The 54459-nt window shown below is 58.6% G+C and carries 50 protein-coding genes and 1 tRNA gene; 37 read left to right on the top strand and 14 right to left on the bottom strand.

What is annotated here, in order from left to right:
• Positions 1–373, top strand: a 373-nt coding sequence (locus WC392_14170; GenBank protein MFA5243510.1) for a MotA/TolQ/ExbB proton channel family protein, incomplete at its 5' end; no start/stop codon positions are given.
• Between the two features lie 78 nt (positions 374–451).
• On the top strand, positions 452–1237 hold the full coding sequence (motD, locus tag WC392_14165; protein ID MFA5243509.1) for a flagellar motor protein MotD: 786 nt from the start codon (positions 452–454) through the stop codon (positions 1235–1237).
• Positions 1238–1284: 47 nt separating this feature from the next.
• Here the strand turns inward: motD and WC392_14160 are convergent, their stop codons facing one another.
• The 3 genes from WC392_14160 to flgA form a co-directional block, all read right to left on the bottom strand.
• The gene (locus WC392_14160) at positions 1285–1767 is read right to left on the bottom strand and encodes a flagellar protein FlgN (GenBank protein ID MFA5243508.1); all 483 of its coding nucleotides are present in this window, start codon (positions 1765–1767) and stop codon (positions 1285–1287) included.
• 1 nt (position 1768) lies between these two features.
• A complete protein-coding gene (flgM, locus tag WC392_14155) occupies positions 1769–2074 on the bottom strand; it encodes a flagellar biosynthesis anti-sigma factor FlgM (GenBank protein MFA5243507.1) in 306 nt (101 codons plus the stop codon).
• A gap of 140 nt (positions 2075–2214) precedes the next feature.
• The gene (flgA, locus tag WC392_14150) at positions 2215–2907 is read right to left on the bottom strand and encodes a flagellar basal body P-ring formation chaperone FlgA (protein MFA5243506.1); all 693 of its coding nucleotides are present in this window, start codon (positions 2905–2907) and stop codon (positions 2215–2217) included.
• Positions 2908–2976: 69 nt separating this feature from the next.
• Between flgA and WC392_14145 the strand changes: the two genes are divergently transcribed.
• The 12 genes from WC392_14145 to flgL all read left to right on the top strand — a co-directional run bounded on the left by WC392_14145 (position 2977) and on the right by flgL (position 15614).
• Entirely contained in the window at positions 2977–4653 is a 1677-nt protein-coding gene (locus WC392_14145) for a diguanylate cyclase (GenBank protein MFA5243505.1), read from the top strand.
• A 263-nt stretch (positions 4654–4916) separates the two neighbouring features.
• On the top strand, positions 4917–5318 hold the full coding sequence (gene flgB / locus WC392_14140) for a flagellar basal body rod protein FlgB (GenBank protein MFA5243504.1): 402 nt from the start codon (positions 4917–4919) through the stop codon (positions 5316–5318).
• Between the two features lie 2 nt (positions 5319–5320).
• Positions 5321–5731 (top strand): flagellar basal body rod protein FlgC, encoded by a 411-nt coding sequence (flgC, locus tag WC392_14135; GenBank protein ID MFA5243503.1) that lies wholly within the window; start codon positions 5321–5323, stop codon positions 5729–5731.
• A gap of 14 nt (positions 5732–5745) precedes the next feature.
• On the top strand, positions 5746–6399 hold the full coding sequence (locus WC392_14130) for a flagellar hook assembly protein FlgD (GenBank protein MFA5243502.1): 654 nt from the start codon (positions 5746–5748) through the stop codon (positions 6397–6399).
• An 11-nt stretch (positions 6400–6410) separates the two neighbouring features.
• Positions 6411–7733 carry a flagellar hook protein FlgE gene (gene flgE / locus WC392_14125; protein MFA5243501.1) on the top strand — a complete coding sequence of 441 codons (1323 nt, stop codon included), beginning with the start codon at positions 6411–6413 and terminating at the stop codon, positions 7731–7733.
• A gap of 37 nt (positions 7734–7770) precedes the next feature.
• Positions 7771–8514, top strand: a complete 744-nt coding sequence (gene flgF, locus WC392_14120; protein ID MFA5243500.1) for a flagellar basal-body rod protein FlgF — start codon at positions 7771–7773, stop codon at positions 8512–8514.
• A 13-nt stretch (positions 8515–8527) separates the two neighbouring features.
• A complete protein-coding gene (flgG, locus tag WC392_14115) occupies positions 8528–9310 on the top strand; it encodes a flagellar basal-body rod protein FlgG (protein ID MFA5243499.1) in 783 nt (260 codons plus the stop codon).
• Positions 9311–9324: 14 nt separating this feature from the next.
• Positions 9325–9993: a flagellar basal body L-ring protein FlgH gene (locus WC392_14110; protein ID MFA5243498.1), complete on the top strand. Its 669-nt coding sequence runs from the start codon at positions 9325–9327 to the stop codon at positions 9991–9993.
• Positions 9994–10035: 42 nt separating this feature from the next.
• The gene (locus tag WC392_14105; protein ID MFA5243497.1) at positions 10036–11133 is read left to right on the top strand and encodes a flagellar basal body P-ring protein FlgI; all 1098 of its coding nucleotides are present in this window, start codon (positions 10036–10038) and stop codon (positions 11131–11133) included.
• 230 nt (positions 11134–11363) lie between these two features.
• Entirely contained in the window at positions 11364–12326 is a 963-nt protein-coding gene (flgJ, locus tag WC392_14100; protein MFA5243496.1) for a flagellar assembly peptidoglycan hydrolase FlgJ, read from the top strand.
• A gap of 43 nt (positions 12327–12369) precedes the next feature.
• Positions 12370–14316 carry a flagellar hook-associated protein FlgK gene (flgK, locus tag WC392_14095; protein ID MFA5243495.1) on the top strand — a complete coding sequence of 649 codons (1947 nt, stop codon included), beginning with the start codon at positions 12370–12372 and terminating at the stop codon, positions 14314–14316.
• Positions 14317–14327: 11 nt separating this feature from the next.
• Positions 14328–15614 (top strand): flagellar hook-associated protein FlgL, encoded by a 1287-nt coding sequence (gene flgL / locus WC392_14090; GenBank protein MFA5243494.1) that lies wholly within the window; start codon positions 14328–14330, stop codon positions 15612–15614.
• A 46-nt stretch (positions 15615–15660) separates the two neighbouring features.
• Here the strand turns inward: flgL and fabI are convergent, their stop codons facing one another.
• On the bottom strand, positions 15661–16452 hold the full coding sequence (gene fabI, locus WC392_14085; GenBank protein MFA5243493.1) for an enoyl-ACP reductase FabI: 792 nt from the start codon (positions 16450–16452) through the stop codon (positions 15661–15663).
• Positions 16453–16560: 108 nt separating this feature from the next.
• On the opposite strand from fabI, the gene WC392_14080 reads away from it, so the two are divergent.
• From WC392_14080 to WC392_14065, 4 genes are all read left to right on the top strand, one after another.
• Positions 16561–18351 (top strand): extracellular solute-binding protein, encoded by a 1791-nt coding sequence (locus tag WC392_14080; GenBank protein MFA5243492.1) that lies wholly within the window; start codon positions 16561–16563, stop codon positions 18349–18351.
• Positions 18351–19403: a microcin C ABC transporter permease YejB gene (gene yejB / locus WC392_14075; GenBank protein MFA5243491.1), complete on the top strand. Its 1053-nt coding sequence runs from the start codon at positions 18351–18353 to the stop codon at positions 19401–19403. Before WC392_14080 ends, yejB begins: the two co-directional genes overlap by 1 nt.
• Positions 19404–19569: 166 nt before the next feature.
• Positions 19570–20592: an ABC transporter permease gene (locus WC392_14070; protein ID MFA5243490.1), complete on the top strand. Its 1023-nt coding sequence runs from the start codon at positions 19570–19572 to the stop codon at positions 20590–20592.
• Positions 20593–20679: 87 nt separating this feature from the next.
• Entirely contained in the window at positions 20680–22380 is a 1701-nt protein-coding gene (locus tag WC392_14065; GenBank protein ID MFA5243489.1) for an ABC transporter ATP-binding protein, read from the top strand.
• Positions 22381–22399: 19 nt separating this feature from the next.
• Here the strand turns inward: WC392_14065 and WC392_14060 are convergent, their stop codons facing one another.
• The 3 genes from WC392_14060 to gloB all read right to left on the bottom strand — a co-directional run bounded on the left by WC392_14060 (position 22400) and on the right by gloB (position 24938).
• Complete coding sequence (locus WC392_14060; protein MFA5243488.1) at positions 22400–22489, bottom strand: hypothetical protein; 90 nt, start codon at positions 22487–22489, stop codon at positions 22400–22402.
• Positions 22486–24093 (bottom strand): transglycosylase SLT domain-containing protein, encoded by a 1608-nt coding sequence (locus WC392_14055; protein ID MFA5243487.1) that lies wholly within the window; start codon positions 24091–24093, stop codon positions 22486–22488. The genes WC392_14060 and WC392_14055 overlap by 4 nt, the downstream gene beginning before the upstream one ends.
• Before the next feature lie 77 nt (positions 24094–24170).
• A complete protein-coding gene (gloB, locus tag WC392_14050) occupies positions 24171–24938 on the bottom strand; it encodes a hydroxyacylglutathione hydrolase (protein ID MFA5243486.1) in 768 nt (255 codons plus the stop codon).
• 28 nt (positions 24939–24966) lie between these two features.
• On the opposite strand from gloB, the gene WC392_14045 reads away from it, so the two are divergent.
• From WC392_14045 to WC392_14015, 7 genes are all read left to right on the top strand, one after another.
• A complete protein-coding gene (locus WC392_14045; GenBank protein ID MFA5243485.1) occupies positions 24967–25695 on the top strand; it encodes a methyltransferase domain-containing protein in 729 nt (242 codons plus the stop codon).
• Positions 25696–26214: a ribonuclease HI gene (rnhA, locus tag WC392_14040; protein ID MFA5243484.1), complete on the top strand. Its 519-nt coding sequence runs from the start codon at positions 25696–25698 to the stop codon at positions 26212–26214.
• Between the two features lie 267 nt (positions 26215–26481).
• Positions 26482–27186, top strand: coding sequence for a DNA polymerase III subunit epsilon (dnaQ, locus tag WC392_14035; GenBank protein MFA5243483.1), 705 nt, complete (start codon positions 26482–26484; stop codon positions 27184–27186).
• The gene (locus tag WC392_14030; GenBank protein ID MFA5243482.1) at positions 27179–28123 is read left to right on the top strand and encodes an ABC transporter substrate binding protein; all 945 of its coding nucleotides are present in this window, start codon (positions 27179–27181) and stop codon (positions 28121–28123) included. Before dnaQ ends, WC392_14030 begins: the two co-directional genes overlap by 8 nt.
• A complete protein-coding gene (locus WC392_14025; GenBank protein MFA5243481.1) occupies positions 28120–30237 on the top strand; it encodes an EAL domain-containing protein in 2118 nt (705 codons plus the stop codon). Before WC392_14030 ends, WC392_14025 begins: the two co-directional genes overlap by 4 nt.
• 287 nt (positions 30238–30524) lie before the next feature.
• Positions 30525–30830: a c-type cytochrome gene (locus WC392_14020; GenBank protein MFA5243480.1), complete on the top strand. Its 306-nt coding sequence runs from the start codon at positions 30525–30527 to the stop codon at positions 30828–30830.
• A gap of 144 nt (positions 30831–30974) precedes the next feature.
• On the top strand, positions 30975–32198 hold the full coding sequence (locus WC392_14015; GenBank protein ID MFA5243479.1) for an FAD-dependent oxidoreductase: 1224 nt from the start codon (positions 30975–30977) through the stop codon (positions 32196–32198).
• Between the two features lie 19 nt (positions 32199–32217).
• Here the strand turns inward: WC392_14015 and feoB are convergent, their stop codons facing one another.
• Complete coding sequence (gene feoB / locus WC392_14010) at positions 32218–34005, bottom strand: ferrous iron transport protein B (protein MFA5243478.1); 1788 nt, start codon at positions 34003–34005, stop codon at positions 32218–32220.
• The gene (locus WC392_14005) at positions 34002–34250 is read right to left on the bottom strand and encodes a FeoA family protein (GenBank protein ID MFA5243477.1); all 249 of its coding nucleotides are present in this window, start codon (positions 34248–34250) and stop codon (positions 34002–34004) included. Before WC392_14005 ends, feoB begins: the two co-directional genes overlap by 4 nt.
• Before the next feature lie 311 nt (positions 34251–34561).
• On the opposite strand from WC392_14005, the gene WC392_14000 reads away from it, so the two are divergent.
• Entirely contained in the window at positions 34562–34723 is a 162-nt protein-coding gene (locus tag WC392_14000) for a DUF2281 domain-containing protein (protein MFA5243476.1), read from the top strand.
• A gap of 112 nt (positions 34724–34835) precedes the next feature.
• Here the strand turns inward: WC392_14000 and WC392_13995 are convergent.
• From WC392_13995 to WC392_13985, 3 genes are all read right to left on the bottom strand, one after another.
• A tRNA-Arg gene (locus WC392_13995) sits at positions 34836–34911 on the bottom strand.
• A 71-nt stretch (positions 34912–34982) separates the two neighbouring features.
• Positions 34983–37706, bottom strand: coding sequence for an EAL domain-containing protein (locus WC392_13990; GenBank protein ID MFA5243475.1), 2724 nt, complete (start codon positions 37704–37706; stop codon positions 34983–34985).
• An 8-nt stretch (positions 37707–37714) separates the two neighbouring features.
• Positions 37715–38743: an ABC transporter substrate-binding protein gene (locus tag WC392_13985; protein ID MFA5243474.1), complete on the bottom strand. Its 1029-nt coding sequence runs from the start codon at positions 38741–38743 to the stop codon at positions 37715–37717.
• Between the two features lie 115 nt (positions 38744–38858).
• Between WC392_13985 and WC392_13980 the strand changes: the two genes are divergently transcribed.
• From WC392_13980 to alaS, 9 genes are all read left to right on the top strand, one after another.
• On the top strand, positions 38859–39254 hold the full coding sequence (locus tag WC392_13980) for a TraR/DksA family transcriptional regulator (protein ID MFA5243473.1): 396 nt from the start codon (positions 38859–38861) through the stop codon (positions 39252–39254).
• A 3-nt stretch (positions 39255–39257) separates the two neighbouring features.
• Complete coding sequence (locus WC392_13975; GenBank protein MFA5243472.1) at positions 39258–41168, top strand: ATP-binding cassette domain-containing protein; 1911 nt, start codon at positions 39258–39260, stop codon at positions 41166–41168.
• 237 nt (positions 41169–41405) lie between these two features.
• Positions 41406–42431 carry a thiamine-phosphate kinase gene (gene thiL, locus WC392_13970; GenBank protein MFA5243471.1) on the top strand — a complete coding sequence of 342 codons (1026 nt, stop codon included), beginning with the start codon at positions 41406–41408 and terminating at the stop codon, positions 42429–42431.
• On the top strand, positions 42412–42906 hold the full coding sequence (locus tag WC392_13965) for a phosphatidylglycerophosphatase A (GenBank protein MFA5243470.1): 495 nt from the start codon (positions 42412–42414) through the stop codon (positions 42904–42906). Before thiL ends, WC392_13965 begins: the two co-directional genes overlap by 20 nt.
• On the top strand, positions 42899–43387 hold the full coding sequence (locus WC392_13960) for a nicotinamide-nucleotide amidohydrolase family protein (protein MFA5243469.1): 489 nt from the start codon (positions 42899–42901) through the stop codon (positions 43385–43387). The genes WC392_13965 and WC392_13960 overlap by 8 nt, the downstream gene beginning before the upstream one ends.
• Positions 43388–43420: 33 nt before the next feature.
• Positions 43421–44452, top strand: a complete 1032-nt coding sequence (gene recA / locus WC392_13955; GenBank protein MFA5243468.1) for a recombinase RecA — start codon at positions 43421–43423, stop codon at positions 44450–44452.
• Complete coding sequence (recX, locus tag WC392_13950) at positions 44449–44919, top strand: recombination regulator RecX (GenBank protein MFA5243467.1); 471 nt, start codon at positions 44449–44451, stop codon at positions 44917–44919. Before recA ends, recX begins: the two co-directional genes overlap by 4 nt.
• Entirely contained in the window at positions 44919–45266 is a 348-nt protein-coding gene (locus WC392_13945) for a hypothetical protein (protein ID MFA5243466.1), read from the top strand. The genes recX and WC392_13945 overlap by 1 nt, the downstream gene beginning before the upstream one ends.
• A gap of 179 nt (positions 45267–45445) precedes the next feature.
• Entirely contained in the window at positions 45446–48067 is a 2622-nt protein-coding gene (gene alaS / locus WC392_13940; GenBank protein ID MFA5243465.1) for an alanine--tRNA ligase, read from the top strand.
• A 99-nt stretch (positions 48068–48166) separates the two neighbouring features.
• Here the strand turns inward: alaS and WC392_13935 are convergent, their stop codons facing one another.
• Both WC392_13935 and WC392_13930 read right to left on the bottom strand, forming a co-directional pair.
• Positions 48167–49435: a mechanosensitive ion channel domain-containing protein gene (locus WC392_13935; protein ID MFA5243464.1), complete on the bottom strand. Its 1269-nt coding sequence runs from the start codon at positions 49433–49435 to the stop codon at positions 48167–48169.
• Positions 49435–50013, bottom strand: coding sequence for a phospholipase D family protein (locus WC392_13930; protein MFA5243463.1), 579 nt, complete (start codon positions 50011–50013; stop codon positions 49435–49437). The genes WC392_13935 and WC392_13930 overlap by 1 nt, the downstream gene beginning before the upstream one ends.
• Positions 50014–50101: 88 nt before the next feature.
• Here WC392_13930 and lon point away from each other — a divergent pair, with 88 nt between their 5' ends.
• Together lon and WC392_13920 are read left to right on the top strand one after the other, a co-directional pair.
• Positions 50102–52492, top strand: coding sequence for an endopeptidase La (gene lon, locus WC392_13925; GenBank protein MFA5243462.1), 2391 nt, complete (start codon positions 50102–50104; stop codon positions 52490–52492).
• A gap of 36 nt (positions 52493–52528) precedes the next feature.
• Entirely contained in the window at positions 52529–54253 is a 1725-nt protein-coding gene (locus WC392_13920) for a PAS domain S-box protein (GenBank protein ID MFA5243461.1), read from the top strand.
• Positions 54254–54459: the final 206 nt, after the last annotated feature.

Here is a 54459-nt window from a genome sequence, read left to right as displayed (position 1 = left end):
AAATCCGCGAAGCCCTGGAGGTGGAATCAATACCTATGAGGAACACCAGCGCCAGGCCGCGAAGGTATGGGAATCGGCTGGTGGTTACGCGCCCACTATCGGTATTCTGGGCGCGGTGATGGGGCTGATTCACGTGATGGAGAACCTGTCCGACCCCTCCAAGCTGGGCGGAGGGATCGCCGTGGCATTCGTTGCCACCATCTATGGCGTGGGCTCGGCCAACCTGTTGTTTTTACCCATCGCCAACAAGCTGAAGGCCCTGATCGCGCATCAGGTAACGATGCGGGAAATGCTGATCGAGGGCCTGGGTTCGATTGCCAACGGCGAGAACCCGCGCATTATCGAGACCAAGCTTCAGGGATATATTTTGTAGCGGTCAGCAGTCAGCCGTTAGCAGTCAGCTGATGGCTGATGGCTGATGGCTGAAAGCTGATGGCTGAAAGCTGATGACATGGCCAGAAAAAAGAAACCGGAAGAGCACGAAAATCATGAGCGCTGGCTGGTTTCCTACGCCGACTTCATTACCTTGCTGTTTGCCTTTTTTGTCGTGATGTATGCTATTTCCTCTCTCAATGAGGGCAAATATCGTGTCCTCAGCGATTCACTTGTCGATGCTTTCAAGCGCGCACCTACCAGCCAGGATGAAATACGCTTGAAGACGGAATCTCCCGCGCTGTCTCCGGCTGGAAAGCCCAACGTGATTACTCAGAAAATTCCGCAGAGAAGCGATCCGCTTCAGGAAGCCAAGCTAAAGCAGCAGGAACAAAAGATGAAGGGGATCGCCAGCGATATTCTCAAGGTGATGGCGCCGCTGGTGCAGGAAGGCCATGTGCGCGTTACCCAGAGCATTCTCGGCATCTCGGTTGAAATCAATGCCAGCGTGCTTTTTTCGCCTGGGCAGGCATTGCTGCAAAAACCATCCATACAGGTATTGAGTGCGGTGGCGCAGGTGGTGGCCATGGTGCCTAATGCGGTACAGATCGAAGGGCATACGGATAACATTCCCATTTCCACGCCGGGCTATCCTTCCAACTGGGAGCTTTCGACTGCTCGTGCCAGCAGCGTGGTGCGGCTGTTTATCGAGAATGGCGTGGATCCGGCGCGCCTGAGAGCCATTGGTTTCGCTGATCAGCGGCCGGTCGATCCCAATGACACGAATGAAGGCAGGGCGCGTAACCGGCGCGTGACCGTCATGATAGAACCGGACGTTAAAGTGCAGACAACGGTGTTGCAGTAAGGTGTGGTTTTGCGGATTTCAGCCATCAGCTTTCAGCTGACTGCTCCTCAGGCTTTATCGAATCGCCGTCCGCTTGTGGCAGCGCTGATCTGGCCGTCCGGGCCATACAGGCTGGCCGCCGGATTGGCAGCGCTGTGGAGCGCGGAAAGCGCTTGCTGGTTGTGGCGCAGGCGCGTGTCGATGAGGATGCCGTTGCTGCTGTTGAGCTGATCAACTTCCCGGGCCAAATCAAGCAGTTTGCCCCACCGTTCGCGTGTTGAAGCTTGAGCCTTGATGGCGTCAAGATAAGCAGTGATGCCGGAGGCGTTGTTTGTGCCACCGGCTGTGGTTATGAGACCGTGACGCTGGGCACCGAGTCCGGCCAGCTTTTCAATTAATTCGGATTTTTGGCTCGCAAGCCGCAGGAGCTGGTCAGTGTCGCCTTTGATGAGCGCGCCCTGTTCCTGTAGCAGTAATTGATGAAATTCCTGAAAGCCGTCAAGCTCTGCCTTGATCAGTACGGCAAAAGCAGTGTCTGATTTATGGTCCAAATCAGGCCCTGGGGTCCGTCAGCAGTTCTTTGACCGAATTCAGCAGACCGTCAGCAATCTTTTCCGGGTTGATTTTGAAGCGTCCCTCGGAAATCGCCTGTTTGATGGCCTCCACTTTGGCAGTGTCCATCGGCTGGCTTTCGCCGCTCCCGCCCAGGGCCTGGAGCTGGCTGGAAGAGGTCAGCTTGACCTCGGTGGCGCTACCGGCTGTTGCGCTTTCCGGAGTGGTTGCTGGTTTGTCACGCACGACCTTGTGCTCGCCACTCGGGGTGGCAACGGTCTTGCTGGTTGAACTGTCTATTTTCACGATATTTCCTTTGCGCTAATCCTGATTGTTCAGGGCAATCTTGTTATATGTCATAGCGGCATCCTTGAACTAAACTTTAGCTGCAGCCGGGGAAATTTCTGCGCGCCAGTATAGCAAAGACGCATGGCTCTGAAATACATTCAGAACGGGACTTCCACGATGCCGCCTTCGCGCGCTGTACCCTTGATGATCTGCCCCGATCCACTGCGTACCGAAACGATTTGACCCGCCGTGGCGTTGGTCAGGGCCTTGCCTTCGGCGTTGACCTGGAAGCCCTGGCCCCTGGCAAGAATTTTAACACTTTGCCCTTGCAGAATAACGTAGGCAGCCCGCAACATGTCCAGGCGCAACGGATAGCCGGCTGCCACGCCGATGGTGGTGGTTTTTCCCAGCGCCTGTCTGGGGTCGGTAATGACGCCTGAGGCAAACTGGGTGATGTCTTCATTCTTCAGCAGAATGTCAGCTTCCGTGACCGTCTGGCCGGGTCCGAGAGGACGGGCGGCGAATACGACTTCACTGGTGATGCTGACGGTGACTGGGATGTAAACGGTCCAGGGCGAGGGAGCGTTGCAGCGGGCGCCGATGTTGCTGTTACCCCACAAGCGGGTTCCGGTGGGGATGAAGAAATCGATGGCCTGGCAGCTGGAAAGGCGCAGGCGAGGATCAAGCGGTATGGCCGTGACGGACACGGTTCCTGGTTGTGCGGCACTTTGCTGGCGGGCAAACTGGATGGCGCCATTCCTGACGGTATCGAGTTCCTGCCACTGTGTGCCGGCGAGCGCTGGAAATGGCAGAAGCAGAAACAGAAAAAATAGTTGGAAGCGCGTCGGCATGCCTTGATTGTATCTGAAAAAGTGCGGGTGCTATACTTCCCGCGAATACCCCTACGGTCCAAACTGAACATGCCTGCCTTTACTAATCCTACCGATATCGCCCGCGAAACCCTCAAAACTTTGGCGGCACGGCGGATTGCTCCGAACCCGGAAAATTACCAGACTATTTATGATGAAATCGCCGGCATCCAGACGCCGGCACGCCAGGTCAAAGGCGATCAGGCCCTGCCTTCGAAATCCGGAAGCGGGAGCGAGGCCAATTGGGCCGAACTGATTCGCGAGTTGATCCGTCAATGGGATCTCAAGCAGAGCGGGGTGACCGCGTCGCGCAAAAAGGAGGGTCTGGGGCGAGTATTGAGCAATTTTGCCAAAGAGCCTGCGGTGCTGTTCACGAAATTGCAGGCGCTGGTTGGTTCATGGGGGGAAAAACCCGCCACTCAGCCGGGCGTGCAGGTGGAAGGGCTCGAGCCTGACGAGGGCGCGCAGGGCGGTCCGGCCGCCGTAATGCCGGAGCCGGTGGCCCGGGTGGAAATTTCGCTGGCTGATGTTCCGGAAGCATTGCGGGAAATGCTGGCTCAAACGATTCAGACCGGTGTGGCGCCGCGCCTGTCCCATTTTCCTGATTTGCGTGATGAGGCTATCCTGCTTGCCCAGCAGACGCGCGCCGCGCGCGACGCCCTGGCGATTCAGGGGGTGGCGAAAAAACTCAAGCAGTTCTGGATCAAGCTGGAATTGCGCAACGATTCCGATGCGCAGGTGCTGGATGGCCTGGTGCGGTTGTTAAGGTTGCTGGTCGATAATATCAGCGAGCTGCTGCTGGATGATAAATGGCTGACTGGCCAGATTGCCGTCGTTCAGGACATCATTTCCCAGCCTCTGGACAGCCGCGTGCTGTATGACGCCGAGCGCAGTTTCAAGGAAGTGATTTTCAAGCAGGGCAATCTGAAACATAGCCTGATGGAGGCCAGGGCCACCATCAAGAACATGATGTCGACATTCATCGACCGCATGTCCGAAATGTCGGCCAGTACCGGCGAGTACCACAGCAAGATCGAAACATATGCCGCGGCGATCAGCAAGACCGAGGATATCAACCAGCTTAACCAGATCCTGGGCGATCTGATGAAAGACACCCGCGGGATGCAGCTTGACATGATTCGCTCTCGCGACGAACTGGCTCAGGCGCACAAGGAGGTCAAGGAGGCCGAGGAAAAAATCCGCCAGCTCGAAACGGAGCTGGATCAGGTCAGCGAACTGGTGCATGAGGATCACCTCACGGGCACGCTCAACCGGCGCGGCATGGCGGATGCTTTCGCACGCGAGATCTCGCGTGCCGATCGACTGAAGGCGCAGATGTGCGTTTCGCTGCTCGACATCGACCACTTCAAACGCCTGAATGATACCTACGGGCATGATGCCGGAGATGAAGCCCTGGTGCATCTGGTGCAGGTGACCAGGGAAGCGCTGCGGCCAACGGATGTCATCGCCCGTTTTGGCGGTGAGGAGTTCGTGATCATTCTGCCGGATACCGGCATGGATGAGGCGGTCAAGGTCATGACCCGGGTGCAGCGCCATCTCACCAAGAATTTCTTCATGCATGACAACCAGCGTCTGCTCATCACCTTTAGTGCCGGGGTGGCGCTGAGAGGCGAGGGCGAGGGCGCCGAAGCCATGATCTCCCGCGCCGACAAGGCGCTTTATCAGGCCAAGGAAGCGGGACGCAACCGGGTGATCCCGGCGGCCTGAATTGCCGTGGCGGCAATTTTTGCCGCCTTCAAACCCCTCCCGGCCTCCCCTTGGCAAGTCAATGTAGGGTGGGTTAGGCACGGAGTTTGTGCCGTAACCCGCCAAATGTGCCGCCAGGCACCCATTGAAAAATGGTTTGTGTCGCTATGCAACGCCTGGCGGGTTACGCGATAAGACCGCTAACCCGCCCTACAATACCAATCACCTCACTGGCACGATCCGTGCTTCATTGACGCCATCATCAAGTTTTAAGGTTGGCGGCCATGATCGGCAGGATAGACGACGAAATTGGATTCATGAGCAAGGCGCTCAATCTGCATGCCCACCGGCAGCAGTTGCTGGCCGGCAACATCGCCAATGCCGATACGCCCGGATACAAGGCGGTGGACATCGATTTTTCCCGGACACTGAAATCGGCCATCGGATCCAGCCAGCCTGTGAGCATGAATACGACAGCGCCCGGCCATCTGCAACCCAAGGGCGGCAACCCGCTTGGCGCGCAAACCCTTTATCGCCAGTCAGCCCAGCCCAGCATCGACGGCAATACCGTGGATATGGACGTGGAGCGCACCCAGTTCATCGATAACGCCATCCGCTACCAGTTTGCGCTGGATCGCGTCAGCAGCAAATTCAAGACCGTCGAACTTGCCTTGCGAGGTCAATAAACATGTCCCTGTTCAATCTGTTCGATATTTCCGGCTCCGCCATGACGGCGCAGTCGCAGCGCCTCAACGTGGTGGCCAGCAACCTCGCCAATGCCGACAGCGCCACCAGTTCAACCGGGCAGCCCTACCGCGCCAGGCAGGTGGTATTCAGCGCCACCCCGCTGGGCGGCAACAACGGTGCTGCCGCAGGCGTGCGCGTGGCCAGGGTAATTGATGATCCGGCACCGATGAAGCTGATGTACGACCCCAAGAACCCGCTCGCCGATGCCAAGGGCTATGTCACCATGCCTAACGTCAACGCGGTGGAGGAAATGGTAAACATGATTTCAGCCTCACGTTCATACCAGAGCAATGCGGACGTGATGAACACAGCAAAAACGCTATTGCAGAAAACCCTGCAACTAGGCCAATAAGGAGATCGGAAATCATGACTACGGTAAATGAAGTATCGGCTTTGACCACGACCACGGCCACCACCAAAACGGCCGCACAGGAGTCGGAAGACCGTTTCCTCAAGCTGCTGGTGACGCAGATGCAAAATCAGGATCCCCTGAACCCGATGGACAACGCCGAGATTACCTCGCAGATGGCGCAGCTTTCCACGGTGACCGAACTGGGCAAGCTCAATGATGCTGCAAGCGCCATGACGGCTTCTATCCTGGCCGGGCAGTCATTTCAGGCGGCAAGTCTGGTCGGTCATGGTGTCATGGTCCCGGGCGACAAGATGCAGCTTTCCGGTGGCGTGGCCTACGGTGGCGTGGATTTGCCCCAGGCGGTAGACAAGTTGACGGTCAATATCAAGGACGCTTCCGGCGCGGTAATCCATACCGCTGATCTGGGCGCCCAGAGCGCGGCGGGCAGCGTCACGTTCCAGTGGGACGGTTCGACCGATAGCGGCGCCGCAGCGCCGGACGGCGCATACACCTTTGAAGTGCTTGCCGAGCAAGGCGGTAAAGCGGTTGCTGCCACTGCGCTGGCGGTGGGGCAGGTTTCCAGCGTATCCCTGGGGGTGCAGGGCGCGACGCTGAATGTAATCGGGCTGGGCCCGGTTGCCATGTCTGAAGTCAAAGAAATTCTGTAAGGAGAAATATCATGGGTTTTCAAACCGGATTGAGCGGCCTAAACGCATCCTCCAAGAACCTGGATGTGATCGGCAATAACGTGGCCAACTCGAGCACAGTGGGTTTCAAGACTTCGCAAGCCCAGTTCGCGGACGTTTTTGCGGCTTCACTGGCAGGCGCGGGCGCGAGCCAGGTGGGCATCGGCACCAAAGTGGCAACGGTGGCGCAACAGTTCACCCAGGGCAACATCAGCGTCAGCAACAATACCCTGGACGTGGCGATCAACGGCCGCGGGTTTTTCGTCCTGAGCAATAATGGCACCGCCACCTATACCCGCAATGGCCAGTTCCAGCTCGACAAGGATGGCTATATCGTGACCAGCGGCGGGCTGAATGTGACCGGTTTCCAGGCTGTTGGAGGAGTCGTGACCGGAGCGCTGGGGGATTTGCAGTTGAATACTTCGGACATCAACCCGCAGGCAACGACGCTCGCCTCACCTGTGGTGAATCTGGATTCTCGCATGACCCCGCCGACGACCCCGCTGACTCCTTTCCCCGCCACGCTTACAGCAGTAGTGCCTGCTACCGTACCTCCAACGTATGTGCAGCCCACCACTGACATGTACAACTCTTCAACTTCCACCACCATTTACGACAGCCTGGGCAACCCGCATGTGGCGACCTTGTTTTTCACTAAAACTCCTGATACCCCTGCCGTAGTTGGTCCCCCCGCCGTACCTGCTGTGCCTGGCCCCTGGGATGTTCATGGTGTTATCGATGGCGGCTCTTATAATGGCGGCGCAGTACTGACATTCGACCAACTGGTGTTCAGTACGGATGGCCTGTTGACCTCACCCATAGGTCCAGGCACGGCTCAGACCATAGGCTGGACAGCGGCAAGCGTAGACCCGACGCAAACCCTTAATTTGGATTTCACTGGCACAACCCAGTTCGGCAGCCCCTTCGGCGTCAATGCGCTGACCCAGGACGGCTATGCCTCCGGGCGCCTGGCAGGCTTCAATATCGGGAATGACGGCACGGTTCTTGGCCGTTACACCAATGGCCAGGTCAATACCCTGGGCCAGATCGCGCTGGCGAACTTCGCCAACCCGCAGGGCCTGCAACCGCTGGGAGATAACCAGTGGACGGAAAGTCCCGCCTCCGGACAGGCGCTGATCGGCGCGCCCGGCACTTCCAGCCTCGGGGTGCTGCAATCCGGCGCGGTGGAGGAATCCAACGTCGACCTGACGGCCGAGCTGGTCAACATGATCGTGGCGCAGCGTGCCTACCAGGCCAACGCCCAGACCATCAAGACCCAGGATGCCGTGCTGCAGACCCTGGTGAATCTGAGGTAAGGCGTGAGGCGTGAGGGGTGAGGGGTGAGGGGAAAAAATGGATAGGTTGATCTACATCGCCATGACTGGCGCCAAGCATGCGCTGTGGCAGCAGGCTTCCACGGCGCACAATCTGGCCAATGTCACGACCACCGGCTATCGCGCCGAAAGCAATGCTTTTCGCGCTTTGCCGGTTTACGGCGAAGGCGCCAGGACGCGGGCCTTCGTGGTTGATTCGACCACCGGGTCGGACTTCAGCCCGGGGGTCATCCAGAATACCGGCCGTGAGCTCGATGTGGCAGTGCAGGGCAAGGGCTGGATTGCGGTGCAGGCGCCTGACGGTAGCGAGGCCTACACCCGCAACGGCAGTTTTCAGATCAGCCCGAACGGTGTGCTGCAAACCCGCAATGGCTTGAACGTGACGGGTGATGGCGGCCCGATCGCCATTCCTCCCGACAATGATATTACCGTGGCCAATGACGGCACGGTTTCTGCCATTCCGACCGGTCAGACGCTGACCTCCGTGACCGCGCTGGGGCGCATCAAGATGGTCAACCCGCCCGAGGCGGACCTGGTGAAGGGGCAGGATGGCCTGTTCCGGCTCAAGAGCGGACAAGCTGCGCCGGCCGATGTGAATGTCGTGCTGGCGTCGAATTCGCTCGAAAGCAGCAATGTCAACATGGTGGAATCGCTGGTGAACATGATCACCCATTCACGCAATTTCGAATTGCAGACCAAGCTGTTGCAGAAAGCCGAGAGCAATGAAGCCAAGGCCAGCCAACTTTTGAATTTGAATGGTTAATGAGGGTTAGAACATGATTCGCTCACTGTGGATTGCCAAAACGGGCCTTGATGCCCAACAGATGCAGATGGACGTGGTGTCGAACAATCTGGCCAATGTCAGCACCAATGGTTTCAAGCGCAGCCGTGCGGTATTCGAGGATTTGCTTTACCAGACCCTGCGCCAGCCGGGCGCGCAGTCGTCACAGCAAACACAGGTGCCTTCTGGCTTGCAAATCGGTACCGGCGTACGGCCGGTTGCCACCGAGCGCATTCATATGCAGGGCAATTTGCAGAAAACCGAAAATCCACTTGATATCGCAATAAACGGCAAGGGTTTTTTCCAGATTCTGATGCCGGATGGCAGCACTGCCTATTCGCGTGACGGCGCTTTTCAGGTCGACAGCCAGGGGCAGGTCGTGACTGCCAGTGGTTATCCGGTGCAACCGGCGCTGACTATTCCCGCCGATGCCCTGAGCGTGACTATCGGTCGCGACGGTACAGTGTCCGTTCTGCAGGCGGGCAGTGCTGCGCCGACTCAGGTGGGCAGCCTGCAACTGGCCGGTTTTATCAACCCGGCCGGTCTGCAAAGCGAGGGCGAAAATCTTTACAAGGAAACCGCGGCTTCCGGCTCGCCCGCTGCGAATACGCCCGGAACCAATGGACTCGGGGTTCTGAACCAGGCTTATCTGGAGACTTCCAATGTCAACGTGGTGGAGGAAATGGTGAACATGATCCAGACGCAGCGCGCCTATGAAATCAACTCAAAGGCGATTACGGTTTCCGACCAGATGCTGCAGCGCCTGACGCAGATCTGACAAGGAGTTTGATCATGCTTGACGGCTTGAAAAGTATCGTACTGGTTGCGGCCTTGCTGGCAGGTTGCACTACCATGCCGCCGGTTGCCATACATCAGCCGATGACGGCGCGCCCGGCCCCGGCCGCGGAAGCGCCGGGCGGCAACGGATCGATCTATCAGGCGGGCTACACCAACCGTTCCCTGTTCGAGGATAGGCGTGCGCGTAACGTGGGCGATACCCTGATCATCACCATCAACGAGAAAATGTCCGCCAGCAAAAAGTCCAGCTCTTCGGCCGATCGTAATGGAAGCAGCAGCATGGCTGTGCCATTGCTGGGTGGATTGGCTGTGCCAAGCATTCTGGCTTCCCCGATTTCCGGCAGTTCGGACAGCACCTTTGAAGGCAAGGGTGACAGCAGCGCCAACAACGCATTTACCGGCACCATCGCGGTGACCGTGATTGAAGTGATGCCAAACGGCAACCTGCTGGTGAGCGGGGAGAAGCAGATGAACATCAACCAGGGTGGCGAATTCGTCCGCTTCTCCGGGGTGGTTAATCCGATGAATGTCAGCGCCGCCAACAGCGTGTCCTCGACCCAGGTGGCGGATGCGCGCATGGAGTACAAGGGCACCGGATACATCGATGAAGCACAGACCATGGGCTGGCTGGCACGCTTCTTTCTGTCGGTATTGCCATTCTAGAAGATCGGTGAGGGGTGAGGGGTGAGGGGTGAGGAGAAAAACATGAAACACTTTATCGGGGCACTGGCTGGTGTTTGTTTAATGCTTGCTGGGGCTGCTCACGCGGAACGTATCAAGGATATGGCCTCGGTGCAGGGGGTGCGCACCAACCAGCTGGCAGGCTACGGGCTGGTGGTGGGGCTGGATGGTAGCGGCGACCAGACCACGCAGACGCCTTTTACGGTGCAGAGCATCATCAATATGCTGGGGCAGATGGGCGTTAACCTGCCGCCGTCCAGCCTGCAACTGAAAAACGTTGCTGCGGTGATGGTGACGGCCAGTCTGCCTGCCTTTGCCCGGCCCGGCCAGAATATCGACGTGACCGTGTCCTCCCTGGGTAACGCGAAAAGCCTGCGCGGCGGCACGCTGATCATGACGCCGTTGAAAGGAGCGGATGGGCAGGTCTATGCGATTTCTCAGGGCAACGTGCTGGTGGGTGGCGTTGGCGCTTCCGCTGGCGGCAGCAGCGCTCAGGTCAATCATTTGGCGGTCGGTCGTGTTCCGGCTGGCGCTACCGTCGAACGGGCAGTGAATACGCAGTTGGGGCAGGGCGACTATATCAACCTGGAATTGAACACGGGCGATTTCACCACCGCCAACCGGGTAGTTCAAGCCATCAACAGCCGCTTCGGCGCGGGCACGGCAAGTGCCAGCGAGGCGCGGCAGATCCGGGTGGTAGCCCCGCGTGACAACAATCAGCGCGTGGCCTTTTTGTCTCAGGTGGAAAATCTGCCAGTCATGGCCGGCAATGGTGCTGCCAGGGTCATCGTTAATGCGCGCACCGGTTCAGTGGTAATGAATCAGAGTGTGGAAGTTGATAATTGTGCGGTTGCCCACGGCAATCTGGCGGTCACGATCAGTAGCGACACGCAGGTGAGCCAGCCCAATCCCCTGTCACAAGGCGAAACGGTGGTAACGCAAAATGCGCAGATCGATATCAAGGCGCAAAAAGGCGAACTGGTGTCCTTGCCGGTCAGCCCATCACTGAGCGAAGTGGTGAAGGCGCTGAATGCGGTCGGCGCTTCCCCGCAGGACCTGCTGGCCATCCTGCAGGCCATGAAGGCGGCAGGCGCGTTGCGAGCTGAATTGGAAGTTATTTAACCTGAAAACCTCAGTTAACCACGGAGTTCACGGAGAACACGGAGTAAAAACACTTCGACAAACTCGGTGCATCGCAATCGATTGCATATGTTGGGCATTCACCCGTTGGGTGAGGATACAAAAGACCGCAAATGGCTTTCCTCTGTGTTCTCCGTGAACTCCGTGGTTATCGAACTAAGGTTTTCAGGTATAACGCTCCGCGTGGCATGAAAGCTGCTTTGTAGACGCTCATGCTCTCCTCTGCCACCGACATTTCCTCCCGCCTGGCACTCGATGCTCAAAGTGTCGGCCAACTGCGGCTACAGGTGAGAACCGACCCTGTCGCGGGTGCACGTGCTGCGGCGCAGCAGTTCGAAGCGCTGTTCATGAATATGATGCTGAAGAGCATGCGTGAGGCGATTCCCGAAGAAGGTTTGTTTGATAATTCCAATACCCAGCTCTACACCAGCATGCTGGATTCCCAGCTGGCACAGAGCCTGAGCAAGGGCAAGGGTATTGGCCTGGCGGATATGCTGGTGCGCCAGATGCAAATGCAGGGCGTGATACCCAAAGACACCCAGGCAGGCGCCAGCAATGTGGCAAGCGGCAAAATAGAGCGGCAGCTATTGCCGGTTGCGGCGGCAAAACCGGATCGGATGAGCATCTTCCCGCTGGAGCAGGCTTTGTCCGGGCTTGGGGTTCCGCCGGATCTTTTGCCGGAAGCCAGCAGCAAGGCGGGCTTTTCCAGCCCCGCCGGTTTTGTTGATGCGCTCTGGCCGGATGCCGCCGATGCAGCCCAGACCCTGGGTGTCCCGGTGCATTTTCTGTTAGGGCAGGCGGCATTGGAGAGCGGTTGGGGCAAACGGGAAATTCGTGATGCCGAGGGCAACAACAGTCATAACCTGTTCGGCATCAAGGCTGGCAAGGGGTGGAGCGGGGCAGTGGCGGAAGCGCAGACAACCGAATACGTCAACGGCGTGGCGCAGAAGAAAACGGAGCTGTTCCGTGCTTACGATTCCTACACCGAGGCCTTCAAGGATTATGCCGGACTGCTCAAAAGCAGCCCGCGCTATGCGTCTCTGTTCAACCAGACGCTCGATGCATCAGGGTTTGCGCGCGGCCTTCAGCGGGCAGGGTATGCCACCGACCCCCTGTACGCTGACAAGCTGATGCGCGTGATCAATAGCAGCACCCTGCGCCAGGCGCTGGCATAAAGTTTCTTGATTTTGTGCCGATAAGAAATCAGAGGACATCAAAATGAGCGACGGAATTTTCGGCATCAGCATCACGGGCCTGCGGGCAGCGCAGATAGGCTTGTCCACGACCGGCCATAACATCACCAATGCCAGTACACCAGGCTACAACCGCCAGCAGATTGTGCAGAGCACCAGCACGCCGCTTTATACCGGTGCCGGCTTTCTTGGGCAGGGCACCAGTGTCGATACGGTCAAGCGTGTCTACAGCCAGTTTCTGGATAATCAGGTCCAGTCGGCGCAAGCCAAGAGCAGTTATCTTGAGACCTATTCCGCGCAGATCAGCCAGATCGACAACATGCTGGCCGACCCCAGCGCGGGATTGTCACCGGCGTTGCAGGATTTTTTCGCGGGGGTGCACGATGTCGCCGCCAACCCCGCATCCGTGCCATCGCGGCAAAGCATGCTCAGCTCCTCGGAGGCGCTGGTGTCGCGTTTTCAGTCGCTGGATGGGCGGCTTCAGGAGATGCGCGATGGCGTGAATTCCCAGATCACTTCCAGCGTAGGCTTGATCAATTCCTACGCTCAGCAGATTGCCACCCTCAATCACCAGGTTGTGCTCGCCGAAGCCGGCGGAAACGGGCAGCCCCCTAACGATATCCTGGACCAGCGCGACCTGCTTGTCGCCGAGCTGAACAAGGAGATCAATGTCAGCGTGGTGAAGCAGGATGACGGCAGCTACAACATCTTCATGGGCAAGGGGCAGGCGCTGGTGGTAGGGCAGCAGGCCCTGACCCTGAGCGCAAAACCCATGCCCGATAATCCGGAAAACATGGGCGTGGCCTATGTGGGCTATGGCGGGTCAGCCCAGATGTTATCTCCTGACAGCCTGGATGGCGGGAGTCTGGGTGGTCTGCTGGCTTTCCGTAGTGAAACACTGGACAAGGCACAGAATGAACTGGGGCGAGTGGCGATTGGCCTGGCACAAACCTTCAACGACCAGCATCGGCTGGGGCAGGATCTGAATGGAGCACTAGGTGGAGATTTTTTCAACGTACCTGCACCCAAGGTGGTTGCGAATACGCTGAATGCCTCTGCATCCGGCGTGCCTGCCGTGACGCTGAGCGATGTCAGCAGCGTGACGAGCAGCGATTACACCCTGGCCCGCTCGGCTACTGGATTCACGCTGACGCGCCTGTCGGACAATACCGCGCTTTTTACCAATGCCGCCTTGCCGCAAACGGTGGATGGGCTGACCATTGCCGCACCCGCTGCATTCTCGACGGGTGATAACTGGCTGATCCAGCCAACCCGGGATGGTGCCAAGGACATCAGCGTGGCGATCAAGGACACGGCAAAAATTGCTGCCGCCGCTCCGATCAGCACAGCAGCGACATACGCCAATACCGGTTCGGGGACGATCAGTGCGGGTAGCGTAAATCCACCCCCGCCTACCAATGCCAATCTGCAGGATAACGTGGCGATTGCGTTCATCGACGCAACACACTTCAGCGTGACTGATGTCACGACCTCGACCGTGCTTGCCGCGAGCGTGGTTTATGACCCCATCGCTGGCGCCAGCGTTTCCTACAATGGCTGGACGGTGGACTTGAACGGCGCCCCGGCAGCCGGTGATTCGTTTACCGTCGGCCCCAACACCAACGGCGTTTCCGATAACCGCAACGCATTGCTGCTGGCCGGTTTGCAGACAACAAATACTCTGGGAAAAGACGCGAGTGTCGTGGGAAGTCTGCCAAATACGACTTATCAGAGCGCGTACAGCCAGATCGTCAGTTCGGTGGGAGTGAAGTCACGCGACATCAATGTCACCGCGCAAGCCCAGGCCAGCCTGGTCACGCAAACCCAGCAGGCGCAGCAGAGCATGTCCGGCGTCAACCTGGACGAGGAGGCGGCCAATCTGATGCGCTACCAGCAGGCCTACGAGGCCTCCGCCAAGTTGATGCAGATTGCATCCACCCTGTTCGATACCCTGCTCACTCTGGGCAAATAAGGAGTTTCGCCATGCGTATCAGCACCAGCATGATGTATGACCTGGGGGTCGGCAGCATCCAGCAGCAGTCCGCGGCACTGACCAAGACCTCGCAGCAGGTTGCCACCGGACGCCGCATTCTCACGCCCGCGGACGATCCCGTGGCGGCGGCCAGGGTGCTGGAAGTGTCCCAGTCGAAGGCGCTCAACACCCAGTATGACGTGAATACGGACTCGGTGACCAGCGCCCTGGCAATGGAGGAATCGGCGCTGGTGAGCGTCGGCAACCTGATTCAGGACGTGAGGACGATTGCCGTCAATGCCGGCAATCCCACCCTGGATAACAGCAATCTGGCCAGCCTGGCGGCTGATTTGCGGGGGCGTTATCAGGAATTGCTGGGTATCGCCAACAGCACGGATGGCAATGGCCAATACATGTTTTCAGGATATAAGGGCTCGACGCCCCCATTTTCAGAAACTGTGCCCGGAAGCGTGGTATATAACGGCGATCAGGGGCAGCGTCTGATGCAGATCAGTCCGTCGCGACAGATTGCAGTGAGCGATGCCGGTTCCGATGTTTTCATGCAGATCAAGAACGGTAATGGCTCTTTCGTGACCGCGGCCAGCACGACGAACACAGGAACCGGGCTGGTTAGCCCTGGGACGGTACTGGACCCGGCCAAGTGGAATGCGGCGGCCAATAACAAGGACTTTACAATCAAGTTTGCAGTCAGTGCGGCAATCCCGCCCGTAACAACTTATGACATTATTGACAACGTTTCGGGTACTTCCCTATTGACCGGCGCAGCGCCTGCGGCGGCACCCTATCCGCGGACTTATACCGATGGTAGTGCCATCAGTCTGAAGAGCCAGGGGGCCGAACCCCCATTCGATTACGGTGCAGAACTCGATATTAAGGGATCTCCGGCCAACGGTGATGCGTTCACCGTCAAGGCCAGCACCAACGAGAGTATTTTCACCACGCTGGACAATCTGATTGCCGCGCTGGAAACGGCGAATGTGCCGGGCAACCGGACGGCCCTGACGAATAACCTGAATACCGCGCTGTCCAACTTCGACAACGGACTGGACCAGGTGCTGACGGTGCGCGCATCAGTCGGTGCGCGCATGAAGGAAAACGATTCGGTAAAAAGCACAGGCCAGGACGTTGCTCTGCAATACGACCAGACTCTGTCCTCCCTGCAGGATCTCGACTACGCCAAGGCTCTCAGCGACCTGGAACAGCAGACAGTTATCCTGGAAGCCGCGCAGAAGTCATTCATAAAAACTCAGGGACTGTCGCTGTTCAATTATATTTAGCTATCAGCTATCAGCTATCAGCGGATAATTTTGCTGACCGCTGAACTTACACCTCGTCGGCGTTCCCCAGCGCGGTGATGTTGAAGCCGCCATCCACATAAGTGATTTCGCCGGTCATGCCACTGGCGAGGTCGCTGCACATGAATGCCGCCACATTACCCACTTCCTCGATGGTGACGTTGCGCCGCAGGGGCGAGTGTTTTTCGTTGTAGCTCAGGAGCTTGCCGAAGTCTGAAATGCCGCTTGCAGCCAGGGTCTTGATCGGGCCAGCGGAGATGGCGTTGACGCGAATGCCCTTGGGGCCGAGGCTGGTGCACATGTAGCGCACGTTGGCTTCGAGGCTGGCCTTGGCCAGGCCCATCACGTTGTAGTGCGGCACATAGCGCTCGGCACCCAGGTAGGAGAGAGTGAGCAGGGCGGCGTTGCGGCCTTCCATCATCGGCAAACCCGCCTTGGCCAGGGCGACGAAGCTGTAGGAGCTGATGTCGTGGGCGATCTGGAAGTATTCGCGTGTCACTGCATCCACGTAATCGCCAGCCAGCGCCTGTTTCGGCACGAAGGCGATGGAATGAACGATGCCGTCGAGGCCGTCCCAGTGCTTGCCCAACTCGGTGAACAGGCTGGTGATTTCTTCATCGCTCGCAACGTCACAAGGCAATACGATTTCGCCACCAAATTCCCGGGCCAGATCCGTTACGCGGTCCTTGATCTTGTCGTTCTGGTAGGTGAAAGCCAGTTCCGCGCCTTCGCGGTGCATTGCTTTGGCGATGCCGTAAGAGATGGAACGGTTGCTGATCAGGCCGGTAATCAGTATTTTTTTGTTGCTCAGAAATCCCATGCTTGATTCCTCAGGTGATTTTTTCGAATGGCGTGGATTATAACCCAATTTGAATCAGGGTGATGTGGCTTGGCTGGTTTGCTGGCTTTAGGCTACACTGCATTGGCAATGAAATTATTGATGCTCAATCTGTTTGCTTCCTTTCTGTTCTTGACCTCTTCCTGGAGCGTTACGGCAGCGCCATCGCTTGCTTTGGGTTATGAACCCAAATATGCGCCGGATTTCAAGCATTTCGACTATGCCAATCCGGATGCGCCGAAACACGGCAAGCTGGTGCTTTCCGTTATGGGCAATTTTGAAAGCCTGAATCCATTTCTGCTCAAGGGAATCCCTGCCGCCGGGGTAAGCGATCTTGTTTTCGAGACCCTGATGGAACAGTCGCTGGACGAGCCTTTCAGCCAGTATGGCCTGCTGGCGCAGGATATCGAGCTGGCAGGCGACCGGCTGGCTGTCACCTACCGCCTCAACCCCAGGGCTCATTTTTCTGACGGCTCGCCAGTGCTGGCCGAGGATGTGAAATTTTCCTTCGATACCCTGAAGAGCCAGCTTGCCCACCCCCAGTACCGTTTTTATTGGGCGGACGTCAAGCGGGCAGTGGTGGTGGATGCGCGCACGGTGCGCTTCGAGTTTGCTCGCGTCAATCCTGAACTGCATTTGCTGACCGGCCAGATGCCCATCTTTTCCCGTAAATGGGGCGGCGGCAAGCCATTTGACAAGGTGGTCACGGATACCCCGCTGGGCAGTGGACCCTATCAGGTGGAAGAGGTCTTGCTCGGCAAAAAAATCACTTTCAGGCGCAATCCCGGCTACTGGGCCCGGGACCTCAATTCCCGTCGCGGCATGTTTAATTACGAGAAGGTGAACTTCCTTTACTACAAGGACGAGACGGTGCAACTTGAGGCCTTCAAGGCCGGAGAATTCGATTTTGTCGCGGTGTTCAATTCCAAGCAGTGGGCGCGCGATTACCGTGGGCCGAAATTCAACCGGGGCCTGATCAAGAAGACGGAACTGGCGCACAGCAACAACGCCGGCATGCAGGGCTTCATATTCAATATCCGGCGCCCTATGTTCAAGGACCGGCGGGTGCGCAAGGCCATTTCGCTGGCGATGGATTTCGAATGGTCCAACCGGAATCTTTTCTTTAACCAGTACCAACGCTGTGACAGCTACTTCAGCAACAGCGAGCTGGCATCCTCCGGCATTCCCCAGGGCGACGAACTGAAGCTGCTGGAACCCTTCCGCGCCCAATTGCCCCCCGAGGTTTTTACCCGCGCCTGGCTGCCGCCTTCCACCCGGCCGCCCGGTTCACTGCGCGCCAACCTGCGCCAGGCAAAGGCCTTGCTCGCCGAAGCCGGCTGGACCTACCGCAATGGCGCGTTGCGCAACGCCCAGGGTCAGCCTTTCGAATTCGAGCTGCTGCTGGCGCAGAAAGGTTTCGAACGCATTTCCGGCCCTTTCGAGCGCAACCTGTCCAAGCTCGGCATCTCGATCAAGTATCGCACCGTGGACGTGGCTCTGTGGCAGCGTCGCGCCGACACGTTCGACTTTGACATGATCGTGCATGTCTTCGGCCAATCACAGTCTCCCGGTAATGAGCAGATGCACATGTGGCATTCCAGCGCGGCGGACAAGGAAGGTTCGAACAACATGATCGGCATCAAGGATGCGGTGGTCGATGCGCTGGTGGAAAAGATCGTCTACGCGCCCGACCGCAAGGCACTGGTCACGGCGACCCGCGCCCTGGACCGGGTATTGCTCAACAGCGAATACCTGGTGCCCAACTGGTTTGTCCCCACCCACCGCATCGCCTACTGGGACAAATTCGGTTTCCCGGCGAAGTTGCCGCTGTATTATTCGGCTACCGAGTGGATGCTGCGCTTTAGCTGGAGCCGCCAATAATGTGGGCTTACGTCCTCAAACGCCTGCTGTTGATGATCCCCACCCTGTTCGGAGTGATGCTGATCACTTTCGTGGTGACCCAGTTCGTGCCCGGTGGACCGGTGGAGCAGCTGATCCACCAGATGAAGGGGCAGGGCGCGGGCGGTGAGGCGAGCGGAGGGGTGAAAACGCTGTATCGCGGCGATCGCGGGCTGGACAAGGAGCGCATCGAGGATCTCAAGAAGCTGTACGGCTTTGACAAGCCGGCGCATGTGCGCTTTTTCGAAATGATGAAGAACTACGCGACCTTCGACCTGGGCCAGAGTTATTTCCACCATAAATCGGTGATGCAGCTGGTGGTCTCCAAGCTGCCGGTTTCCATCAGCCTGGGGGTGTGGACCTTTTTCATTGTCTATCTCACCTGCATCCCCCTGGGAGTGGCCAAAGCGGTGCGCGACGGTTCCGCTTTCGACGTGATCACCAGCACCGTGATCCTGGTGGGCTATGCCATTCCCGGCTTCGTGCTGGGCATCCTGCTGCTGGTGCTGTTCGGCGGCGGCAGCTTCTGGGATGTGTTCCCGCTGCGCGGGCTGGTTTCGGATAACTGGGCTGCGCTGCCCTGGCACGCCCAAATCACCGACTACCTGTGGCACATGGTGCTGCCGATCACGGCGTCGGTGGTGGGCAGCTTCGCGGTGATGACCATGCTGACCAAGAATTCCTTCATCGAGGAAATTCGCAAGCAGTACGTGCTCACAGCGCGGGCCAAGGGACTCTCCGAAAATACCGTGCTCTACAAGCACGTCTTCCGCAATGCCGTGATCCCCCTGGTGACCGGATTCCCGGCGGCATTTATCGGCGCCTTTTTTACCGGCAGCCTGCTGATCGAGACCATCTTCTCGCTCGACGGGCTGGGCCTCCTGTCTTATGAATCGGTGCTGAAGCGCGATTATCCGGTAGTGCTCGGCACCCTGTATCTCTATACCCTGCTGGGCCTGGTCGCCAAGCTGCTGTCTGACCTGAGCTATGTGCTGATCGACCCGCGCATCCAGTTCGAGAGCGTGGACCGATGAACCTGGAAACCTCTTTTAACCACGGAGGGCACGGAGAACGCGGAGAAAGGCTGTTTGCAGTCTTTTATGGCCTCACCCAACGGGTGAATGCCAAACGCCATGCAATCTGTTGTTTTTACTCCGTGTTCTTCGTGCCCTCCGTGGTTATCGAACTCGGGTTTTTAAGATGAAAGCTATTTCTCCGGCAGGGCGCGCCTGGCTGCGCTTCAAATCCAACCGCAGGGGCTATGTCAGTCTGTGGGTTTTTTTGATTCTGTTTGCCCTGAGTCTGTGCGCCGAGATGATCTCCAACGACAAGCCGCTGCTGGTGGCCTATCAGGGCGAGTATTACTTCCCGATCGTGAAGAACTATCCGGAAACGGTGTTCGGCGGGGATTTCGCCAGCGAGACCGACTACAACGACCCTTTTATCGTGGAACGCATTACTTCACAGGGAAACTGGGCCTGGTTCCCCTTGAACCGCTACAGCTTCAACAGCATCAACTACTTTGCCGAACTGCCCAATCCCGCGCCGCCATCGCAACACAACCTGGTCGGCACCGACGACCGCGGGCGCGATGTCCTGGCGCGGCTGATCTATGGCTTCCGCATTTCGGTGCTGTTTGCCATGGCGCTGACCCTGGTTGGCACGCTGGTGGGGATTCTTGCCGGTGCCCTGCAGGGCTACCTGGGCGGGCGCTTCGACCTGGTCTTCCAGCGTTTCATGGAAGTATGGGGCTCCATGCCGGAGCTGTACCTGCTGATCATTTTTTCAGCGATTTTCCAGCCCAGCATTACCCTGCTGCTGATTTTGCTCTCCCTGTTCGGCTGGATGGGGCTTGCGGATTACGTGCGTGCCGAATTTCTGCGCGGGCGCAACATGGATTATGTGAAAGCAGCGCGCGCCCTGGGCGTGTCCAACCGCGCCATCATACTGCGCCATCTGGTGCCCAACAGCATGACGCCGGTCATCACCTTTTTGCCGTTCCGTATTTCCGGCGCCATCCTGGCGCTTACCAGCCTGGATTTTCTTGGCCTTGGCGTGCCGCCCTCCACGCCCAGCCTGGGCGAACTGCTGGCTCAGGGCAAGGACAACATTGAAGCGTGGTGGCTATCCCTGACCACCTTCGCTGTACTGGTCGGAACGCTGATGCTGCTGATTTTTATCGGCGAGGCATTGCGTGAGGCGATGGATACCAGGAGGGGGTGAGGGGTGAGGAGTGAGGGGTGAGGAGTGAGGGGTGAGGAGTGAGGGGTGAGGAGTGAGGAGTGAGGGGTGAGGAGTGAGGAGTGAGGAGTGAGGAGTGAGGGCGTGGAAATGGAAAGCGGTCAGGCTGGGCGGAGCGGGGAGGAGTGCGTAGTGGACACCCCTCACCCCTCACCCCTCACGCCTCACGCCCCACTGCTTGCCATCGATTGCCTGTCAGTATCCTTCGGTCGCCCCGGCCAATACGCCGATGCGGTGCGGGAGGCGAGCTTCGACATCCACGCCGGAGAAAAACTGGCGCTGGTCGGCGAGTCGGGCTCCGGCAAGTCGGTGACTGCGCTTTCCATCCTGCAACTGCATGATCCGCGCCAGGCGCACTATCCGGGCGGTTCGATCCGTTTTCAGGGGCGCGAGTTGATGGGGCGGGCCGAGGCAGAACTGAGAAATATCCGTGGTCGCGATATCGCGATGATTTTCCAGGAACCGATGACTTCCCTCAACCCGCTTTATTCCATCGGCGAGCAGCTGATGGAGCCCCTGCTGGCGCATGAAAACATGAGCAAGCCGGCGGCCAGGAAGCGCATGATCGAACTGCTTGCCCGGACCGGCATCCCCGAACCGGAAAAGCGCTTCGATGACTACCCGCACATGCTTTCCGGCGGCCAGCGCCAGCGCGCCATGATCGCTATGGCGCTGGCTTGCAGCCCAAAACTGCTGATTGCCGACGAGCCCACCACCGCGCTGGACGTGACGATCCAGGCGCAGATACTGGAACTGCTGGAGGATTTGCAGAAAGAATTTTCCATGGCGGTGCTGCTGATTACGCATGACCTGAACCTGGTGCGGCGCTTTGCCGACCGTATCTGTGTGATGCAGCAGGGGCAGATTGTCGAGCAGGCACCCGTGGCGGACCTGTTTTCCGCGCCGCAGCATCCTTACACCCGTCATTTGCTGCAAAGCCAGCCACAGCGCCTGGTGAGCGACGAAGAAGTCCAGGCTCTGGAAGCCAGGCCGGCCTTGCTGGAAGCGAACGGCGTCAATTGCGTGTTTTCATCCAGGACGGGGTTTTTCCGGCGCACGGTTAGATCGGTACGTGCGGTGGATGATGCGGGCTTGTCCCTGCGCAGCGGCGAGACGCTGGGTATCGTGGGCGAGTCGGGGTCGGGTAAGAGCACCCTTGGCATGTGCCTGCTGCGGCTCCAGGATTGCTCCGGGAATATCAGTTTTGACGGGGCGGATATTGCCATCCTCAATCAGCGCCAGCTACGCCCTTTGCGGCGTAATTTCCAGGTTGTATTCCAGGACCCCTACTCCTCGCTATCGCCACGCCTGACGGTGGAACAGATCGTGGGCGAGGGCCTGGGTATCCACTTCCCCCAGCTCGACAGGCGGCAGCGCCGCGAGCGCATCCTGGCGATCATGGACGAGGTGGGGCTGGAGGAATCCATGCTGTGGCGCTACCCCCATGAGTTTTCCGGCGGGCAGCGCCAGCGCATCGCGATTGCGCGCGTGGCTGTGCTGGAACCCAAGCTGATCCTGCTGGACGAGCCTACCAGCGCGCTCGATGTGTCAGTGCAGAAACAGGTGCTGGATTTGCTGCGTGGCTTGCAGCAGCGGCATGGCATGAGTTATCTGTTCATTACCCACGACTTGCGCGTGATTCGCGCCATGGCGCATCGCATGATCGTGATGCAGTCAGGGAAAGTGGTGGAGGCGGGTGAAACAGAGGCGTTGTTCGAGGCGCCTCAGCAGGAATATACCCGCACTTTGCTGCGGGCTTCGCTGATCTGATTGGCTGTCGTGGATCTGATCAGCTTTCGCGCTCGTAAACCCTCAGGATGTTGCCCGGCTGCAGGCTGTTGCTGGCCGGTATCTTGTTCCAGCGTTGCAGATCGTTCACCGCGACATCGAAGCGCCGCGCAATGCTGAATACGGTATCGCCACGCTTGACGACATAGCGCGTGTGATTGCCTTTCGCAGCGGAATTTTTTGCCACCTTGAGTGCTTTGGCCGCTTCGGGTTTGTTCCTGGCGAGCTGGGTTTTTCCGTCTTCTGCTTGCTGTTGGCCAGCACGGTCAGCTTCTGTCCTCTGGCAATACTGCTGGATTTGAGGCGGTTCTGCGTTTTGAGCTGGGCGACCGTCATGCCATAACGTTTTGCAATACTGAGTACGGTGTCGCCCTTGGCCACGGTGTGAGTCAATTTGCCCGTTTCAGCCAGCGTTTCATGCGCCGCTTCGGGTTCCGGGATGTGGGCCAGCAGTGTCGTCGTTTTGCCCGGTTTGGCCACGGGTATCAGCAGGGTCTGCGTAACTGACTGCTTTTTGCGGCCTTTAATGGCATTGATTTCATTCAGGCGGGCCAGTGAAATACCGAAACGCTTGGCAATTGCGGCCAACTTTTCCCCTCGCCCGGGGGTATAGGTCTGCCAGGAGGACAGTGGCCGTTCGTAGTTTTCCAGGTTGAGCGAGAAGTTGTTGACCTTGTCCACCGGCAGCAGCAGGGTAGGCTTGCCTATGCCGGCAACCAGGGGTTTGTTGTATGCCGGGTTGAGGGCAACAAATTCGTCCAGCGGAACTTCCGCAAGGCGTGCTGCCACGGCGACATCCATGTGCTGCTTGAGTTTTACCGAGGCGAAGTAGGGGCTGTTGGGAATGCTGTTGAGCGTCAGGCCATAGGCGGCCGGATTCATGATGATATTCTTGACCGCGATCAGTTTGGGTACGTAATTTCGCGTTTCCGGCGGCATGCGCAGGCTGAGATAGCCGGTTGGCTCGCCGTTGGCCTGATTTTTGGCAATGGCGCGGCCCACCGATCCTTCGCCCCAGTTGTAGGCGGCCAGCGCCAGTTCCCAGCTGCCAAACATGTTGTACAGCTTCTGCAAGTAGTCGAGCGCGGCATCTGTGGCAGCAAGGATGTCGCGGCGGCCATCGTAGAGCAGGTTCTGATCGAGGCCGAAGTGCTTGCCGGTGGAAGGGATGAACTGCCAGATGCCGGAGGCGTGGCTGGTGGAGTAGGCCTTGGGGTTGTAGGCGCTTTCGATGATGGGCAGCAGTGCGATTTCGGTCGGCATGCCGCGTTTCTCGATTTCTTCCACGATATGGAACAGATAGCGCTGGCTGCGCTCCACCGTGCGCTGCACATAATCCGGCCGGTTGGCATACCAGGCCTCGTGTTCCTGGACCAGCGGGCTGCCTAGTTCGGCCAGCTGAAAGCCGGAACGGATGCGTTCCCACAAGTCCTTGGGGTCGTTCTTTAGTGATTCGAGCTGTAGCGGCAGGATGTCGGAGCTGATTTTTTCCGACGGGCGCAGACTCAGTTGTCCCTCACCGGGTTCAAGGCTGGCGGAATCCTGCTCGCCAGGCTTGCCTGGTTCGTTCGCCTCGCTCTGCGTGAAGGTGAAGCCGCTCGTGAACGCTGCGTAACTATCCTCGGCGACAGCCACGCTTGACTGACTGGCGCTGGTGATCAGGCAAAGAAGGAAGAGGACTGACCGTGCTCGCATGCGTTCGGGCTTTTTTGGAGAGGTAAAAACCCTTCGATGGTAATGAGTTTTGAGTGCTCAGGTCAAGAAGAAATGCCTCAATCGAGCTTGTCTTTCCACTGCCGGATGGCTGCAAATATGTGGGCCGGACTGTTCAGCGGGTGGCCGGCGAATTGGCTCGCCGCTGCAATGAGATGCGGGTCGCCCCAGCGCAGGAAGGGGTTGGTGCTCTTTTCCAGGGCGATGGTCGAGGGCAGGGTGGGCAATCCTTGCGCACGAGTTTGCCGCTCCCGTATTTCCCTCTCTTGCAGCGCAACATTTCCGGGGTCTGCGATTCTGGCAAAGCGGATATTGTCGAGAGTGTATTCGTGAGCGCAGAAAACTTTTGTTTCATCGGGCAGTGCGGCAAATTTTGCCAGAGATGACTGCATCTGTTCCGGCGTGCCTTCAAACAGCCGTCCGCAGCCGCAGGCAAACAGTGCATCGCCACAAAACAGGGAATTTATCCCATAATAGGCGACGTGGCCCAGGGTGTGGCCGGGCACGTCAATGACGTGAAACGTGGCGCCCAGTCCAGGAAGCGTGAGGGTGTCGTTTTCGGCCACGGTTTGCGTGGTGGCGGTTATTTTTTCCCGGCGCGGGCCATACACCGGGCAGTCGAAATGCTGCCCCAGTTCCCTGGCTCCGCCACAATGGTCGCCATGATGGTGGGTAATGAGAATGGCAGTCAGTTTGAGGCCGTGCTGACGTAAATACGCCATGACGGGACCGGCATCGCCTGGATCCACCACGGCGGCATAAGCCTGATCACGGATCAGCCAGATGTAGTTGTCTTCAAATGCGGGGATGGGAATAATTTCAATCATGTTTTTATCTTTGGCCGGAGCCGCCTGAATGTCAAGTGCAGGTGAAAAGGCGTGGCTTGAAACGCCGCTCGGCCAGTATTTGCTGCGGCGTGAGCAGGCTTACTACGATCAGGTGGCGGCCAATATTTTTGGCTTCAATGCCCTTCAGCTGGGGCTGCTGGATCATGACCTGCTGCGTACCAGCCGGATTCCGGCTCGCCTGAGAGGCGGCAAGGAGGGGGAGGTGGCGTTGCGGATGGAGCCGGAATTCTTCCCTGTTGCCAGTCAGTCGATTGATTTGCTGTTGTTGCCCCATTTGCTTGAGTTCAGCAACCATCCGCACCAGATTCTGCGTGAAGCCGAACGCGTGCTGATGCCGGAGGGAAACCTGATCATCAGTGGCTTCAACCCTTTCAGCCTGTGGGGTTTATGGCGGATGCTGCCCAATAACAGGCAGAATTATCCCTGGTGTGGACGTTTTATCAGCCTGTCGCGCCTCAAGGACTGGCTGGCATTGCTGGGATTCGAAGTGGTGGGTGGACGCATGTGCTGTTACGAGCCGCCATTTCAGCAAGAGCACTTGCTTGGCAAGTTTCACTTCATGGAAAATGCGGGGGATCGCTGGTGGGCACTCGCTGGCGGTGTTTATTTTATTCAGGCGAAAAAGAAAGTGCAGGGCATGCGCCTGATCATGCCGGGCTGGAATGAGTCTCTGGCCACGCGCAAGGGGCTGGCGCCCGCAGCCCAAAAATCGTTCAGCCAGCAAGAGGTTTTATAAATGATCAAAAGAAGCAGCACCCGGGATCAGGAGCAAATTGATTTTTCGCAACAGAATCAGGGATTGTCTGATGACGCCAGCATCGTGGACGTCTATACTGACGGCGCGTGCAAGGGAAACCCGGGGCGCGGCGGATGGGGTGCCTTGTTGCGCTTCCGCGGCCAGGAGCGGGAACTGTTTGGCGGAGAGCAACACACCACCAACAACCGGATGGAATTGATGGCGGTGATCAAGGCGCTGGAGGCTTTGAGCCGCCCCTGCCGGGCGCGCGTGCATACCGATTCGCAATACGTCCAGAAGGGCATCAGCGAATGGATCCACAACTGGAAGCGGCGTGGCTGGCGGACAGCCGACAACAAACCGGTCAAGAATGTGGATTTGTGGCAGGAGCTGGACCAACTGGCCGCGCAGCATCAACTGGAATGGTTTTGGGTGAAGGGCCATGCGGGCCATGACGAGAATGAGCGCGCTGATCAATTGGCCAATCGAGGTGTCGAAGCCATTGCCGAGGCCCGTTGAGCGACAGGGTTTGCTGGCCGGGCAGAATGATTGTCCGCCCATGAAGCCTGAAATATTGTGTGGTTTGAACCCGGATTATCCGTTAGAGATTTGACATGCAAGGAAATCAACAGTTTGTAGGTCGGGCTTCAGCCCGAGATTTCGGGCTGCACCCGCAAGGAGTGTCCCCGCCGCGAGCGGCAGCAAAGCTGCTCGCACTGGCGAGAAAGCCCGACCTGAAATTTAATGGATTATTTGGTTTGAAATGAAATATGGAGCGTTCAAAGTTTGCGCCAGATTATTCTAGATACTGAGACTACCGGGCTGGAAACCAGCCAGGGGCATCGCATTATCGAAATCGCAGCGGTTGAGATGGTGAACCGCCAGCTGACCAGCAATCATTTTCACCAGTATCTCAATCCCGGGAGGGAAATCGATCCTGGTGCGCAGCAGGTGCATGGCATCAGCCTGGAATTTCTGCAGGACAAACCGTTGTTCCGCGATATCGTCAAGGATTTCCTGAATTACGTGGATGGGGGCGAGCTGGTTATTCACAACGCCCCGTTCGACGTCGGCTTTCTCAATTACGAACTCGGTTTGCTCGGGATGGAGCCGATCCAGCATTACTGCCCGGTCATTACCGATACCCTGAAAATGGCGAAACAGCTGCGTCCGGGGCAGAAAAACAACCTTGATGCCCTGTGCCGCAATTATCAGATCGATAATTCCAGGCGTACTTTGCACGGCGCCCTGGTGGACACCGAACTGCTGGCGGAAGTGTATCTCGCCATGACGCGTGGCCAGGAGAGCCTGATGATCGAGACGGCGCCGGTGCGGGCAAAAAATGTTGGCCGGGGACAGCATGAGCGCACGAGGCTGCGCGTCCTGCCGGCAGGTGAGGATGAATTGGCGGCTCATGCCGCTTACCTTGAGGATCTGGACAAGTCGAGCCGCGGTGTGTGTGTATGGAAAATGGCGATGCAGCGTGACTAAGCTGCATTTCCCCTCCCTGCTTGCTCGCATCATCATGTTTCTTGGCATGGCCTGGGCGGGCGCTCTCTGTGCCGCGCCGGCAAATATTGCCATTGTATTGAGCGACGAATCTGCGCCTTATCAGGATACCGCCAGCAGTTTGCGCGCGACATTGAAGCAGGGCGGCACAAAAGCGGTAGTCAATGTTTATTCGCGGCCCGAGGAAAAGATCGATTTTCTCAGGGAAAGTCCGGACCTGATCGTCGCCGTTGGCGTTAGAGCGGCACAGGAACTGGCACTTCAGAATTTGCCAACCCCTGTTCTGGCGGTGCTGATTCCGCGCCAGGCCTTTGATAAAATTGCCCGGCAACGCGAGCACAGATTTTTTTCTGCGGTATTTCTTGATCAGCCGCTGGCGCGCCAGATGGAATTAATCCGTCTGGCAATGCCGGATCGCGGACGTGTTGGCGTGGTACTCGGCCCCGATTCCGTGGGGTCGCTGAAATCATTGCAGGCCGCAGCCAGCGAAACCAGGCTGGGCCTGGCTGTGGAGAAAATCAGCGCCGCCGAGGAGTTGCTGCCGGCTCTGCAACGGGTGCTGGCCGAGAGTGATGTTCTGCTGGCTGTGCCTGATCCGCTGGTGTTCAACAAGGGCACGGTGCAAAGCCTGTTGTTGACCACCTACCGCTACCAGGATCCAGTCATCGGTTTTTCGCATGCCTATGTCAAAGCCGGGGCGCTCGCTTCTGTCCACACCACGCCCGAGCAGGCCGGACGGCAAGCCGGGGATATTGTTTTGCGCGTGCTGGCAAGCTTGCCAGCATGGCTGCCTCCTCCCGAATATCCCAAATACTTCTCTGTCAGCGTCAATTACCAGGTGGCGCGTTCCCTGGGCCTGAGTATCGGTGATGAAATATCCCTGTTCCAGAAATTGAAGCGAGCTTCAGAATCGCAATGAAAGACTGGGGCATAAAAAAAAGGGTGCTTTTTCTGGCATTGATGCCGGCAGCGGGCATTGCCTTTCTGTTGGCGGTGTATTTCATCGCTTCCGGTATTCGCAGCCTGGAGCAGTCCTTGCACGAGCGCGGGCTGGCCATTGCACGCCAACTGGCTCCGGCAAGTGAGTTCGGGGTGTTTTCCGGCAACCGGGAAATCCTGCAGAGCCTGGCTGACTCCGCCATGCAGGAGGTGGATGTCACCGCCGTCACCATCACCGATATGGATGGAGCCATTCTGGCCACCCGCGGCAAATCCGAGGGGCCGCCAATATTGAGCGATCACCGCGCGGGCTTCTACATTGCGGTGGCCGAGCAGGGGGCCGTGCTGAGTTTCAGTGCCCCGGTGTTTCAAAGCCAGACCGAGGTGGATGATTTTGCACCTGGCGGCGCGCGTCCGGGCGCTTCTCCCAAGGGGAAAATATTGGGCCGGGTGAACCTGGAGCTATCTCGTGCCAGCACTCAGGGTCACAAGCAATTACTGATTTTGAATGGCCTGCTTATTTCCCTTCTGGGTTTGCTGTCGAGCGCGCTGCTGGCGGTGCGCATGAGCCGGGATGTGACTGAGCCGGTGAAGCGCCTGGCAGAGGCGGTTGACCAGCTTGGCCGGGGGCATCTTGAGGTGCGTGTCAGCGAGAATTCGGGGGGAGAGCTGCGTACCCTCGAATGTGGCGTGAATTCCATGGCGGTGGCGCTGCAGATGGCCCAGGACCGGATGCAGGAGCGCATTGACGAAGCCACCGAGCGGCTGTCCTATCAGGCTTCTCACGATGCGCTGACCGGCTTGGTCAACCGGCGCGAATTCGAGCGCCGGCTGGAGAGGGCGCTTGCGATTGCGCGTGAAAGTGGGCGGATGTATGCGCTTTGCTACCTGGATCTCGATCAGTTCAAGATCGTCAACGATACCTGTGGCCATGTGGCAGGTGACGAGCTGTTGCGGCAGTTGACCCTGCTGTTGCAGAGCAAGGTGCGCGATACCGATACCCTGGCACGGCTGGGCGGTGACGAATTCGGGGTGCTGCTGGATAACTGTCCACCGCAACAGGCCGAATTTGTTGCCGATCTGTTGCGGCAGACAGTCAAGGATTTCCATTTTGTGTGGAAGGAACAGTCCTTTGCTATCGGGGTCAGTATTGGCCTGGTGACCATCAATCAGGATACGGGGTCACTCGATGTCGTACTCAGTTGTGCCGATGCCGCGTGCTACGCCGCCAAGGACAAGGGGCGCAACCGCGTTCATCTGTATCGGGAGGAGGACGGCGATCTGGTTCAGCGTCAGGGAGAAATGAACTGGGTGGCGCGCATTACTCATGCTATCGAGGAAAACCGTTTCCGGCTTTATTACCAGACCATCATGCCGCTTCAGGAGCCGGATCATGAGGGCAAGCATTTTGAAATTCTGCTGCGCCTGATCGACGATGATGGCCAGATTGTTCCCCCCATGGCATTTATTCCGGCAGCCGAGCGCTATAACCTCATGCCTTCGATCGATCGCTGGGTCGTGAGTTCGGCATTCGGCTTGTACTGGAAAGTTTTCCCCGAATGCATTAAATCCGAGGAAAAAAAGTGCCACACGTTCACTGTAAACCTGTCCGGGCCTTCGCTGTGCGATGAGCATTTCCTCGAATTCATCAAGCGCCAGTTTGCGCTGTACAAGGTGCCATACAAACACGTCTGTTTCGAAATTACCGAGACTGCGGCCATCACCAACCTGACCAAGGCTACGGATTTCATCAGCGAACTGCGCTCTCACGGGTGCCGCTTCTCGCTGGATGATTTTGGCAGCGGCCTGTCATCCTTTACTTATCTCAAGAACATGCAGGTGGATTACCTGAAAATCGACGGTTCCTTTGTACGTGATATGGTGGATGACGCCATAGATGAGGCGATGGTGTCTTCCATCAACCAGGTCGGGCATGTAATAGGCCTGAAGACCATCGCGGAATTCGTCGAAAATGACGCGGTTCTGGAAAAACTGCGTGAAATGGGCGTGGATTTTGCGCAAGGTTATGGAATCGAACACCCCAAGCCGCTGGAAGATCTGATTGCCTTGCAGAGTAAATCTTCTGCCCTGTAACGTACGCTGATACGCCGGATATTTCCCCCTCGTAGCCGGGCAGGTTTTTCTCGGCAATTCGTTTATTCCGGGCACCTCTGTCGCGCGTAAACGCTGACAACAGGCTCGTTCCGCTGGTTTCCCGGTAATGGCTTCAAGCCTGCGCGCATTTCAGACCTTGTCACGCGCCTCTACACCCCGCCTGATTTATTACTGTCTTTCCTGTGTTCATGTGCGGTCCATGCCCACTTATTCATGGTGAAAAAAAAGCGCATGTTGATGCTCCCCTTGTGGAAAAGGAGTTCGTCATGCATTGCCTTGTCCGTACAGCATTTCCCCTGGCGCTTCTAGCCCTGTCCCAGGTGGTAGCGGCTGAAACCGTGGTGCCGGGCAGACTGCTTGCTTCCAATTGCTTCCAGTGCCACGGCACCGATGGCCGGCCGGTTGCGGGCCTGGCAAGCCTTGCAGGAGAGTCGGCCTCGAGCATGTATTACAAAATGCTCGAACTGCGCCAGAAAACGAAAGAAGACAGCATCATGAATTCCCATGTCAGAGGCTATACCGATCAGCAATTGTGGGAGCTTTCGGTCTATTTTTCACAATTGCCACACTGATAATTTCAGTTTCCTGCCAGGAGAAAATAAATGATAAAACGTAGGCAGTTCATTGGGTTGCTTGGTGGTTCGGCACTCGGATTGTTATCTGGGCGAGCCTTTTCTGAGGATGAAGACGTCTTAAGCCGTCATATCGCAGCGAGCGTGCCCGGGCCAACCGGTGCATCCGGCAGGGTGGTGGTGGTCGGTGGCGGCATGGCCGGCGCCACCGTGGCGAAATTCCTGCGCCTGTGGGGCGGAAGCCAGGTTCAGGTGACGCTGGTGGAGCAGAATCCGGATTACCCATCCAGCATCCTGAGCAATCTGGTGCTTAACGGTTCCACCACGATGGACCGGATTACCTTCAAATATGACACGCTAAAAAATGTGTATGGCATCAATGTTGTGCAAGGTACGGTCAGTGGGGGTGATATCGATAAAGCGCAAAAAAGGATCAGGGCCGGGAATGCCTGGTATCCGTATGACCGGCTGGTGCTTGCACCCGGGATTGAATTTGATTACAGCGGCTTGCCCGGCCTGGAGGGGCTTTCATACAGCCAGCTGCCACTTCACGCATGGATTGGGGGGGCGCAGACGACGGCGCTGCGCAATCAGATTGCCAACATGCCATCCAGCGGTACCGTTGTCATTACCATCCCCCCCGCGCCGTATCGTTGCCCACCGGGGCCGTACGAACGTGCCTGCGTCATCGCCGATTATCTGAAAAAGAAGAAGCGCGGGGCACGAGTGATCGTGCTGGACGCCAATCCTGACATTGTGGCGGAAAGACACGGCTTCTCGACTGCATTTGCGGGAATATATGGCGGAATCATCGAGTATTACCCGGGTGCCGTGATTACCGGCATCGATGTTGCAACCCGAACCCTGCAGACCAATGTCGGCACCATTCGTGCCAGTGTTCTGAATGTCATTCCACCCCAGACTGCCGCCAAAGTCGTCATGGATGCGGGTCTGGTTCCCTTTGGCAGTGTTCGGGCAAGCGTGAATGTTCTCAGTTATGAGTCCACCATTGCGCCAGCCATCCACGTGATCGGCGATTCCGCGGCAGCGTCCCCCCAGCCCATGGCCGGGCATCTCGCCAACGCGCAGGGCAAGGTCTGCGCCGATGCCATCGTGCGCATTCTGAGCGGGCGCGCGGTAGATCCATCGCCAGTGACCAATTCTGCCTGTTTCTCGCCAATAACGGCAAAGACGGCATCCTGGTTAAGCGTGGTCTATGCTTATAAGCCCCCTCTTCCGGGCAGCACGGGTTTCGGCAGAATGGAGGCCGTCCCTGCTTCTTTCGCCGAAGCAAGGGAGGCATCGAGTGAGCATTACGAGAAAATGTTCAAATGGTTCGGCAATCTGATGTCGGACACCTTTGCCTGATTTTTCCAAAGATGCCGGGTCAGTAACCCAAGGCCCGTGCACCTTGATAAAAGGCAAAGCTCAAAACCCAGGCCAGAGCCAGTGGCCAGGCCAGCGCCAGCGCAGTGTAGGGATAGCTTCCGGACTCGTTTTTAAGCGTGGCCAGGGTGGAAAGGCAGGGGGTGTAAATCAGGGTGAAAAGCATGAAGCTATAAGCCTGCACCCAGTCCAGCTGCTGCGCCATGGTGCTCATCAGCGCCGTGCCTTCGAGGCCGTAGATGACCGCCAGCGAGCCGATCACGATTTCCTTGGCGACGAAGCCGAAAATCAGCGCGATGGCCAGTTGCTGGTTGATGCCGAGCGGGTCGAGGATGGGCGAAAGCCAGCCGCCGATCATGCCGGCCCAGGTGTCGCTGCCTGCCGGGGTGGCATGGAGCGGGAAATGGGTGAGAAGCCATACCAGCACCACGCCGGCAATGATGAATTTACTGGCGCGGTTGAGGAAGTGGCGGACTTCGTGCCAGCCGCGCAACACAATCTGGCGCCAGGTGGGGAGACGGTAGGGAGGCAGTTCGAGAATGAAAGGCTCGCTGTTGCTGTAGTGTTTCTTGAACAGCAGAGCGGTCAGGAGGGCGGCGGCAAAGCTGAACAGGTAGAGGCTGAATAGCACCAGAGCGGCATGCCTGGGGGCAAACAGCGCGGCGGTGATGAAGACAAATACCTGCAACCGGGCGGAACAAAGCGAAAAGGGGATCACCAGCATGCTCAGCAGGCGCAGGCTGCGCGAGCGCATCACGCGGGTGCCCATCAGCGCGGGTACGTTGCAGCCAAAGCCCATCAGCATCATGACGAAACTGCGTCCGTCCAGCCCCATCTTGGCCATCAGCGCATCCATCAGGAACGCGGCGCGCGACAGATAGCCGCTGTCTTCCACCAGCGCCATGAAGAGGAAGAAAAGCACGATGATGGGCACAAAGGCAGCCACCGTGCCGACACCGTTGTAGATGCCGTCCAGCAGCAGGCCCTGCACCGGCGCGGGCAGGTTGAGCAGCAGATGTTCCAGGATCTCGCCGCGGAACAGCCCCAGTGCCCATGCGACGCCGTCCTGTAGCGGTTTGCCGAGAAGGAAAATAGCCTGGAACAGAACGTACATGACACCGAAAAACAACGGCAATCCCAGCCATGGATGCAGCAGCAGGGAATCCAGCCGGGTGGTCAGGTTGTCCGTCATTTGGGTTGGCACCTGCACTGCGTGCCGGAGCACGCTTTCCATCTTGGCTTCAATCTGGTTTTCGAGTTTAAGTTTGTCGCGAATTTCCTGGGTATTGGCAGGCTGGCTTGACTGGATCGCGCTGGAGATGGCCTGATAGGCATGATCGTAGCCGCTGCCATACTTGGCGGATAGCAGCACAACCGGCATGGCCAGCGCCTGGGCCATTTTTTCGACATCGACGGTGACGCCGAATTTTTTGGCTTCGTCGGACATGTTGAGCAGCAGCATGGCTGGCAGTCCGAGCTGCTTGAGCTGCAAGGCCAGGCTTAACTGGCGCTCGATCTGGGTGGTGTTGAGGATGATCAGCACCAGGTCCACCGGGTTGTTTTCCAGGAAATGCCGCACCACCAGTTCGTCATCCGAAAAGCCATGGATATCGTACACGCCAGGCAAATCGATGATTTCCACCATGGCGCCGCCGAGCAACACTTTTGCGCTCATCAGCTCCACGGTGATGCCGGGCCAGTTACCCACCCGTGCCGATGCGCCGGTCAGGCGGTTAAAGAAGGTGGATTTGCCGGTATTCGGCATCCCCAGCAGGGCAACGCGCTTCATTGCTGGATACGGGTGGCTGGCGTGACGTCGATGCATTGAGCATCGATGCGCCGCAACATGATGTCGGTGGTACCGATTCTGACGTGCAGGGGGCCGGCAAATTTCGCCCGCCGTACCAATTCGATGTTTTTGCCGATACGGAAGCCCATTGCGGCGAGGCGGTGATAGAGTGCTTCGTCGGTGTGCAATGCAGCAATCACGGCGATTTCGCCAGGCTTGAGAGTGGAAAGGCTGACCGTGGTCATTTGTGATCGGGCTATGTAAATAGGAATTGTTCTTGATTGTGCCATAAGCAGCCCATTTTGCATAGCCTATAAACCTTGAGAATGCGCCCTTTACGTGAGCACTGAAGAACTGGAGTGTCACGGCCATCTATGCGCGCCTTGGCCTCAACCCGGCGTGGCAGCCGGTCAACACTGCATGATGGCGGCGGCAGAGCTGAGGCACCGCAGAAGTGCTGCCGATCAAGCAGACGGGGTATAAATGTGGCTTGCCGGGCTATAATTTGGCGGCGGATGTGGTTAAACACAGGAAAACCATGTGAAGGAACATGGCCATGAACTCGATGGAAAAAATTGTCGAGGAAGTACAATCGCTGCCTGAAACTGATGCGCGCGAGGTGCTGGATTTTATTGGCTATCTCAAGTACCGGCGTGTTCAAGCCGCCGAGTCGGGCGCCGAAATCGAAGATAGGCGAGAGGGCGCTGCGAGGGATTGATCAGTACGCGGGGGCCAAAAACTTGTGACGAAACTTGTGACAGTACCCCACGTAGTTACGGCCTTCACAGGGTGGTTGTGACGGGTTAGGTTGGTGGTTACTACCGTGAAGATGGCGCCCCGAAGACGAATCGAACGTCCGACCTACCCCTTAGGAGGGGGTTGCTCTATCCACTGAGCTACCGGGGCGAAGCGGCGATTTTACGCTAAAACCAGCGGCTTGGAAAAGCCGGTTTTTTGGGCGCCCTTTGCTTCGAGGCTCAGGCTGTGGTGCTGTCGAGCGGGGCGTCCTGATGCATCTGTTCTTTCAGCCAGTGCTCGAGATCCCCGGCGGGCATGGGTTCGGCGAAATGGTAACCCTGCAGGCTGTCCACACCCAATTCTCGCAACTTGCTGGCTGCTTCCGCGGTTTCCACTCCTTCTGCCACGGTTTTCAGGTCAAGGGCACGCGCCAGGTTGATGATGGCTTGGGTCATGGACAGGCCGCTGGCTTCATGCAGGCGCCGTACAAATGAAATGTCGATCTTGAGTTCATCCACATGCATTTCATGTAGATGTGAAAGGGATGAATAGCCGGTGCCGAAGTCGTCAATGGCGATGCAGAAGCCATACTGTTTCAGTTCCTGAAGGCGATCGGCGGCATGTTCCACATCCAGCAGCGCAAGGCTCTCGGTGATTTCGAGGATGATATTTTGCGGTGCAATCTGGTGTTTGGCGGCCTCTTCCCGCAGGTGTTCCGTGAAGTGCGGGGTAAACAACTGGCGTTTGGAGACGTTGATGGCGAGGGTCAGGGCCAACCCGGCTTCCTGCCAGCGCCTGGCGGCTGCGAGGCTGGCGAGCAGGATCTGGTGCCCGAGTTCGTGAATCAGTCCGAGATCTTCCGCCATCGGGATGAAGGTTTCGGGGGAAATCCAGCCCTGCTCCTGGTCGTGCCAGCGCGCCAGCACTTCGACGCCGGTGCAGCGTCCGTTGCTCGCCGAGAAGATGGGCTGGAACCAGGCCTGTATCTGGTTGGAATTGACGGCGCTGGCGAGACGGTTCTGGATGTAGAGTTCTTGCTTGTCGATGCCCTTGATGGTCATGTCGCGGAAGAAACATGCCTGATTGCGCCCCTGCGCCTTGGCAAAAAACATGGCACGGTCAGCATGGGAGAACAGGGTTTCCGTATCTTCTCCATCATCCGGATACATGGCGATGCCCATGCTGAAAGTCACGGCCAGTTCGGTGTCGTCTATCTGCAAGGGTGTTTGCACCTCCTTGCTTACTTTCATGGCGACTTCACGAATATCTTGCTCCATGTCCATGTCGGGCAGCAGCAGCACGAATTCATCGCCGCCCCAGCGTGCTACGGTATCGCCTTCCCGCAGCTGTCGCTTCAGACGCTCGGCAAAGGCCAGCAGAAGCTTGTCGCCGGATTTGTGGCCGAGAGTGTCGTTGACATTTTTGAAGTGGTCCAGATCGATGAAACAGATGCCGACTTTATGTTGCAAGCGCGAAGCCTGACGTAGCGAAACCTTGATGCGATCTTCCAGCAGCACCCGGTTGGGCAAGCCGGTGAGGGCGTCGTGCAGGGCCATGTGGGTAATTTGTTTCTCGTTCAGATAAGTTTGCGTAATGTCACGCAATACACCGCGCACGCCTGCCACATTTCCGGATTCGTTACGGCGACAGACGAAGCGGCATTCCACCCATGGTTCGTGGGGCGAGTTCTCCAGATTGAGGCGCAAGCGCAGGACGACATGATTCTTCTTGCCGCTGGTTAATGCCTGGCATTGTGCTTGCAGTGTTTCGCGGTCCTCGCTGTGAATGAAATCGTAGATGCGTGCGCCGACAGGTTCGTTGCAATGGGATAGCTTGTTCCAGCCGGGGCTGGCGCGCACGATGGTTCCGTCGCAGTCTATTTCCAGAACGGCTTCCTCCAGCATGGACAAGGTTTCCAGATAGGCTTTCTGCTCAAGATTGCGGCTTTCAATCTCGTGCATGAGCTTTTCCATGGCTTCAGCCAGATCGGAGATCTCGTCCGGTTGTCCGCCTGCTGCCCGCAGCTGTTCACTGGCCCGGGACGCGATGCCGAGCTGGGTGTAATCCCTGGTGGCCGTTTCAAGATTCTCCACGCGCCTGATAGTGTGCGTCAGCCAGCGTCCGAGGCCGAGCCAGATCAGGAGTGTGATGATCGATACGGCGGCAAGCGGGCGCAGCAGAAACTCTCTTAGTGGATAGAGGGTGTGAAATTCATGTTGAATGATAAGCATCGGCCGAGTGCCACTGCCGGGCCAGAGTTGTTCGGTCTGGATCAGCAGCTCTCCGGCAGGGGTGCGTGCTTCCTTCATTCCGGGGCGTGTCAGATCGTGGGTGGCGCTATTGGAGGTGGCCAGGATCCGGTCATGGAAAAAAAGATGCAGAAAGGTTTCCGGGGCGGCAATTTCTCTCAGTGAAGCATTGTTCACGGTCTTCAGTAGCAGCAAAGTGCCATGTTCACCAGAGCCAAGCCAGATGGGGATGCGATAGATCCGGTACAGTTCGCGGGCTTCCTCGGAATAGTGCCAGGAGGAAGCGAGCAGGGCAGCGTTGATTTTTATCTTGTGCGCTTCGGGGCCGTAGCGGTACAGGATACGGTTCTCACCGCGCAAAATCAGAAGATTGGAGAAGTGGGTAAATTCGGATTGGGCATTGAGAAACGCGTTAAATTTAAGCCAGCGTACCTCATCCCCTTCCTCCAGAATGCGGGAAAACTCAATGCGCGTTTTTATTTGCTCCGCATCGGCCTGCCAGCGCTCTTCTACCCGGGGCAGCTCTTTTTCATAGAGTTGCTGGATAGTGGCGCGCTTCTGCGTGTCTTCGCGCTCGCTTTGGGTTCGATGGCTGATGGTGGCAACCAGGGTGATGGCGCTCACAACGAACAGGCCAACCAGCAGCAGGCGCGCCAGTGCCTGCCAACGCAGGGTCCCGCGACCGCACAGCAGGCTGGAAATGCGCTTCGACATTAGCTGGGCTATGGTTTGACTCCCGCGAACTGGCTATCTATCAGCGTGTTGAGGTTGAAGTTTTCATCGGCAAGAATGCCCGCGGACCTCATGAACTGTGCCGTGGCCTCGACCTGTTGGCGCGAGAAACGGGCATTGCTGGCGTACATGCCTGGGTGGCGGGTCAGAACATCGATTAGTTCGAGTTTCTCGTCCTTATCCTGAATATCCAGGCGGTTGATAATGTTTACCGCACCAGCTCTGGCCATCCATTCCAGGGATCGATTCAGCATCCGCACCATGACTTCGGCGCGTTGTCTGTCCTGTGCCAGATTTTTTGCGGTAGTGGTGAGTGTGGCGCGCAAATGCCCCGCGCCAGTCAGTTTGGCCATTACCATGGGGTCGCTACAGTCACTGAGCAAAAAACCGGCATTTTTTCGTACCAGGCCGCTCATGAAAGGTTCTTCGCAGAATACGGCATCAACAGCCCTGCTGCCGAGCGCGCCAAGTTGCCCCTCCCAGTTCTGTGCCGTGGGTACCCAGCGCACCTCGCCGGGCTTGATGCCGTTGGCGGTCAGGAATACTTCCATTACTTGCTGCTGATAGGTTTTGCTGGTGGCTGTGCCGACAGAAACGCCGATCGAGCGGCCCTTGAGGTCAGCGATGCTTTTGATCTGCTTGCGTAATTCGTTTCTCACAACGATGCCGTAAGGTGGCACCTGACCACTCAAGGGAGCCAGAGCCAGGGGTTTTTTCCCCTTGACGTAAAAGGGATGCAACACCGTAAATCCCTGGGCGGAGAACTGGGCGTTGCCGGCCAGCATGTCCTCCAGAGCGCGCACGCCACTGGGAAAATAACGGATGACCAGTTGCGCTTTCTCGCTACGGTCAATGCCCAGAATGGGTATCAGCTCGATGGGGAGAAAGGGCAGTGAACGGGGTCCGGGCAGATTGATGCGTATCAGTGTTCGTGCGTCAGCGGCTCTGGCGCTGTCGCAGAGCACCGCAAGCGGCAGGGTGGATAGCATTTTCAGGACGTTTCTGCGCGGCAGATTCATGGCTTCTCTTTTGTGCAGGCAGCCTGTGGCGGAATGAATAGCTGCGGCTATGTTAAACTCCAAGCTATCAGAATGACAATAGACTTAAAGCGTATCGGGGTTTAAAGGAAAGATCATGGCACTATCTGCAGCGCAGCAAAAACAGCTCGAATTGGCGCTGAAAACACGCTATCAGCAATTGATCAATGAAGTGCGTCAGGAACTCGGGCAGGACGGCGAGCAGCATTTTGCCGATTTTGCCGAGGCGGGGGGCTCTGACCAGGGCGATGAGTCGGTCGCCGATGCGCTGGCGGATATTGCCGCGGCACGGGTGGATCGCCAGGTCAATGAAATGCGCGAGATCGAGGCGGCGAAAAAGCGCATGAAGCAGGGCGAGTATGGTGTTTGTGGAGATTGCGGCGAGGATATCCGCTTCGAGCGCCTGCTGGCTTACCCTGCGGCTTTGCGTTGTGTCAATTGCCAGCAGCAGCATGAAAAAACGCATGCCAGCCAAAATACGCCGTCGATGTAATTTATGCCATTAATTCAACTCGATAAAATTTCTCTCGCCTTCGGCCATGTGCCACTGCTCGACCATGCCGACCTGGTGCTGGAACCGGGCGAGCGGGTCGGCCTGATCGGGCGCAACGGCACCGGCAAATCCAGCCTGCTCAAGATCATCGCCGGGACCGCACACCCTGACGACGGCCGGGTGTGGCGTGCGCCAGGGATGAAGCTGGCTTACGTCCCGCAGGAGCCCGAGCTTGATCCCGGGCATACGGTATTCGAAGCCGTGGCGGAGGGGCTGGGCGCGGCACACCAGTTTTTGCTCGACTACCACGAGGTCACCCATGCCATGGGCGACCCGGATGCTGACATGGACGCTCTGCTGGCGCGCATGCACGATTTGCAGGTAGAGCTCGAAGCGCACGATGGCTGGAACATGAAGGCGCGGGTGGAAGCCACCATGAGCCGTCTTTCCTTGCCGGAAGATGTCAAGATCAGCGCCCTGTCCGGTGGCCAGAAAAAGCGCGTGGCACTGGCGCAGGCACTGGTGATGGCGCCCGACATGCTGTTGCTGGACGAGCCCACCAATCACCTGGACCTTGCCGCGATCGAATGGCTGGAAGGTTTGCTCAACGAATTTGCCGGTAGCGTGCTTTTGATTACCCACGACCGGCGCTTCCTCGATAACGTGGCGACGCGTATTGTCGAACTGGATCGCGGCTTGCTGGCGGGCTTCGACGGCAATTTTTCCGCCTATCAGATCAAGAAGCAGGAATTGCTCGAAATCGAGGCGGTGCATAACGAAAAATTCGACAAGGTGCTGGCCCAGGAAGAAGTCTGGATTCGCAAGGGCATCCAGGCGCGCCGCACCCGCAACGAAGGCCGTGTGCTCAGGCTGGAAGCCTTGCGCCGCGAGCGGGCCGCGCGCCGCGAACGCAGCGGCACGGTCAACCTCAATGTCGACCAGGGCGAGCGTTCGGGCAAGCTGGTGGCGGAGCTGGAAAATGTCAGCAAGGCCTACGGCGATAAAATCATCATCCGGGATTTCTCCGGACGCGTGATGCGCGGCGACAAGATCGGCCTGGTGGGGCCCAATGGCGCCGGCAAGAGCACCCTGCTCAAGCTGATCCTGGGCGAGTTGCAGCCCGACAGCGGCACGGTCAAGCTGGGAACCAAGATGGCCGTGGCCTATTTCGACCAGTTCCGTGCCCAGCTCGACGAGGAAGCCACGCTGATCGATACCATCAGCAAGGGCAGCGACTTCATCGAGATTGGCGGCGAGCGCAAACACGTCATCAGCTACCTGGAAGACTTCCTGTTTGCGCCTCAGCGCGCGCGTTCCCCGGTGAAATCCCTGTCCGGCGGCGAGCGCAACCGGCTCCTGCTGGCGCGCCTGTTCACCCGCCCGGCCAACGTGCTGGTGCTGGACGAGCCAACCAACGATCTCGACATCGAAACCCTGGAACTGCTCGAATCCCTGCTGCAGGAATACACGGGCACGGTACTGCTGGTTTCCCATGACCGGACTTTCCTCGACAACGTGGTGACCCAGGTCATCGCCTTCGAGGGCGATGGCAAGCTGCAGGAATACGCTGGCGGCTACGACGACTACGTGCGGACGAAAAAGATGCGCGATGCCGAGGCGCAGAAAAGGCCGGACGTGCCGCAAAAAACCGCTGTCAAACCAGCCAAACCTGCCGTGCGGGTAAAACTGAACTTCAACGAAAGCCGCGAACTGGAAGCCCTGCCGGGCAGGATCGAAGCGCTGGAACAGGAGCAGGCAGAGATCGGCGCCAGGCTGGCCGACGGCGAAATCTATCGCCGCGACCCGGCCGGAGCCAAGCGCTTGCAGGAGCGGGTAAGCGAGATCGAGGAAGAAATGCTGGTCGTGCTGGCACGCTGGGAAGAGCTGGAAGCGAAACAGAAGGGGGCGGAGTAGGCCATTTTTCCAGAATGCTTTTTTGTATCAGACATCAAACCCACTCCAACTCCCCCTTGTCAGGGGGAGAGCCAGTACGTCCGTTCCCTGAAGCGGGGTAAGCAGGCAATCCGCGCTGCGGATGCTCGCACAAGGGGCGGATGGGAGGGGTTGTTGTGGAAATCCAGTGACATGCCATTGGATGTTGCAACCATAAATCCATTTGAATAATGGGATAGGGAAAAACTCTCTACCGTCATGCCCTCCGAATTCGACCTGATCCGCCAGTATTTCACCCGCCCGACCCCCAGCGCGATATTGGGTGTCGGGGACGATGCCGCCCTGCTACAGGTTTCGGCGGGCATGGAACTGGCCGTGTCGGTGGACATGCTGGTGGAGGGGCGGCATTTCTCGCCGCAGGACGGCCCCGGCACGGTGGGGCACAAATCGCTGGCGGTGAATTTGTCCGACATGGCAGCCATGGGCGCAACACCGCGCTGGGCGACGCTGGCCCTTGCCCTGCCGGCAGCCGACGAGAAATGGCTGCGCGGCTTTGCCGGGGGATTTTTCGGCCTGGCGAGCAAGTTTGGTGTCGAGCTGGTCGGCGGCGACACCACGCGCGGGCCGCTCAATATTTGCATCCAGATCATGGGCGAAGTGCCGGCCGGGCAGGCCTTGCGCCGCGACGGCGCCAAAATCGGAGATGAAATCTGGGTCAGCGGCACGCTGGGGACGGCCGCGCTGGCGCTGGCCTATCGTCAGGGCCGGGTGGAACTGGAGCAGCTGGAAGCCGCCGCCTGCCTGCCCGCGCTCTACGTGCCCCAGCCGCGCGTGGCGCTGGGGCTGGCGCTGCGTGGTATCGCCTCGGCCGCGATCGACGTTTCAGATGGCCTGCTGGCAGATCTCGGGCACATTCTGGAACAGTCTCAAGCCGGTGCGGAAATCCATTTCGAGGCTTTGCCCCTGCATGAAGTCACGCGCCGCTATATCGGCCCCCTCTCTCCTGGCTCTCTCCCTCGGGCGGGAGAGAGGGACGCAGACTCGCTACGCGAGGCTCAGGTAATAGTAGCGAAAAACTGCGTGCTGGCGGGGGGGGATGATTACGAGCTGTGCTTTACCGCGCCTGCTGCGCGCCACGCGGAACTGCTTGCCCTGGCAAACAAACTGGCGCTGCCGCTGAGCTGCATCGGCCGCATTACAGGCGAGGCGGGGCTGGCCTTGCTGGACGGGAAGGGCCATCCCATGCCGGTGGAAGTGAAGGGATTTGACCACTTTGCGCAATAAGCCGGACCTGAAGCTGCTGTTTGCCCACCCGGCCCATTTTTTCTCCCTGGGCTTGGGTTCCGGCCTGTCGCCTGTCGCGCCGGGAACGGCGGGGTCGCTGCTGGCCATCCCCCTGTTCATGGTGCTGGCGCATTTCCTGCCGCTGCCGGCCCTGCTGATCGTTACCGGTCTGTCTTTCGTGCTGGGCATCTGGTTTTGCGAGGTCACCGGCAAGGCGCTGGGCGTGCCCGACCATGGCGGCATGGTGTGGGACGAGATCGTGGCGATGTGGCTGATCCTGGCTTTCACGCCGCCAACCTGGCTGTGGTTTGGCATCGCCTTCCTGCTGTTCCGCCTGTTCGATATCTGGAAACCGTTTCCCATCCGCTATTTCGACCAGCACGTCAAGGGCGGCTTCGGAGTGATGCTGGATGATCTGCTGGCAGCGGGCTATGCGCTCGCTGCGCTCAAATTGCTGGAGCATTTTTATGGTTGATGAACTTTATCAATTGGCCGAGGAAACCGGCCATGCCCTGAAGGCGCGCGGCTGGATGCTGGCCACGGCGGAATCCTGCACCGGCGGCTGGGTGGGGGAGGCGGTGACGGCGGTGGCGGGAAGCTCATCCTGGTATGACCGCGGTTTCATCACCTACACCAATGCATCCAAGCTGGAAATGCTGGGCGTGCAGGCTGAAACCCTGGCGCGGCATGGGGCGGTGAGCGAGGAGACGGTGTGTGAAATGGCTGCTGGCGTGCTGCTACATAGCCAGGCCCACATTTCCCTGGCGATCAGCGGCATCGCCGGTCCGACGGGTGGCTCACCTGGTAAGCCAGTGGGTACGGTATGCTTCGCCTGGGCAATCAAGGATGGCACAGTGAAAAGCGAGCGTTGCCTGTTTCCGGGAGACCGGCGCGAAGTCCGACGACAGGCGGTGGAGCATGCCCTTCAAGGTGTTTTAGCACTGTTGCAACTGTGACATAATCCACGGGTTAAATTTTAAGGAATCAATATGGACGACAATAAAAGCAAGGCGCTTGCAGCGGCCTTGGGGCAGATTGAAAAGCAGTTCGGCAAGGGCTCCATCATGCGCCTGGGCGATCATGCCGCAATGCAGGACATTCAGGTGGTGTCCACCGGTTCGCTGGGGCTGGACATTGCCCTGGGCGTAGGCGGCTTGCCGCGCGGCCGGGTGGTGGAAATCTACGGTCCGGAATCCTCCGGCAAGACCACGCTGACCCTGCAAGTGATCGCGGAAATGCAGAAGCTGGGCGGTACGGCAGCCTTCATCGACGCGGAGCATGCGCTCGACCCGCAATATGCCCAAAAGCTCGGCGTGAATGTTGCCGATCTACTGATCTCCCAGCCGGACACCGGCGAGCAGGCGCTGGAAATTGCCGACATGCTGGTGCGTTCCGGCTCGGTCGACATCGTGGTGATCGACTCGGTGGCGGCGCTCACGCCCAAGGCCGAGATCGAGGGCGAAATGGGTGATTCCCACATGGGCCTGCAGGCCCGCCTGATGTCGCAGGCGCTCCGGAAACTCACCGCCAACATCAAGCGCACCAACACCCTGGTGATTTTCATCAACCAGATCCGCATGAAGATCGGTGTCATGTTCGGTAACCCGGAAACCACCACCGGCGGCAATGCTCTCAAATTTTACGCCTCGGTACGCCTCGACATCCGACGCACCGGCGCGATCAAGAAGGGCGATGAAGTGATCGGCTCCGAGACCCGCGTCAAGGTGGTCAAGAACAAGGTGGCGCCGCCCTTCAAGCAGGCCGAGTTCGACATTCTCTACGGCGAGGGCATCTCGCGCGAAGGCGAAATCATCGACATGGGCGTGGATCACAAATTCATCGAGAAATCCGGTGCATGGTACAGCTACAAGGGCGAGAAGATCGGCCAGGGCAAGGACAACGTGCGCGAGTATCTGAAAGAGCACAAGGATATTTCCGCCGAGATCGAAGCCAGGGTGCGCGAAGCGGTTGGCGTGAGCGGTCTGCCGACCATCGTCGATCCCGATACCGTGGATGCCTGAGTAGGGGTGAATTCATTCGCCCAAGCCAGCTCAGCCTGCGGGAGCGCGCACTCGGTTTTCTCTCGAGGCGTGAATATTCGCGCCTCGAGCTGAAACGCAAGCTTGCGCCCCACGCTGAAGACGAGCATGAAGTAGCGTCACTGCTGGACGATTTTGCCGCGCGCGGCTGGCTGTCGGAGGCGCGCTTCACCGAGCAGATCGTGCATGCGCGCCGCAGCAAATACGGCGCCCAGCGCATTGCGCAGGAGTTGAAGGAAAAGGGCGTTAGCGCGGATGCGGTGGCGGCGATTCTGCCCGAATTGCGGGAAAGCGAGCTGGAAACGGCGCGTGCCGTATGGGCGAAGAAATTTGGTGTTTTGCCGCAGGACGCCAGGGAACGGGCAAGGCAGATGCGTTTCCTGATGAGCCGTGGCTTCAGTTCGAGCATCATCGGCAAAGTACTGCATGGCAGCGGAGATCGAGATTAATGAAAAAAATATTGGCAGGCACGGTGTTGGCAGGTTTGTTGGCGCTTTCAGGCTGCGATTATCTGCCGTTCGGCCAGACGCCGGTCCAGGAGATCATGGCCGCACCGGCGCAGTTCGAGGGCAAGGAAGTGCGCATTCGCGGCAAGGTCAAGGATGTGACCAGGATTCCGCTGATCAACCTTTCCATGTACATCGTGGATGACGGCAGCGGCGAGATCACCGTGATGGCGCAGGACAAGCTGCCGGCGATGGATGAAACCGTCAACGTCCGGGGCGTGGTGGAAAGCGCGGCGATCCTGGGCGGGCATTCGATCGGGTTGCGCATCAAGGAACTGAAGCGCAACTGAAAGACGATTAACCACGGAGAGCACGGAGCGCACGGAGGTAGGGCGATAACGGATATGCGTCATCGCCAGAGGGATAGCCCGCAAACAGTGTTCATAGTGCTCCTGTCCTTCTCTGTGTCCTCCGTGTGCTCCGTGGTAAAACTGGTTTTCTTACTTAGATATAAATTTGGAAAGCAACAATGAAAAGCAGCGAAATCCGCAAGCAATTCCTCGATTACTTCGCCTCCAAGGGCCACACCGTGGTGCCGTCCAGTTCCCTGGTCCCGCACGAGGACCCGACCCTGCTGTTCACCAATGCCGGGATGAACCAGTTCAAGGATGTGTTTCTCGGCTTCGACAAGCGGCCCTATACCCGCGCTGCCAGTTCGCAGAAATGCGTGCGCGCCGGGGGCAAGCACAACGATCTGGAAAACGTCGGCTACACGGCACGCCACCATACCTTCTTCGAGATGCTGGGCAATTTCAGCTTCGGCGACTACTTCAAGCGCGATGCCATCCAGTACGCCTGGGAGCTGCTCACTGTCGTATTCAAACTGCCCAAGGACAGGCTTTATGTCACGGTGTATGCCGAGGATGACGAGGCTTTCGACATCTGGACCAAGGAAATCGGCCTGGCCAGCGAGCGCGTCATCCGCATCGGCGACAACAAGGGCGCGCGCTACGCCTCCGACAATTTCTGGATGATGGGCGACACCGGCCCCTGCGGTCCCTGCACCGAGATTTTCTACGACCACGGTGCGCACATTCCCGGCGGCCTGCCCGGCACGCCGGAGGAAGACGGCGACCGCTACATCGAAATCTGGAACAACGTGTTCATGCAGTTCAACCGCGATGAGCAGGGCGTGATGCATCCGCTGCCCAAGCCATCGGTGGACACCGGCATGGGCCTGGAGCGCATCTCCGCCGTGTTGCAGGGCGTGCATGCCAACTACGAGATCGACCTGTTCCAGACCCTGATCAAGGCCGCCGCGCGCGAAACGCACTGTGCCGACCTCGACAGCCCTTCATTGAAAGTGCTGGCCGACCACATCCGCGCCTGCGCTTTCCTCATCGCTGACGGCATCATCCCCGGCAACGAGGGGCGCGGCTACGTGCTGCGCCGCATCATCCGCCGCGCCATCCGCCACGGCTACAAGTTGGGCGCGCGTGCCGCCTTCTTCCACAGGATGGTTGCCGATCTCGATGCCGAGATGGGCGAGGCCTACCCGGAACTGAGGCAGAATCAGGCACGCGTGACCGAGGTGCTGAAGCAGGAAGAGGAACGCTTTTTTGCCACCATCGAGCATGGCATGGTCATCCTGGAAGCGGATCTGGCGGCAATGGCCGGGCAGGGCAACAAGATTTTCAATGGCGAAACCGCCTTCAAGCTGCACGATACCTACGGCTTCCCGCTCGACCTGACCCAGGACGTATGCCGCGAGCATGGCGTCAGCGTGGACGCGGCCGCCTTCGATGCCGCCATGAGCCGTCAGAAAGAGCAGGCGCGTGCCGCCGGCAAGTTCAAGATGGCGGCCAATCTGGAATACGAAGGCCCGGCCACCTCTTTCCACGGCTATGACCAGCTCGAAACCAGGGGCAACGTGCTGGCCCTGTATCGCGACGGCGCGCCGGTCAACGAATTGCTGGAAGGCGAGACCGGCGTGGTGGTGCTGGACGACACGCCGTTCTACGCCGAATCCGGCGGCCAGGCGGGCGATCGCGGCCTGCTGCAGAGCACGCATGGTATTTTTGCCGTGGAAGACACGCAGAAAATCCAGGCTGCCGTGTTCGGTCACCACGGTGTGGTGCGGACCGGCAAGATCAGTGTCGGCAACGGCGTGACCGCCAGGGTGGACGGCCAGGCGCGCGCCCGCACCATGCGCAACCATTCCGCCACCCACCTGATGCACAAGGCCCTGCGCGAAGTGCTGGGCGAGCATGTGCAGCAGAAGGGTTCTCAGGTGGATGCCGACAAGACGCGTTTCGACTTCGCCCACAATGCGGCGCTGAGCGCCGAGGAAATTCGCCGGGTGGAGGCGCTGGTCAATGCCGAAATCCTCGCCAACCAGGCCAGTTGCGTGCGCGTGCTGCCGATCGAGGAGGCGCAGAAACTGGGTGCGATGATGCTGTTCGGCGAGAAATACGGCGACGAGGTGCGGGTGCTGGACATCGGCAGCTCGCGCGAGCTGTGCGGCGGGACGCATGTTGCCCGCAGCGGCGACATCGGCCTGTTCAAGGTGCTGGCCGAGGGCGGCGTGGCCGCCGGGGTGCGCCGCATCGAGGCGCTGACCGGCGACAATGCCCTGGCCCACGTGCAGGAGCAGCAGGCCTTGCTGGCCCAGGCCGCGAGCGCGTTCAAGGCGCCCGCCCAGGAATTGCCGGGCAAGATCGCCCAGATCATGGACAATGTGAAGGCCCTGGAAAAGGAGCTGGCCAAGCTCAAGTCCAAGCTGGCTTCCAGCCAGGGCGACGAGCTGGCCGCTCAGGTGGTGGAAGTGAACGGCGCCAGGGTGCTGGCCGCCGCGCTGGAAGGCGCGGATGCCAAAACCCTGCGCGAAACCCTGGACAAGCTCAAGGACAAGCTCGGCAGCGCCGCCATCGTGCTGGCGGCCGTGGCCGACGGCAAGGTGAGCCTGATCGCCGGCGTCACCGCCGATCTGACGGCAAAAGTGAAGGCTGGCGAACTGGTCAATTTTGTTGCCCAGCAGGTCGGTGGCAAGGGCGGCGGACGCCCTGACATGGCGCAGGCGGGCGGCACCCAGCCGGAAAATCTGGCCCAGGCATTGGCCGGCGTGGCCGGGTGGGTCAAGGCGAAATTGTAGGAGGGCAAAAAGCTCCGGGGAGGCTTGAGCCTCGGGGTGGCTACTGTCATACCCGTTATTGCGGAAATTTTTCTGGGGGGCCGAATATGCCCCATCAGTTTACTGCAGGAGTTTGATCACGCGCTGCGGGTAGGGAATTTCGATACCTGCCTGCTGGAAGCGGCGCCAGATATCCAGATTGATTTCCGAGCGCAGGTTCATCTGGCCTTCCTCGGGGTCCTTGATCCATAGCGACAGTTCCAGCTCGATGCCATTTTCGGCAAAGGTTTTCAGGAACACCCTGGGTTCGATTTCCTGTTTCCGCAGGACCCGGGGGTGCTTGCATGCAACCTCGAACATGATGGACATGGCTGTTTCCAGCGGACTTTCATAGCTGATCTGCACCGGGATGCCAATGCGCAGTTCGTGGTTGGTGTAGGAGTGGTTCAGCACCGTGGACGTGATCAGGGTCTCGTTGGGAATGATGGCCTCGGTGCCGTCCATGCCCTTGACCACCACATAGCGCGAGGTGATGGCGGTCACGCTGCCATAGCGGTTGTCCACCGTGACCAGGTCGCCGATGCGGATGGAGCGGTCGAGCAGGATGATGAAGCCGCTGACATAATTGCTGGCGATTTTCTGCAGGCCGAAGCCGATGCCCACGCCCAGCGCGCCGCCGAACACCGAGAGCACGGTGATGTCGATGCCGGCGATGGGCAGCGCGACCAGGATGCCCAGCAGCAACAGCCCCGCCCGGATGAGCTTGGTCAGCACCACGCGCAGGCTCATGTCCAGCCTGTCCGCCGCCATCAGGCGTTTTTCCAGCGTCGAGGCCAGCCACATGGCGACCAGCAGCGTCACGGCAATGGAAAGCAGCCCGCTCAGGATCATCAGCAGGGAGATTTTCTGCTTGCCGATACGGAAGCTGAAATCCTCCAGCACGCCCAGAATTTCCGGCAGAAAGCCGGAAATGTGCAGCGCCACGCCGCTCCAGATCAGGATCGCAATGAAACGCTCCGAGGTTTGCAGCCAGCCGCTGGGGGCGAAAATATGCCTCAGCATGTACACCGCCAGCCGCACCAGGGCGAGCGAGAGCAGCAGCGGGACGGCGAGATTGAGCACGCTGATGGAATGCCAGTGGTTGAGCAGCGTTTTGCCCACCAGCACCAGCAGCAGCGCGGTCAGCGGGAAAATGATCCGGTCCACGCCGCCCATGCCCAGCTTCCATGCGCCTTGCTGCACCGGGATCTGCTTGCGAATCAGCCGCGTGACCAGCCAGGCCAGGCCGAGGCTGAGCGCCAGGGCGGCGAGCTGCCACAGCATGGCGGTCTGGCCGAGGTCATTCAGCAGTTCGAGCAGCAGATTGTGGATTTCCTGGGTATTTTGCATCAGTAGCGGTGAGCCTCGAAAGCTTGCGCATGGGCGCGGTGCCGCTGCCAGTTTTTCAGATAGGCCTGGGTCAGCTGCGGGTTGCCACGAAAGATCAGCAGGTTTTCCGCATTCTTGTACTGCGCCGCATGGGTAAAGTTGAATGAACCGGTGATGACGGCAGCCTGGGGCAGACCTGCATCAATCACCATGATCTTGTTGTGGGCGCTGTCATGCTCGCGGTCCACGAAGGTCGGAACCCCTCCGGCGGCAATTTCCGGCACTACACCGCGCTGCATTTTGCGGATCTGTTCGCCATCGGCAATCAGCTGCACATCAATGCCGCGCCGTTTGGCTTCAATCAGCGCCTGCGCGATCTTGCGGTGGGTAAAACTGAAGGTTTGCACCAGAACCTGTTTTCTGGCGCCACGGATGGCTTCGATCACCAGTGCGCCGGTGTCATCTTCCGGGCTGAAGGCCAGCTGGATGGTGCCGCTTGCCGCCAATGCCGGAGAAGTGCGCGAATTCAGCGGAAATTCGAATGCGGCAGCCGTGGCACACGTGGCGAGAAGCGTCAGCAATAAGTAAATTCGTTTCATGCGGGCTATTGTATGTGAAGTCCGGGCTTGAATTGTCACTGCCTGGCCACAAAATTTGAAAGCATGGATCTCACATTGGAAAAGCAAGATGCCCGAAGCAAACGAAGCGATTGAAGGTGAAGTGATCGAGTCTACCCAACTGGCGCTGCAACAACAGGCATTGCCCGAAACCCTGTATCTGTTGCCGCTCACCGAACGGCCATTCTTTCCCGCCCAGACCCTGCCCCTGCTGATGAACATGGGGCCGTGGCTGGAGACGGTGGAGAAAATCGGCGACACCGAACACAAGATGGTCGGCCTGGTGCTGGTGCGGCCCAATAGTGCCGACGAGGTCACGCCGCAGGACTTTTATGCCACCGGGACGGCGGTGCACATGCACCATCCGGTGCGCACCGAGGGCAAGATCCAGTTCATTGCCGAAGGGCAGCGGCGCTTCCGCATCGTCAAATGGCTGTCCAGGACAACACCTTACCTGGCGCAGGTGGAGTACATCAGCGACAGCCGGGGCGCCAACAGCGACGAGGTGAAGGCCTATGCCATGGCGATCATCAATTCCATCAAGGAGTTGCTGCCGCTCAACCCGCTGTATAGCGAGGAACTCAAGTTCTTCCTCAATCGCTTCAGCCCCAACGAACCTTCCTTGCTGACGGATTTCGCCGCTTCCCTCACCACGGCTTCCAAGGAGAAATTGCAGGACGTGCTGGAGGTCCTGAACCTGAAGAAACGCATGGAAAAGGTGCTGGTGCTGATCAAGAAGGAGCTGGATGTCGCGCGCCTGCAGTCCCAGATCCGCGAGCAGGTCGATGAAAAGATGACCAAGCAGCAGCGCGAGTTTTTCCTGCGCGAACAGTTGAAAACGATTCAGAAGGAACTGGGGCTGGCCAAGGACGACAAGACGGCGGAGATCGAGCGTTTCCAGGAGCGCCTGGGCAAGCTCAAGCTGACCGAGTCGGCGCAGAAGCGCGTGGACGAGGAAATGCAGAAGCTCTCCCTGCTCGAAACCGGTTCGCCGGAATATGCCGTCACGCGCAACTACCTCGACTGGCTGACCCAGCTGCCGTGGGGCAAATTTTCGAAGGACAAGCTCGATCTCAAGCGCGCGCGCAAGATTCTCGACCGCGACCATGATGGTCTGGATGACGTCAAGGAGCGCATTATCGAATTCCTCGCGGTGGGCGCGCTGAAGGGCGAGATCGCCGGTTCCATCGTGCTGCTGGTGGGGCCGCCCGGGGTGGGCAAGACCTCCATCGGACATTCCATTGCCGATGCGCTGGGGCGCAAGTTCTACCGTTTCTCGCTCGGCGGCATGCGTGACGAGGCGGAAATCAAGGGCCACCGGCGCACCTATATTGGCGCCATGCCGGGCAAGTTCATCCAGGCGATCAAGGAGTGCGACACTCAGAACCCGGTCATCATGCTGGACGAGGTGGACAAGATCGGTGCCTCTTATCACGGCGATCCGGCATCATCCCTGCTCGAAGTCCTTGACCCGGAGCAGAACAGCGACTTTCTCGACCATTACCTCGATGTGCGCTTCGATTTATCCAAAGTCTTGTTCGTGTGCACCGCCAACCAGCTCGACACCATTCCCGGACCATTGCTCGACCGCATGGAGGTGATCCGCCTGTCGGGTTACATCACCGCCGAAAAAGTCGCCATCGCCAAGCATCACCTGTGGCCCAAGCAACTGGAAAAAACCGGCCTCAAGCGGGGCGAGCTGTCGATCAGCGATGCGGCGCTGAAGCATGTGATTGACGGCTATGCCCGCGAAGCCGGGGTACGCAACCTGGAAAAACAGCTCGGACGTCTGGTGAGAAAATCCGTAGTGAAGCGCATGAGTGGCGAGCCCGAACTGGCCCGCATCAATGTTGCCCAGGTCGAGGACTACCTCGGCAAACCGCTGTTCACCCAGGAAAAACCGCTCAGTGGCATCGGCGTGGTCACCGGTCTGGCGTGGACCGCGATGGGTGGCGTCACGCTGTCGATCGAGGCGACGCGGGTGCATACCCGCAACCGCGGTTTCAAGATGACCGGCCAGCTCGGTGATGTAATGAAGGAATCGGCTGAAATCGCCTACAGCTATGTCTCTTCACACCTCAAGGAGTTCAAGGGCGACCTGAAATTCTTCGACGAAGCTTTCGTGCACCTGCACCTGCCCGAAGGTGCCACGCCCAAGGATGGCCCAAGCGCCGGCATCACCATGGCCACGGCGCTGCTGTCGCTGGCGCGCAACCAGAAAATCACCCGGCCGCTGGCCATGACCGGCGAACTGACCCTGACCGGTGAAGTGCTGGCGATTGGCGGGGTGCGCGAGAAGGTTATCGCCGCGCGGCGCGTCAAGATCATGGAGCTGATCATGCCCGAGGCCAACCGGCGTGATTTCGACGAGTTGCCGGAGCATGTTCGCGACGGGGTGAAAGTCCATTTCGCAAGACAGTTCAAGGATGTGGTGAAAGTGGTGTTTGCCGCGGGTGTTTAATTGTTCTGCGCCGTGGCGGGCGGGTATACTCGCGCCATGGATATGATTACCTTGCAGGGCGCGATACTCGATAACGCCGCCTATGCCATTATCGCCACGGAGCCGGATGGCGTGATCACGGTATTCAACCGTGCCGCCGAGCGCATGCTGGGTTATCGTGCCGCCGAACTGGTCGGGCTTTGCACCCCTGCGATCCTGCACGATGCGGATGAAGTTGCGGCACGGGCCAGGGATTTTTCCCTGGAATTGGGTATCTCCCTCGATCCGGGGTTCGAGGTGTTTGTCGTTCGAACCCGGCTCGGCTTGCCGAATGAGTTTAAGTGGACCTATCTGCGCAAGGATGGCTCCCGCTTTCCTGTGCAGTTGTCGGTTACCGCCCTTCATGACCAGAGCGGGGCGATTACCGGCTTTCTCGGCATTGCCATGGATATCAGCGAACGCAATGCCGCCGAGGCTGCCGTCCGCGAAAGCGCGGCTTGTCTCAACGAAGCCCAGCGCATTGCCCAGGTCGGCAGCTGGATGCTTGATCTGGTCAGCAACAAGCTGAACTGGTCGGATGAAATTTTCCGCATTTTCGAAATCGACCCCGCCCTGTTCGGCGCTTCCTATGAAGCCTTCCTCAATGCCATCCATCCGGATGACCGGGAGAAGGTCAACCAGGCCTATACCCGCTCACTGGCGGCGCGGGCCCCCTATGAAATCGCCCATCGCCTGCTCATGCCCGATGGCCGCATCAAGTGGGTGAACGAGCGCTGCGAGACTTTCTACGACGAGGAGGGCAGGGCGCTGCGCTCCAGCGGGACGGTGCAGGACATCACCGGGCGCTGGCAGGCGGAGCAGGATTTACGGCTCTACGCCAGCGTATTCCAGCACAGTGGCGAGGCCATCCTCATCAGTGACAACAGCAACCACATTCTGGCGGTAAACCCGGCATTTACCCGCATGACGGGCTACGAAATCGAAGATGTGCGGGGCAGGAACCCGCGCCTGCTGGCTTCCGGCCACACCAAGCCGCATACGTATCAGAATCTTTGGGCCACTCTAAAGCAGGAAGGCTACTGGCAGGGGGAAATCTGGGACCGGCGCAAGGATGGCAGCGTTTACCCGAAATGGGTGGCGATATCGGCGGTACGCGGGCGCGACGAGGGCGTAACCCACTACATCGCCAGCTTCACCGATATTACCGAGCGCAAGGAGGCCGAGGCGAAAATCACCCACCTGGCCCATCATGATGCCTTAACCAGCCTGTTCAACCGCTTCAGCTTGCAGGACCGGCTGGAACAGGCGCTGGCCATGGTGCGGCGGGAGCAACGCCTGCTGGCGGTGATGTTTATCGACATGGATCGCTTCAAGACCATTAACGACACCCTGGGCCACGCTGTGGGAGACGAGCTGCTGATCGAGGTGGCAAAACGCCTGCGCAACAGCGTGCGCGAAAGCGATATCGTGGCGCGTCTGGGGGGTGACGAGTTTGTGGTGGTGTTGACCGAGGTGGAGGATGCCGCGGCGGCCGAGCGCGTGGCGGACAAGATTCTGCATACCCTGGGCCAGGATTACAGCATTGGCGGCAAGCAGCTGCATTCCACCCCCAGCATCGGTCTTGCCTTTTGCCCGGATGATGGAGAGGACGGCAGTACCTTGATGAAGAACGCCGATACCGCCATGTATCATGCCAAGTCACAGGGCCGCAACAATGTTCAGTTTTTCAGCACCGAAATGAATCGGGACGCCGTGGAGCTGCCTGCACCTCCGGCAGGCTGAAACTCCATGTAAAAAGAGGCAGGGAATCAATCCCCTGCCTCTTTTGTTTTCAGCCCGGATCGTGTTTTACACTTCTTCCCACCCGGTAATCATGGCCCTGATGTGCGCGGTTGGGGTATGCCCTGCCGTGGTCAGATAGACGTGGGCGATGAGGAACAGCAGCATCATGAAAGCGCCTGCGGTATGGAAGAAGGCCACCCACTCCA

This window comes from Sulfuricella sp., from assembly GCA_041651995.1.
Taxonomy (GTDB): domain Bacteria; phylum Pseudomonadota; class Gammaproteobacteria; order Burkholderiales; family Sulfuricellaceae; genus Sulfurimicrobium.
Note: the sequence above shows the minus strand (reverse complement) of the source record. Positions and strands in the feature narration are given on the sequence as shown.

What these genes read in the sequence shown, in the direction of transcription:
- motD (MFA5243509.1), top strand. Translation starts at nt 452, where the DNA reads ATGGCCAGAAAAAAGAAACCGGAAGAGCACGAAAATCATGAGCGCTGG.
- flgA (MFA5243506.1), bottom strand. Translation starts at nt 2,907, where the DNA reads ATGCCGACGCGCTTCCAACTATTTTTTCTGTTTCTGCTTCTGCCATTT.
- WC392_14145 (MFA5243505.1), top strand. Translation starts at nt 2,977, where the DNA reads ATGCCTGCCTTTACTAATCCTACCGATATCGCCCGCGAAACCCTCAAA.
- flgB (MFA5243504.1), top strand. Translation starts at nt 4,917, where the DNA reads ATGATCGGCAGGATAGACGACGAAATTGGATTCATGAGCAAGGCGCTC.
- flgC (MFA5243503.1), top strand. Translation starts at nt 5,321, where the DNA reads ATGTCCCTGTTCAATCTGTTCGATATTTCCGGCTCCGCCATGACGGCG.
- WC392_14130 (MFA5243502.1), top strand. Translation starts at nt 5,746, where the DNA reads ATGACTACGGTAAATGAAGTATCGGCTTTGACCACGACCACGGCCACC.
- flgE (MFA5243501.1), top strand. Translation starts at nt 6,411, where the DNA reads ATGGGTTTTCAAACCGGATTGAGCGGCCTAAACGCATCCTCCAAGAAC.
- flgF (MFA5243500.1), top strand. Translation starts at nt 7,771, where the DNA reads ATGGATAGGTTGATCTACATCGCCATGACTGGCGCCAAGCATGCGCTG.
- flgG (MFA5243499.1), top strand. Translation starts at nt 8,528, where the DNA reads ATGATTCGCTCACTGTGGATTGCCAAAACGGGCCTTGATGCCCAACAG.
- WC392_14110 (MFA5243498.1), top strand. Translation starts at nt 9,325, where the DNA reads ATGCTTGACGGCTTGAAAAGTATCGTACTGGTTGCGGCCTTGCTGGCA.
- WC392_14105 (MFA5243497.1), top strand. Translation starts at nt 10,036, where the DNA reads ATGAAACACTTTATCGGGGCACTGGCTGGTGTTTGTTTAATGCTTGCT.
- flgJ (MFA5243496.1), top strand. Translation starts at nt 11,364, where the DNA reads ATGCTCTCCTCTGCCACCGACATTTCCTCCCGCCTGGCACTCGATGCT.
- flgK (MFA5243495.1), top strand. Translation starts at nt 12,370, where the DNA reads ATGAGCGACGGAATTTTCGGCATCAGCATCACGGGCCTGCGGGCAGCG.
- flgL (MFA5243494.1), top strand. Translation starts at nt 14,328, where the DNA reads ATGCGTATCAGCACCAGCATGATGTATGACCTGGGGGTCGGCAGCATC.
- fabI (MFA5243493.1), bottom strand. Translation starts at nt 16,452, where the DNA reads ATGGGATTTCTGAGCAACAAAAAAATACTGATTACCGGCCTGATCAGC.
- WC392_14080 (MFA5243492.1), top strand. Translation starts at nt 16,561, where the DNA reads ATGAAATTATTGATGCTCAATCTGTTTGCTTCCTTTCTGTTCTTGACC.
- yejB (MFA5243491.1), top strand. Translation starts at nt 18,351, where the DNA reads ATGTGGGCTTACGTCCTCAAACGCCTGCTGTTGATGATCCCCACCCTG.
- WC392_14070 (MFA5243490.1), top strand. Translation starts at nt 19,570, where the DNA reads ATGAAAGCTATTTCTCCGGCAGGGCGCGCCTGGCTGCGCTTCAAATCC.
- WC392_14055 (MFA5243487.1), bottom strand. Translation starts at nt 24,093, where the DNA reads ATGCGAGCACGGTCAGTCCTCTTCCTTCTTTGCCTGATCACCAGCGCC.
- gloB (MFA5243486.1), bottom strand. Translation starts at nt 24,938, where the DNA reads ATGATTGAAATTATTCCCATCCCCGCATTTGAAGACAACTACATCTGG.
- WC392_14045 (MFA5243485.1), top strand. Translation starts at nt 24,967, where the DNA reads ATGTCAAGTGCAGGTGAAAAGGCGTGGCTTGAAACGCCGCTCGGCCAG.
- rnhA (MFA5243484.1), top strand. Translation starts at nt 25,696, where the DNA reads ATGATCAAAAGAAGCAGCACCCGGGATCAGGAGCAAATTGATTTTTCG.
- WC392_14025 (MFA5243481.1), top strand. Translation starts at nt 28,120, where the DNA reads ATGAAAGACTGGGGCATAAAAAAAAGGGTGCTTTTTCTGGCATTGATG.
- WC392_14020 (MFA5243480.1), top strand. Translation starts at nt 30,525, where the DNA reads ATGCATTGCCTTGTCCGTACAGCATTTCCCCTGGCGCTTCTAGCCCTG.
- feoB (MFA5243478.1), bottom strand. Translation starts at nt 34,005, where the DNA reads ATGAAGCGCGTTGCCCTGCTGGGGATGCCGAATACCGGCAAATCCACC.
- WC392_14005 (MFA5243477.1), bottom strand. Translation starts at nt 34,250, where the DNA reads ATGACCACGGTCAGCCTTTCCACTCTCAAGCCTGGCGAAATCGCCGTG.
- WC392_14000 (MFA5243476.1), top strand. Translation starts at nt 34,562, where the DNA reads ATGAACTCGATGGAAAAAATTGTCGAGGAAGTACAATCGCTGCCTGAA.
- WC392_13990 (MFA5243475.1), bottom strand. Translation starts at nt 37,706, where the DNA reads ATGTCGAAGCGCATTTCCAGCCTGCTGTGCGGTCGCGGGACCCTGCGT.
- WC392_13985 (MFA5243474.1), bottom strand. Translation starts at nt 38,743, where the DNA reads ATGAATCTGCCGCGCAGAAACGTCCTGAAAATGCTATCCACCCTGCCG.
- WC392_13980 (MFA5243473.1), top strand. Translation starts at nt 38,859, where the DNA reads ATGGCACTATCTGCAGCGCAGCAAAAACAGCTCGAATTGGCGCTGAAA.
- WC392_13975 (MFA5243472.1), top strand. Translation starts at nt 39,258, where the DNA reads ATGCCATTAATTCAACTCGATAAAATTTCTCTCGCCTTCGGCCATGTG.
- thiL (MFA5243471.1), top strand. Translation starts at nt 41,406, where the DNA reads ATGCCCTCCGAATTCGACCTGATCCGCCAGTATTTCACCCGCCCGACC.
- WC392_13960 (MFA5243469.1), top strand. Translation starts at nt 42,899, where the DNA reads ATGGTTGATGAACTTTATCAATTGGCCGAGGAAACCGGCCATGCCCTG.
- recA (MFA5243468.1), top strand. Translation starts at nt 43,421, where the DNA reads ATGGACGACAATAAAAGCAAGGCGCTTGCAGCGGCCTTGGGGCAGATT.
- WC392_13945 (MFA5243466.1), top strand. Translation starts at nt 44,919, where the DNA reads ATGAAAAAAATATTGGCAGGCACGGTGTTGGCAGGTTTGTTGGCGCTT.
- alaS (MFA5243465.1), top strand. Translation starts at nt 45,446, where the DNA reads ATGAAAAGCAGCGAAATCCGCAAGCAATTCCTCGATTACTTCGCCTCC.
- WC392_13935 (MFA5243464.1), bottom strand. Translation starts at nt 49,435, where the DNA reads ATGCAAAATACCCAGGAAATCCACAATCTGCTGCTCGAACTGCTGAAT.
- WC392_13930 (MFA5243463.1), bottom strand. Translation starts at nt 50,013, where the DNA reads ATGAAACGAATTTACTTATTGCTGACGCTTCTCGCCACGTGTGCCACG.
- lon (MFA5243462.1), top strand. Translation starts at nt 50,102, where the DNA reads ATGCCCGAAGCAAACGAAGCGATTGAAGGTGAAGTGATCGAGTCTACC.
- WC392_13920 (MFA5243461.1), top strand. Translation starts at nt 52,529, where the DNA reads ATGGATATGATTACCTTGCAGGGCGCGATACTCGATAACGCCGCCTAT.